The sequence below is a fragment of the Mucilaginibacter sp. genome (assembly GCF_039925265.1).
In the GTDB taxonomy this organism is placed as follows: Bacteria; Bacteroidota; Bacteroidia; order Sphingobacteriales; family Sphingobacteriaceae; genus Mucilaginibacter.
This window is the reverse complement of the sequence record NZ_JBDSZG010000014.1, coordinates 57,672-115,342: the sequence shown is the minus strand read 5'-3', so window position 1 is coordinate 115,342 and position 57,671 is coordinate 57,672. Positions and strand designations below refer to the sequence as shown.

General features: G+C 45.4%; 44 protein-coding genes (2 of these 44 cut by a window edge). 13 read left to right on the top strand and 31 right to left on the bottom strand.

All coding sequences use genetic code 11. The annotated features are described in order from the left end of the window. Positions 1–11 carry the 5' portion of an AIR synthase related protein gene (locus ABIX36_RS06825; RefSeq protein ID WP_348081414.1) on the bottom strand. 1,171 nt of this gene lie to the left of the window's left edge, so 11 of the gene's 1,182 nt are visible here — the first part of the coding sequence; the start codon lies at positions 9–11; its stop codon lies off the left edge, out of view. A gap of 67 nt (positions 12–78) precedes the next feature. Here ABIX36_RS06825 and ABIX36_RS06820 point away from each other — a divergent pair, with 67 nt between their 5' ends. Both ABIX36_RS06820 and ABIX36_RS06815 read left to right on the top strand, forming a co-directional pair. Further along, the gene (locus ABIX36_RS06820; RefSeq protein ID WP_348081413.1) at positions 79–1,860 is read left to right on the top strand and encodes a chloride channel protein; all 1,782 of its coding nucleotides are present in this window, start codon (positions 79–81) and stop codon (positions 1,858–1,860) included. Positions 1,861–1,898: 38 nt separating this feature from the next. Beyond that, complete coding sequence (locus ABIX36_RS06815; protein ID WP_348081412.1) at positions 1,899–2,360, top strand: hypothetical protein; 462 nt, start codon at positions 1,899–1,901, stop codon at positions 2,358–2,360. A 67-nt stretch (positions 2,361–2,427) separates the two neighbouring features. Here ABIX36_RS06815 and ABIX36_RS06810 read toward each other — a convergent pair whose 3' ends face one another. Further along, positions 2,428–4,602 carry a glutamine synthetase III gene (locus ABIX36_RS06810; RefSeq protein ID WP_348081411.1) on the bottom strand — a complete coding sequence of 725 codons (2,175 nt, stop codon included), beginning with the start codon at positions 4,600–4,602 and terminating at the stop codon, positions 2,428–2,430. Between the two features lie 579 nt (positions 4,603–5,181). On the opposite strand from ABIX36_RS06810, the gene ABIX36_RS06805 reads away from it, so the two are divergent. The 6 genes from ABIX36_RS06805 to ABIX36_RS06780 all read left to right on the top strand — a co-directional run bounded on the left by ABIX36_RS06805 (position 5,182) and on the right by ABIX36_RS06780 (position 12,168). After that, positions 5,182–6,207, top strand: a complete 1,026-nt coding sequence (locus ABIX36_RS06805; RefSeq protein WP_348081410.1) for a porin — start codon at positions 5,182–5,184, stop codon at positions 6,205–6,207. Positions 6,208–6,271: 64 nt separating this feature from the next. Next, positions 6,272–6,853, top strand: coding sequence for a DUF4468 domain-containing protein (locus ABIX36_RS06800; RefSeq protein ID WP_348081409.1), 582 nt, complete (start codon positions 6,272–6,274; stop codon positions 6,851–6,853). A gap of 164 nt (positions 6,854–7,017) precedes the next feature. Further along, complete coding sequence (locus ABIX36_RS06795) at positions 7,018–7,845, top strand: TonB family protein (RefSeq protein ID WP_348081408.1); 828 nt, start codon at positions 7,018–7,020, stop codon at positions 7,843–7,845. Between the two features lie 461 nt (positions 7,846–8,306). Further along, on the top strand, positions 8,307–10,535 hold the full coding sequence (purL, locus tag ABIX36_RS06790; RefSeq protein ID WP_348081407.1) for a phosphoribosylformylglycinamidine synthase subunit PurL: 2,229 nt from the start codon (positions 8,307–8,309) through the stop codon (positions 10,533–10,535). After that, a complete protein-coding gene (locus ABIX36_RS06785; protein ID WP_348081406.1) occupies positions 10,535–10,924 on the top strand; it encodes a VOC family protein in 390 nt (129 codons plus the stop codon). Before purL ends, ABIX36_RS06785 begins: the two co-directional genes overlap by 1 nt. A 281-nt stretch (positions 10,925–11,205) precedes the next feature. After that, positions 11,206–12,168 carry a DUF1080 domain-containing protein gene (locus ABIX36_RS06780; RefSeq protein ID WP_348081405.1) on the top strand — a complete coding sequence of 321 codons (963 nt, stop codon included), beginning with the start codon at positions 11,206–11,208 and terminating at the stop codon, positions 12,166–12,168. Positions 12,169–12,240: 72 nt separating this feature from the next. On the opposite strand, the gene ABIX36_RS06775 is transcribed toward ABIX36_RS06780, so the two are convergent. From ABIX36_RS06775 to ABIX36_RS06715, 13 genes are all read right to left on the bottom strand, one after another. Further along, a complete protein-coding gene (locus ABIX36_RS06775; RefSeq protein WP_348081404.1) occupies positions 12,241–12,660 on the bottom strand; it encodes an SRPBCC domain-containing protein in 420 nt (139 codons plus the stop codon). A gap of 138 nt (positions 12,661–12,798) precedes the next feature. Continuing rightward, on the bottom strand, positions 12,799–18,414 hold the full coding sequence (locus tag ABIX36_RS06770) for an MG2 domain-containing protein (protein WP_348081403.1): 5,616 nt from the start codon (positions 18,412–18,414) through the stop codon (positions 12,799–12,801). A 304-nt stretch (positions 18,415–18,718) separates the two neighbouring features. Then, a complete protein-coding gene (locus ABIX36_RS06765; RefSeq protein WP_348081402.1) occupies positions 18,719–21,352 on the bottom strand; it encodes an amino acid adenylation domain-containing protein in 2,634 nt (877 codons plus the stop codon). Between the two features lie 92 nt (positions 21,353–21,444). Further along, the gene (locus ABIX36_RS06760) at positions 21,445–22,632 is read right to left on the bottom strand and encodes a glycosyltransferase family 2 protein (protein WP_348081401.1); all 1,188 of its coding nucleotides are present in this window, start codon (positions 22,630–22,632) and stop codon (positions 21,445–21,447) included. A 28-nt stretch (positions 22,633–22,660) separates the two neighbouring features. Beyond that, positions 22,661–23,884, bottom strand: a complete 1,224-nt coding sequence (locus ABIX36_RS06755) for a glycosyltransferase (protein ID WP_348081400.1) — start codon at positions 23,882–23,884, stop codon at positions 22,661–22,663. A 2-nt stretch (positions 23,885–23,886) separates the two neighbouring features. After that, positions 23,887–25,224, bottom strand: coding sequence for an oligosaccharide flippase family protein (locus ABIX36_RS06750; RefSeq protein WP_348081399.1), 1,338 nt, complete (start codon positions 25,222–25,224; stop codon positions 23,887–23,889). Positions 25,225–25,239: 15 nt separating this feature from the next. Continuing rightward, positions 25,240–25,689: an acyltransferase gene (locus tag ABIX36_RS06745; protein ID WP_348081398.1), complete on the bottom strand. Its 450-nt coding sequence runs from the start codon at positions 25,687–25,689 to the stop codon at positions 25,240–25,242. 190 nt (positions 25,690–25,879) lie between these two features. Next, the gene (locus ABIX36_RS06740; protein ID WP_348081397.1) at positions 25,880–27,376 is read right to left on the bottom strand and encodes an O-antigen ligase family protein; all 1,497 of its coding nucleotides are present in this window, start codon (positions 27,374–27,376) and stop codon (positions 25,880–25,882) included. Positions 27,377–27,389: 13 nt separating this feature from the next. Next, a complete protein-coding gene (locus ABIX36_RS06735) occupies positions 27,390–27,533 on the bottom strand; it encodes a hypothetical protein (protein ID WP_348081396.1) in 144 nt (47 codons plus the stop codon). 48 nt (positions 27,534–27,581) lie between these two features. After that, positions 27,582–29,729: a Wzz/FepE/Etk N-terminal domain-containing protein gene (locus ABIX36_RS06730; protein ID WP_348081395.1), complete on the bottom strand. Its 2,148-nt coding sequence runs from the start codon at positions 29,727–29,729 to the stop codon at positions 27,582–27,584. Continuing rightward, positions 29,730–30,410 carry a TolC family protein gene (locus ABIX36_RS06725; RefSeq protein WP_348081394.1) on the bottom strand — a complete coding sequence of 227 codons (681 nt, stop codon included), beginning with the start codon at positions 30,408–30,410 and terminating at the stop codon, positions 29,730–29,732. A 3-nt stretch (positions 30,411–30,413) separates the two neighbouring features. Then, a complete protein-coding gene (locus tag ABIX36_RS06720; RefSeq protein ID WP_348081393.1) occupies positions 30,414–31,508 on the bottom strand; it encodes a sugar transferase in 1,095 nt (364 codons plus the stop codon). Beyond that, complete coding sequence (locus tag ABIX36_RS06715; RefSeq protein WP_348081392.1) at positions 31,486–31,875, bottom strand: response regulator; 390 nt, start codon at positions 31,873–31,875, stop codon at positions 31,486–31,488. The genes ABIX36_RS06720 and ABIX36_RS06715 overlap by 23 nt, the downstream gene beginning before the upstream one ends. A gap of 278 nt (positions 31,876–32,153) precedes the next feature. Between ABIX36_RS06715 and ABIX36_RS06710 the strand changes: the two genes are divergently transcribed. After that, complete coding sequence (locus ABIX36_RS06710) at positions 32,154–33,665, top strand: gluconokinase (RefSeq protein ID WP_348081391.1); 1,512 nt, start codon at positions 32,154–32,156, stop codon at positions 33,663–33,665. On the opposite strand, the gene ABIX36_RS06705 is transcribed toward ABIX36_RS06710, so the two are convergent. From ABIX36_RS06705 to ABIX36_RS06690, 4 genes are all read right to left on the bottom strand, one after another. Next, positions 33,660–34,064 carry a hypothetical protein gene (locus ABIX36_RS06705; RefSeq protein ID WP_348081390.1) on the bottom strand — a complete coding sequence of 135 codons (405 nt, stop codon included), beginning with the start codon at positions 34,062–34,064 and terminating at the stop codon, positions 33,660–33,662. The two genes, ABIX36_RS06710 and ABIX36_RS06705, sit on opposite strands and share 6 nt — an antisense overlap. An 86-nt stretch (positions 34,065–34,150) precedes the next feature. Further along, positions 34,151–36,553, bottom strand: coding sequence for a type I DNA topoisomerase (gene topA / locus ABIX36_RS06700; protein WP_348081389.1), 2,403 nt, complete (start codon positions 36,551–36,553; stop codon positions 34,151–34,153). A 201-nt stretch (positions 36,554–36,754) separates the two neighbouring features. Beyond that, entirely contained in the window at positions 36,755–37,843 is a 1,089-nt protein-coding gene (gene mnmA, locus ABIX36_RS06695; RefSeq protein WP_348081388.1) for a tRNA 2-thiouridine(34) synthase MnmA, read from the bottom strand. A 116-nt stretch (positions 37,844–37,959) separates the two neighbouring features. Further along, entirely contained in the window at positions 37,960–38,415 is a 456-nt protein-coding gene (locus ABIX36_RS06690; RefSeq protein ID WP_348081387.1) for a helix-turn-helix domain-containing protein, read from the bottom strand. A gap of 29 nt (positions 38,416–38,444) precedes the next feature. Here ABIX36_RS06690 and ABIX36_RS06685 point away from each other — a divergent pair, with 29 nt between their 5' ends. After that, positions 38,445–39,041 (top strand): FMN-dependent NADH-azoreductase, encoded by a 597-nt coding sequence (locus tag ABIX36_RS06685; RefSeq protein ID WP_348081386.1) that lies wholly within the window; start codon positions 38,445–38,447, stop codon positions 39,039–39,041. A 272-nt stretch (positions 39,042–39,313) separates the two neighbouring features. On the opposite strand, the gene ABIX36_RS06680 is transcribed toward ABIX36_RS06685, so the two are convergent. Beyond that, the gene (locus tag ABIX36_RS06680) at positions 39,314–39,793 is read right to left on the bottom strand and encodes a DUF2459 domain-containing protein (protein ID WP_348081385.1); all 480 of its coding nucleotides are present in this window, start codon (positions 39,791–39,793) and stop codon (positions 39,314–39,316) included. A 305-nt stretch (positions 39,794–40,098) separates the two neighbouring features. On the opposite strand from ABIX36_RS06680, the gene ABIX36_RS06675 reads away from it, so the two are divergent. After that, a complete protein-coding gene (locus ABIX36_RS06675; protein WP_348081384.1) occupies positions 40,099–40,530 on the top strand; it encodes a DUF5990 family protein in 432 nt (143 codons plus the stop codon). Positions 40,531–40,570: 40 nt separating this feature from the next. Next, complete coding sequence (locus tag ABIX36_RS06670) at positions 40,571–41,608, top strand: metallophosphoesterase (protein WP_348081383.1); 1,038 nt, start codon at positions 40,571–40,573, stop codon at positions 41,606–41,608. 8 nt (positions 41,609–41,616) lie between these two features. On the opposite strand, the gene ABIX36_RS06665 is transcribed toward ABIX36_RS06670, so the two are convergent. From ABIX36_RS06665 to ABIX36_RS06655, 3 genes are all read right to left on the bottom strand, one after another. Next, positions 41,617–42,861, bottom strand: a complete 1,245-nt coding sequence (locus ABIX36_RS06665) for a glutamate-5-semialdehyde dehydrogenase (protein ID WP_348081382.1) — start codon at positions 42,859–42,861, stop codon at positions 41,617–41,619. Between the two features lies 1 nt (position 42,862). Then, the gene (gene proB / locus ABIX36_RS06660) at positions 42,863–43,942 is read right to left on the bottom strand and encodes a glutamate 5-kinase (RefSeq protein WP_348081381.1); all 1,080 of its coding nucleotides are present in this window, start codon (positions 43,940–43,942) and stop codon (positions 42,863–42,865) included. An 84-nt stretch (positions 43,943–44,026) separates the two neighbouring features. Continuing rightward, positions 44,027–44,878, bottom strand: coding sequence for a M50 family metallopeptidase (locus ABIX36_RS06655; protein ID WP_348081380.1), 852 nt, complete (start codon positions 44,876–44,878; stop codon positions 44,027–44,029). Between the two features lie 316 nt (positions 44,879–45,194). Here ABIX36_RS06655 and ABIX36_RS06650 point away from each other — a divergent pair, with 316 nt between their 5' ends. After that, complete coding sequence (locus tag ABIX36_RS06650) at positions 45,195–48,149, top strand: TonB-dependent receptor (RefSeq protein ID WP_348081379.1); 2,955 nt, start codon at positions 45,195–45,197, stop codon at positions 48,147–48,149. Between the two features lie 142 nt (positions 48,150–48,291). Here the strand turns inward: ABIX36_RS06650 and ABIX36_RS06645 are convergent, their stop codons facing one another. The 8 genes from ABIX36_RS06645 to ABIX36_RS06610 form a co-directional block, all read right to left on the bottom strand. Further along, on the bottom strand, positions 48,292–49,344 hold the full coding sequence (locus tag ABIX36_RS06645; protein ID WP_348081378.1) for a hypothetical protein: 1,053 nt from the start codon (positions 49,342–49,344) through the stop codon (positions 48,292–48,294). Between the two features lie 134 nt (positions 49,345–49,478). Continuing rightward, complete coding sequence (locus ABIX36_RS06640; protein ID WP_348081377.1) at positions 49,479–50,729, bottom strand: GTP-binding protein; 1,251 nt, start codon at positions 50,727–50,729, stop codon at positions 49,479–49,481. A 210-nt stretch (positions 50,730–50,939) separates the two neighbouring features. Then, a complete protein-coding gene (gene cysD / locus ABIX36_RS06635; RefSeq protein WP_348081376.1) occupies positions 50,940–51,845 on the bottom strand; it encodes a sulfate adenylyltransferase subunit CysD in 906 nt (301 codons plus the stop codon). After that, positions 51,842–52,561: a phosphoadenylyl-sulfate reductase gene (locus ABIX36_RS06630; RefSeq protein WP_348081375.1), complete on the bottom strand. Its 720-nt coding sequence runs from the start codon at positions 52,559–52,561 to the stop codon at positions 51,842–51,844. The genes cysD and ABIX36_RS06630 overlap by 4 nt, the downstream gene beginning before the upstream one ends. Continuing rightward, positions 52,561–54,072: a TSUP family transporter gene (locus ABIX36_RS06625; RefSeq protein ID WP_348081374.1), complete on the bottom strand. Its 1,512-nt coding sequence runs from the start codon at positions 54,070–54,072 to the stop codon at positions 52,561–52,563. Before ABIX36_RS06625 ends, ABIX36_RS06630 begins: the two co-directional genes overlap by 1 nt. Beyond that, positions 54,050–54,841 (bottom strand): uroporphyrinogen-III C-methyltransferase, encoded by a 792-nt coding sequence (gene cobA, locus ABIX36_RS06620; RefSeq protein ID WP_348081373.1) that lies wholly within the window; start codon positions 54,839–54,841, stop codon positions 54,050–54,052. The genes ABIX36_RS06625 and cobA overlap by 23 nt, the downstream gene beginning before the upstream one ends. After that, positions 54,838–56,931 carry a nitrite reductase gene (locus ABIX36_RS06615; protein ID WP_348081372.1) on the bottom strand — a complete coding sequence of 698 codons (2,094 nt, stop codon included), beginning with the start codon at positions 56,929–56,931 and terminating at the stop codon, positions 54,838–54,840. The genes cobA and ABIX36_RS06615 overlap by 4 nt, the downstream gene beginning before the upstream one ends. Before the next feature lie 438 nt (positions 56,932–57,369). Continuing rightward, positions 57,370–57,671, bottom strand: partial view of an arginine decarboxylase gene (locus ABIX36_RS06610; protein WP_348081371.1) — the end only. Its footprint extends 1,093 nt past the window's final position; the window shows 302 of its 1,395 coding nt (coding positions 1,094–1,395); its start codon lies off the right edge, out of view; its stop codon occupies positions 57,370–57,372.

Sequence of the window (57,671 nt, the reverse complement as noted above, 5' to 3'; positions counted from 1 at the left end):
GGAGAAATCATGGGCAAATATACTGCTTAATACCCTTTTGCGGGTTAAAATTGTTAATTTGCCATATCTACCACATCTATGTTAAAATCCTTGCTGCATAAACTCAACAGGCTGCGCTTAACTCTCAACGGGCAGCGTAATTTTTTAATTTATTGCAGCGTTGTAGTAGGGCTTTTTGGTGGGCTGGCTGCAGTTGCCTTAAAGTTCCTGGTCCATTTTATGGAGGAGTTGAGCCGCAATATATCATCGCACCTGCCGTACCATATTATATATGTTTTTTTGCCTGCGCTGGGGATACTGCTAACCGTATCGTGGCAGCACCTCATCAACCGCGATAAAATGCAAAAAGGGATAGGCAATATCCTGATAAACATCCGCAGAAACCGTTCGAACATTAAGTTCAACAATATATACTCGCATTTGGTAACCAGTTCGCTTACGGTGGGTTTTGGTGGCTCATCGGGTTTGGAGGCACCCATTGTTTGTACAGGAGCGGCCCTTGGTTCAAACCTCGGGCAGTTTTTTAAGCTTAGCCCCTATGAAAAAACGGTGCTGATAGCCGCCGGTGCATCGGCAGGTATTGCCGCTGTTTTTAACAGCCCTATTGCAGGGGTGCTGTTTTCGCTGGAGATATTGATAGGTGAGATCACCATCCCAACTTTTATCCCGCTATTGATTGCTTCTGCTACAGGAGTGGTGGTATCTAAAATATTGTATTCGGGGCAGCTTTTCCATTTGGTTACCGAAGGGTGGGTAATAACAGCGTTACCCTTTTACATTGTGTTAGGGCTGCTTTGTGGGTGGGTATCCATTTATGTTGCCAAGGTGGGTGGTACACTGGAAAAGGGAATCTTTTTAAAGCAGAACCGTTATGTACGTGCTTTAAGCGGTGGTTTACTTTTGGGGATATTGCTGATGGTTTTCCCGGCGTTATTTGGCGAAGGGTATCACTATTTGCAACAGATATTAAACGGGAACCTCTCCGTGCTAAAAGAGGAGACTTTTTTTGGTGCCTGGTTATCAGACCCCCTGGTAATGCTGCTATTCATCGCTTCGCTGGTGCTGATGAAAATAGTTGCAGCGGGAATTACCATAGGTAGTGGTGGTAATGGCGGCACTTTTGCGCCCACTATGTTCACCGGGGCGTTCCTGGGGTTGTTTGTGGCATTTGGCGTTAACCAAACCGGGCTGATCCACTTAAATACCAGCAATTTTATAGCCGTTGGGATGGCCGGGGCATTAGCGGGGGTGCTACATGCACCGCTAACCGCCATATTTTTGATAGCCGAAATAACGGGCGGCTATGTGCTGTTTATCCCGCTCATGATCGTATCGGCTATATCTTATTTGATAGCTAAGCTATACAACCCGCACAATATGTATTGGCATCACCTGGTGCATGAGCGTAACATTCATCCCGGACAAGATCAAACGATGCTCAATAACATTACGTTAGATAGCATCGTCAACAAAAGTTTTATAGCAATTAACAGCCAAACCCCGCTTGCCCAACTTTACAAGATATTAGCTACCACCGATGCTAATATTTTCCCGGTATTGACAGCCTCGGGCGAGTTGGAGGGAGTGATATGGATAGATGAGATCCGCCGGCAAATATATGGCGGCGATACTGATGATGTTACCGTGGCCGATATTATGGTTACCCCGCCGGCTATTATTCAAAGCAACGATAACGTAAGCGCGGTGATGGATCTGTTTGATAAGCTGGATGTTTGGCAACTGCCCGTGGTAGATGGTGGGCGATTTACCGGTTTTGTATCTAAATCGGCCTTGTTGAGCAAATACAGACAGATTATCATCAAGCAGCACAACGAAACCGATTTATTTGCGCGCGATTAATTGTTTATTAATGCCCATGCGCTATATTAGGGCATTAAATGAAAATAGGATTTCGGATCTTTTTGATACTCACGTTGGTGTTTAGCTTCGTGATAGGTATGCCTAAGCCTGCTGTTGAAGTAGAAACCGGCTTGGCTATTAATTTTACAAATGGCGCTGCCGATGCCTTAAACAGCATATTGATCTTTTTACTGCTGGTAACGCATATTTTGATGCTTTTTTTGTTGTTTATCAGGCAAACCGTCCACTATCGTTATTTTCTCATCTTCTTCCCAATAGTGTTCTGGCTGTTCTATGTGGCTAATACCATTGGCGCGCATTTAGCCGAGCCGGAAATGTTCCTGTCGCACATCCCATATATATTGTGCTACGTTTTATGTGTAATACAATACTACTCCATTTTAAAAGTAGACCCCGCGTTTGCCCTTGGCCCGCCAACAGAACCGGAGCCTGAAGAAACCGTACCACGCCAGCGGTTTGATACCAACGAACCTATGTAATAAAAAAGGCCTTAAACCCGCCGGTTTACCGGAAAGCGTAAGGCCTGTAATTTTGGTTGCTGCTGTTCTACCTGGTAAATAATAACTCTCTGAATTTTGGCAGCGGCCATAAGGCGTCATCAACCAATTGTTCCAGTTTATCTACGTGGTAGCGGATCGGCGCGAAATAGGTTTTTACCTTTTCGTCGTAGCTAATGGCGCGTTCGCGGATATCTTCAATGGCGTTCGCCTTCTTGCGTTCGGAAACCATCTCGTCAACATTGGTTTTTATAAAGTTAATGTGCTCGGCTACTTTATTAATAATATCCAGCTGTGCTGCATAGGTGCTCTCGTCAAGCCCAATTTCCTTTAAGCCTTTAACGTTACTTACCAGCTTGCTTTGGTAGGCTATAGCGGCCGGTATAATTACATTCATCACCAGTTCGCCAATTACGCGGGCCTCTATCTGTAGTTTTTTATAAAAAGCATCCAGCAGTATCTCGTGACGGGCGTGTGCTTCGCGACGGCTAAAAACGCCAGTCTCCGCAAAAAGCTCGGCTGCTTTTTCTGTCAACAGGGCATCCAGCGCCTTTGGCGTAGTTTTAATGTTAGCCAATCCGCGCGCAGCGGCTTCTTTTTCCCATTCTTCGCTGTAGCCGTTACCTTCAAATCGGATGTTGCGCGATTCTTTGATGTATTTTTTGATGATCATCATCAGCGCGACGTCTTTTTTCTCGCCTTTTTTGATCAGCTTATCTACATCAACCTTAAATTTCTTCAGCTGGTCTGCAACGATCAGGTTAAGGATGGTCATCGGGCTGGCCGAATTTGCCGAAGAGCCCACCGCACGCAGTTCGAACTTATTACCGGTGAAGGCAAAAGGAGAGGTGCGGTTACGATCTGTATTATCCTTTAATATCTGCGGTATTTTAGGGATGCCCTGCCATAACGAATTTTCGTCCTTTATTTTTTTGCTAAGGCGCGAAGTATCTATCTCGTCCAATACCTCATTTAACTGGCTGCCCAAAAAGATGGAGATAATTGCCGGTGGCGCTTCGTTAGCACCCAAACGGTGATCGTTATTTACCGATGCGATAGAAGCACGCAGCAGGTCGGCATGTTCGTGTACCGCCTTAATGGTGTTTACAAAAAAAGCGAGGAACTGCAGGTTGTTTTTTGGCGTTTTGCCTGGCGACAACAGGTTTTTACCTGTGTTAGTGATCAGGCTCCAATTATTGTGTTTGCCCGAGCCATTGATGCCTGCGTAAGGTTTCTCGTGCAATAGTACCTTAAAATTATGGCGGCCGGCAACGCGGTCCATAATATCCATTAGTAACTGGTTATGATCTATGGCGAGGTTTATTTCTTCGTAAACCGGCGCGCATTCAAACTGCGAAGGCGCAACCTCGTTGTGGCGGGTTTTCAATGGGATTCCCAATTGCAGGGCTTCGGTTTCCATATCCTGCATAAAAGCGTAAACCCGGCTCGGGATCGAACCAAAGTAATGGTCTTCCAGCTGTTGGTTTTTGGCCGAGATGTGGCCAAACAAAGTACGCCCGGTTAAAAACAGATCGGGGCGGGCGTTAAACAAGGCGGTATCTACCAAAAAATATTCCTGCTCAATACCCAGCGATGCATTTACTTTCTCAATGCTTTTGTCGAAATAATGGCAAACATCTACAGCAGCCTTATCTAAAACGCTCAGGGCTTTTAATAAGGGCACTTTATAATCCAGCGCTTCGCCGGTGTACGATACAAATACAGTAGGAATACACAGGGTGCGGGCAATAACAAAAGCAGGGGAGGATGGGTCCCATGCGGTATAACCACGCGCCTCGAAAGTATTGCGGATGCCACCGCTTGGGAAACTGGATGCATCGGGCTCCTGCTGGGCAAGCGCGTCGCCGCTAAAGCGTTCAATAGCGCCGCCATCAGCTGTCGGTTCAAAAAAAGCGTCGTGCTTTTCGGCAGTAGTGCCGGTTAGTGGTTGGAACCAGTGTGTATAGTGCGTGGCACCTTTGCCCATTGCCCAGGCGCGCATAGCAGCGGCTACCTGCTCGGCCAGGTCGCGGGGGATGGTTTCGCCGTTATCTATAGAATTAACAATACCTGCATAGGCTTCTGAAGAAAGATACTCCTTCATTTTATGTTTATCAAAAACATTAGCCCCAAAATAGTCGGATATTTTGTTAGACGGTGTTTTTACTTCGGGTATTTCCCGGCTAAGTACTACCCTGAGGGCCTGAAAACGAATATTGGGCATAACGTTATATTATTGGTTACCCCAAAAATAGAAAATCATTTAAAATAACAGCTATCATGCCGGCTAATATCACCACCCCAAAGTCTTTTTATAATAGTGCCGCCCAAGGTTGTTTTAATACTAATTCTTCAACAAAATATACAATTTGTTTAAAATTATGCGTGCATAGCATACATTTAGCATTAAATTATGTTTAAATCTTTGTAAATATTGCGAAAACTTTAAAATATGCATCTTTATTAAAGCGCAAATTATAATATTTATAAATATTGATGAATTATTTTTTGTTTTGAAAATAAAACGACCAATTATTTATGTTAATAATTAAAAAAATGGCATCTATTATTGAAGTTATATCATTTATAATTTGTTTTTGTTAAAATTCATTCATATTTTCATAAAAAATTAGTAATTAATACAAATTCTATAGAGATTATTATCATTAAGTAACATAATGTAATTTTTATAGAGAAAAGGTATTTAATTGCCATGAATTATAGATGAAGAAGCTTTAACAACCAAGATATTTAAGAACAACACAACAACAATTAACAAAAACAATTAATTTAATTCCTTATCATGAAAAAAAGACTTTTACTCTTATCATTTTTTGCAGCAGCAGCTACTTTTACCGCAAGCGCGCAGGACGCCCCTAAAGCAGATCCGCCTTTGGTTATCTTTGGTTCGGTAGATACTTACTACAAAAACGATTTCTCGGGCTTTAAATCGGCCGGCGGTAGTTCAAACATCGGTACCAGTTTTGCAAGCGATCAAAATTCGATCTCTATTGGTATGATTGACCTGGGTTTGAAGAAAAAAGTTGGAAAGGCGGCTTTTGTTGGTGAAATGAGCTTTGGTCCACGCGGCCAGGCGCAGTCTATCCCTAACGGTGCAAGCGGCGATTCTTACCACATCCAAAACCTATACGTGTCATACGATCTGAGCGATAAGTTTACCGTTACAGGTGGTTACATGGCAACTTTTGTAGGTTACGAAGTAATATCTCCGGTAGGTAACTTCAACTACTCAACTTCGTACCTGTTCACCAACGGCCCGTTCCAAAATGCAGGTTTAAAAGGTACTTACACCTTTTCTGACAAAGCAAGCTTAATGGCAGGTGTATTTAACGATAGCTGGAACAACTACTCATCTACCAAAGATGTATCTACTTTCGGTGCCCAGTTGTTTTTAAGCCCTGCAAAAGGCTGGACAGCTTACTTAAACGTAGTTAGCGGCAAAACATCAGGTACCGAATTTGATATCACAACTGCATACCAAATTACTGATGCCTTTAAATTAGGCTTAAATGCTGCTGATTTTAATGCACCAAACAGCCCGGGCGGTTTCCAGGGTATCGCTTTATACCCACAGATAGCTGCAAGCTCAAGCGTGTCTTTCGGTTTAAGAGGTGAGTACTTCAAAGTTAAAGATGGCGGCCCAAGTGTTAAAGCATTCACTTTAACTTCAAACATCAAAGCTGGCCCGTTAACTATCATCCCTGAGTTAAGGCTTGATAAAGCTAACGATGAGCTTTTTGTAGATAGCAAAATGCTTGGCACCAAATCAGCGTCTCAGTTTGTATTAGCAGCTGTGTACTCTTTCTAAAAATCAATAATTAAATTTCTTATAAGCCATCCATATTTGTTTATGGATGGCTTATCTTTATTATATGAAAAAATTAGTATTCAGCATTGCCTGCGCGCTATTGGTGCAAACCGCCTGGGCGCAGAAGGATGTACTTCAGTTCGACGAGAATAACAAATACGTATGCTACCAGGTGATTGAAAAACCGGGTATGAGCATGGATAGCTTATACACCCGCGGATTGCAGTTTGCCGGCTATTTTGCACCTAAACGTACCGAGAAAACCAAAGTACCGGGCAGCGTGACATTGAAAGATAACTTTGTGATCTACGGCAGCGCGCTATTATCAAAAAAAGAAGCCGGAGAAGTGAGCTACAAACTGAACATTGATACCAAGGACGGTAAATACCGCTACAACTTTGGCGAATTTGTATTTAAACCGTACAAAATAAACCGCTACGGCAATATGGCCACTCAGCCCGGCGTAGAAATACCCTTAGAAAAAATGTGGTCCAAGTACAGCGTAAAGGACACCGATGCATACCTGGACCAGATAGGTGCGTTTTGTAAAACCGCTTCTGCAAAATTGATACAGCAGATGGATAGGGTACAAGTGCTGAGAAAACAGGAAGAAGCCGTAAAGAAAGTTGCTACCGACAAATGGTAGTTAGAATTGTTTTTTAGACAGAATATAATTCTTAATAATACCCGTCGTTCAATATAAAATTTGTAATTATCCATATATTCCAATAATTATTTCGCAATAATCGCAATTCGCACAACATTTTGTATTGCCATAACGTTATATAGACAAATTTAATTCTAAACGTTATGCTAAACACAAAATTTGATTTGTACAAGACCGAGTGGCTCGACCTTGTATTCGACGACCGTAACAAAGCTTATGGCGCTTACGACCTAAGGGCACATTATGCGGGAACGCTTAACAAAGCAATGGCCATTGCTTTTACTGTAATAATTACCGGAGCTGTTGCGCTGAGTTTTGCTTTTAAAACCGAATCGCTAATGTCTGACACGGGAACTATGGTTAACATTACCCCGCCTGTTATACAAGCTATTAAGCCTCCCGAAAAACAGATTGAGAAAGCTAAACCTGTACAGCCCGTAAAAGCAACCCCACCGGTGGCTGCTACAAAATTTACGTCATTTGTGGTGACGTCTAAGCCGATTACCGAAGAGCCGCCCGTTATCGAGGATATTCACGGAGATGTGGGCCCGGTTACAACAAAAGGTCCCGAAGGTCCCTCGTTAGCTGTAGATGATAAAGGCCCGGTTGGCCCGGTAGCGGCACCCGCAGGTAATGGCGAAGAAATAATACCCTTTGGCGGCGGATTGGAAGTGAACCCTGAGCCTTACGGTGGCATGGCGGCGTTTGGTAAATTTTTAGGAAAAGCCTTACGTTTTCCACCACAAGCACTGGATGCCAACGTATCCGGCCGTGTGGTAATGACCTTTGTGGTAGAGAAAAACGGCGAGCTTACCGATATTACCGTGATAAAGGGAGCCGGCTACGGGTTCGACCAGGAAGCAACCCGCGTACTTAAACTGGCCAAAGCCTGGAAACCCGGTATCCAAAACGGTCAGCCGGTTAGAGTACGGTATACTATCCCCATTAATTTTCAATTGCCTGCAGAGTAGTTTTTAGTGGAGGTTAAAGAAAAGGTAATTGTTGCCCTTTGAAATTTTTATTTCACGGGGCTTTTTATTTTCATCCCGTACGGTTATAGCTGCGGCGTGACTGCGATGTCCTGAAAATGAGTGTTCCAGAAAAGTGTTTCACCTTGATTTAAGTCGAATTTGTATTTTTTGTTAATTGTTTTATTGTCAGTAATTTATAAGGATTACTTAACGTGCAGGGGTGTTCCAAAGTGTTTCACGAAAAACTGTAAATAGCTGACTGTCAATATTGTTTTAAAAATAAGTGTTCCACTTTTATTTGTGGAACACTTGTGGGGGATTTTCCGCTTTGCGCCGAATAAAGCCTCCAATTAGCGATTAATAATGCTGTGCGTTTATACATGAACGTTTTACCTTTCTGCTTTACGCTTTCAGCTCTTTTTCCTAATTTTGCGCATCCTTTCAACATAAACAATTAAACATTGGAGAACCAGGAATTAACTACCGTTGAAACCGCCAAAGACCTTGGCCTTTTACCCGAAGAATTTACCAGAATTAATGAAATAATGGGCCGCGTACCCAACTTTACCGAGCTTTCTATCTTCGCGGTAATGTGGAGCGAGCACTGTTCCTATAAAAACTCAATCACCTGGCTAAAAACATTGCCAAAGGATAGTCCGCGTATGCTGGCCAAGGCCGGCGAAGAAAACGCAGGTTTGGTAGACCTTGGCGATGGCATCGGCTGCGCCTTTAAAATAGAATCACATAACCACCCATCGGCGCTGGAACCATACCAGGGCGCTGCAACAGGTGTGGGCGGTATCAACCGCGATATATTTACGATGGGTGCAAGGCCCATTGCCCAAATGAACTCCCTCCGTTTCGGCGATTTGAGTTTAGATAAAACGAAATGGCTGGTAAAAGGAGTAGTAAAAGGCATCAGCCATTACGGCAACGCCTTCGGCATCCCAACCGTTGGCGGCGAGCTTTTCTTCGACGAATGCTATAACATCAACCCGCTGGTGAACGCATTTTCGGCAGGTATTGTAAAGGCGGGTGAAACCGTTTCCGCGACATCTTACGGCGTGGGTAACCCGGTATATATTGTGGGTTCGGCCACAGGCAAGGATGGGATCCACGGTGCGGCTTTCGCGTCCAAAGATATTACCGAAGATTCGGTAAACGACTTACCGGCTGTACAGGTAGGCGACCCTTTCCAGGAGAAACTATTACTGGAAGCAACTTTAGAAGTTATTAAAACCGGCGCCGTTGTGGGTATGCAGGACATGGGCGCGGCAGGTATTATCTGCTCCAACTCAGAAATGAGCGCCAAAGGTGAGCATGGTATGATCATCCACCTGGATCGCGTACCAATGCGCCAGGAAAACATGAAACCGTACGAGATACTACTTTCCGAATCTCAGGAACGCATGCTTATTGTGGTAGAAAAAGGTAAAGAAGCGCTCGTAGAAGCGGTTTTTGATAAATGGGACCTAAACTGCGCTATTATTGGCGAGGTGACCGATACCCAGCGCCTGGAGTATTTTATGAACGGCGAAAAAGTTGCCGATGTACCTGCAGATGACCTGGTACTTGGTGGTGGTGCCCCGATCTACGAACGCGAATACCGCGAACCGGCTTACTTTGCCGAGAACCAGAAATTTAAAATAGAAGACGTTGCTGAGCCAACTAACTTAATAGATGTTGCAGAACATTTGATTGCGCATCCAAACATCGCGTCAAAACGTTGGGTAACCGACCAGTACGATTCCATGATCGGTACCGCTACCATGACCACCAACCGCCCAAGCGACGCGGCAGTTGTGGCTGTAAAAGGTTCTGATAAAGCCATTGTATTAACCTGCGATTGTAACTCGCGCTATGTATACGCCGATCCGCAGAAAGGTACGGCCATTGCCGTAGCCGAAGCCGCGCGTAACATTACCTGCGCTGGTGGTGAACCCGTTGCAATAACCAATTGTTTAAACTTTGGTAACCCATACAAGCCGGAGGTTTACTGGCAGTTTGTAGGTGCCATAAAAGGAATGGGCGAGGCCTGTCGCAAATTCGAGACCCCGGTAACCGGCGGTAACGTGAGCTTTTACAACCAATCATCAGATGAAGGACCGGTATTCCCAACGCCAACCATTGGTATGCTGGGCGTAATGGATGATCAGAGTAACCTGATGACGCTTGATTTTAAACAACCAGGCGACTTAATTTACTTAATAGGCGAATCGCAAAACGATATCGCGTCGTCGCAATACCTGGCTTCGTACCATAAAATATCTAAAGCGCCCGCGCCTTATTTTGATATTGATAAAGAATACGCCATGCACCAGGTGGTTAAGCAACTTATTAAACATAAAGTAGTTCAGTCGGCACATGATGTGGCTGATGGTGGGCTTTATGTTGCTTTGGTTGAATCTTGCCTGCCAAACGGCCTAGGCTTTGATATCGATACTGATAGCGCTATCCGCAAGGATGCTTTCCTTTTTGGCGAGGCACAGGGCAGGGTAGTAGTGAGCGTTGCGCCTGATGATGAAGAGCGTTTCATAGAAATGATGGCTACCAGCGAAGTTGAATTTAGCACCCTGGGTACCGTTAACGGCATCGGCAATACTAATATCGATGGCGAACTGTTCGGTAATATCACCGATATTAAAATGGTACATAGCAACGTATTACATGTAAGCCTTGGTGAAGCATAATGCTGAAACTGAATAAAATTCACCACGTTGCAATTATCTGTAGCGACTATAAAAAATCCAGGCATTTCTACACAGAAGTGCTTGGATTTAAGATATTATTGGAGACTTACCGCGAAACACGCGATTCCTACAAACTCGATCTGGAAGTTAGCGGGCAGTACCAGATAGAGTTATTTTCGTTCCCAAATCCGCCCGCACGTCCATCACATCCCGAGGCCGCCGGTTTACGACACCTTGCTTTTGAGGTGGATGATATAGACGAAGCCGTATTTCATCTAAACGAATGCGGCGTTGTTACCGAACCGATCCGCATAGACGAAACCGCTGGTAAACGTTTTACCTTCTTCGCTGATCCGGATGGTTTGCCGCTGGAGTTGTACGAAAAATAAGAGGACATCGCGATAGAATTTTTGTAGAGACGCGATACTTCGCGTCTTTTTTTGTTTCCTGTAAAACTCGCCACATACCGCCTGCGTTAGTGATTGCAGTGGAAACCCCGGAATGGAGCGGCGCTTCTATCAGCGGCGCGAAATGAGGAGTTGGAACGTAAAGCACGGGCCGCAGGCAACGCCAAACCCGCTCAAAATGGGGTGGTAGTTTTGTATTCCCAATTAACTTTGTAGATTTAGGAACTAATTATTACCATATGAAAATTTTACCGGTTTTATCTATGAAACGTATTTTTCGTTTTGCGGGCGCGCAGGTTATTGTAGCGCTATTGCTTCTTTCCACTATCAAAGTTTCGGCTCAGGACCATGCGATGGTAAAGGATCCCGACGTAATTGGGCGATGGGATCTAACGATGGAAAAGGACGGTAAAACCCAGCCTTCGTGGCTGGAAGTGCAGAAATCGGGCACACATACCCTTATCGGTCGTTTTACGTATGCTTTTGGCAGCGCGCGCCCTATATCAGAAGTAAAACCGCACGATGGTAAATTTAGTTTCTCTATCCCGCCGCAATGGGAGCAGGGCGACCGCAATATGGATTTTGAATTTGAAGTTGGCGGCGATGTGATAAAAGGCACCATGGTTTACACCGATGGCAAAAGCTACAGCTTTACCGGCGTTCGCGCACCAAGAATGCTGCCAACCAAAGCGCCGGTTTGGGGCAAGCCAATTGTTTTATTTAACGGTAAGAACACCAAAGGATGGCATACCGAAGGCACAAATCAATGGATAGTGGAGAAAGGCGTTTTACGCAGCCTTAAATCGGGCTCTAATCTAATTACGGATAAAACTTTCGGCGATTTTAAACTGCATATCGAGTTCCGTTACAAACAGGGCAGCAACAGTGGTGTTTACCTGAGAGGCCGTTACGAAGTGCAAATAATTGACACCAAAAGTGGCGAGCCGGAGCCGATCAACAACCAGTTTAGTTCGGTATATGGCTTTTTGCCGCCAAATAAAATGACGGCTAAAAACCCGGGCGAATGGCAAAGCTACGATATTACACTGGTTGGCCGTCTGGTTACTATAGTAGCCAACGGCACCGAAGTAATTTCCCGTGCGGAGATCCCCGGTATTACGGGCGGCGCGCTTAACAGCCGCGAAGGCGAACCCGGCCCACTATTAATACAAGGCGACCACGGACCGATAGATTACCGTAACATTGTGATCACCCCGGCGAAATAAACGTTTAACAATATTCATAAAAAAAGCGGTCCCGACTTTGTTGGGACCGCTTTTTTGCTTTAAGGCCAAAAATTATTTGCCTTCTATATAAGCTTTTAAATTATTCAAGACAGCCTGGCGGGCACCTTGTTGATCTTCAACAGGGTCGTTATCCTGGGGTTCGAAACTTTCGGTTATGGTAACCGGGTTACCGGCGATAAATTTGATAACAGAACTTCGCCCGTCATCCAGCGTGTAAGTGAGGAGTTGATTGGGGATAACGTCCTTGTAGATCCCTTCGAAATTAAAGCTGAAGCTGCCATCTTTTAAGCCCATTACAAACAGGAACCTGCCACCCGGCTGCGGATCGTTTTCCGCGTGCGAGGTATGCCAATCCGGGGAAAAAGTGTTCCAATGGATGATGTCGGCAGGGTTATGCCATATTTCCCATACCTTTTCTATTGGGGAATTTATTTCAACAGTAGCTGTTTGGGCATTATCTTTTAGCTTCATAATTGGCGTGTTTATAGAACAAATATATGGTTCGGCCACTTACCGCAAATGGGCAAATACGCCATTGTTATGGGCGATTTGGGACATGATATCACCCTAATTTCACGATTCGATTTAATCAGTGCGGATTCGTGTTTATCATTTCACCACCTCAACCCATTGCCCTTTTATCAGCGCGGTTATATCGTGGTTATACATAGCTTCGCAGTACGCCGCCGGCAAGTAGTATTTACCGGCATAGGCCGCGTTCAGCATTACGTAATACGTTACTTCGGTATTTTCGCCCAGGCTGAAATAGGTATTCACCCTATCGTCGCGAATGTCGCGGTAATCGGATGCGGAGGATTTAAAAGCCTCGTCGTTATTTAGCATGCGGGTGTTCAATATCTCCCATCCTGAAGGGAAGATCTGCGTAAGCGCCATATTATCATACCGCCCGCGTTTACCCGGGTTTTTAATGGTTACCTGTGCCACAAAATCGCTGCCTTGTTTCAGTTTTGTTGGATCGATAGGTTTGCCGCCCAGGCTGAAGTAACCCACGCGTAACTGCAAAATATCCGGGTTAACATAGGTTTTAACATCCTGCCCGGATGATGGTTGTCCTTGCTGGATCAGCCTTACGTAAAGCCGGTTGGTGCCTGTGTTTTTCATGGTTACTTTGCCACCGTTGGCTGCTATCGGCGAAGCCCATATATAGGAGGCCGAGTTGATATTCGCCTTATCGTTATTTGCCTGGTAGTTGAACAGCAACTTGCTGCCCGATTTATTGGAGCCGCAATATTCCGCTATCGCTACGAGCGAGTAAGCGGTGGTTTGTGTGCTGTACCAGCTATCAACCGATAACCGCGATGCAACAGATCGTAACACACCTGCGGCCTTTTGCTGCTGGCCTAATAGGGTGAGCGTTTCCAGGATCATCGCTTCATCACGCATGTCGGATCCATAGGTACCGTACATGGCATTGTATGGGGCGATATCTGTAGATAAACCATTGATCATTCGCAATCCAACCTCCGGCTGTCCGGCAAGCTTGTAGGCCGCTGCCAAACGCCAGCGTGCTTCAACGCTCAGGTATTGGTACTCTTTCAAGCGGTTCATAGCACCTAATTCGGGCGAGCCGGATAAGGCCAGCAGGAATAGGCGGTAAGCCTGTACCAGGTCGGTATAGTAATAGTAACCGTGAATGTTGGTCCGTGGATCGGGCGACCAATTCACCGCTTTTTGCTTCTGATAACGTTTCCAATCATTTATCAGTCCGGCAGGCAGGCTATAGCCTTTCGCCTGTGCAGCCAGCAGGAAGTGCCCGGCGTAGTTGGTTCCCCATTCATCGGCATCAGCATTTCCCGGCCAATAGCTCAGCCCGCCGCTTTGTGTGCGGAAGCCGTTTAAGCGATTGATGCTATATTTGATATTACGATCTGTCTCCGCTTTTTGGCGCGATGAAAGATCGAGTAACTGGCCCAGGTATAACTGCGGGAAGCCCGAAGAAGTGGTTTGCTCCACACATCCATGCGGATAGGTGATGAGGTATTCCAGCCGCTTGCCCAGGTTGAGCGGCGAGATGCTGGCCACCTCAAGACTGGCCTTATTGGTGCCGTTTATACCGATAGCTGCATACGGAGCAACCCAGGTTTCGCCCGGTTTTAGCTCCTTTTCGGTAACCCGGCTTACGGGTGGGTTAGGGTTGCGAACGTTAAGCTCTACATCATAAGCCGTGCTTTCGCCGCCCGATTTGGCGGTGATCTTCACCTTACCAACACCCACAAAATCCTTTACATCCAGATCAAAGGTAACCAGTTGATCACCCGGTTTGCTGAAGGTAACCACCTTGGTGTTGTTGCCCCCAAGATTACTGAAGGCATTGGATTGCACCTGTACCGTTACCGATTTAATGTTATCCTCCATCGCGAAAACTGTTACCGGCAATTGCACTTTTTCCGACGGGCCTAATACCCTTGGCAGAGTTGCCAGTATCATCAGCGGCTTTTTAACGGCCACCGCTCTCTCAGCGAAACCGTAGCCGCCATTGTGCCCGGCAATAACCATGGCTTTTACCGAACCTACGTATTGTGGCAGCGTAAATTTGGTGGTCTGGCTTGCACCTTTCTCCAAACGGAACGGCCCCATGAATTTTACCACCGGTTTAAAGCGGTTTACGGTCACATTTTTGTTCACACCGCCGGTACCGTCACCGCCGATGCTGAGGATGCGTTCTAAGCCGCCGCCAAATGCGCCAATAACATAATCAAATAAGTCCCAGGTTTTTACACCAAGAGCCTCACGGGCATAGAAAGCCTCATGCGGATTTGGCGTTTTATAGTTGGTGATATCCAGCAGGCCCTCATCAACAATAGCGATGGTATAGGTCATGGCCTTGCCGGTCGCCTCAGATACCGTAATAGCCGATTGCGTTTCGGGGCGAATCTTATCCGGCATGGTGATCACCGGTTTCAGGATGGTTTCGGGGTTATCCACATTGAGCGGGATAGCGCCATACATGCGTATCGGCAAATCGTTTTTGGTTTGCGAATGGCGCTGTAACAGTGTTACGTTCACAAAAACGTTTGGCGCCATGGTTTCGTCCACCTTAAAAGTGTAGCGGGTTTCGCCCTTTTTTGTATCTATCCAAGTTGTTTTTAAAACCTTGCTGCCGTTCTCAAAACTGATGAGCGCGTGCCCGTCGCCACCGGTTGGGATGGTAAGGGTAGCGTCTTCGCCAACTTTATAATTTGTTTTGTCGGATGTGAAGGATAGCATCGCCGCCTCAGTTGGCGCGGTCTGCTGCAAGCGTTCCGACCAGTTTGGCCAATCCACGTACATGATCTTACCGGTAGAGTGCCCTGTCTCCGGGTCCTTTATACGGATGAGGTAACGGCCCCAATCTGCCTGCGGGATACGGAGGGTATACTTGCCACGCCCGTTATTAAGCGTAACAGTACCTGTTTTAATAAGCTTGTTATATTTATCCTGGGTAAAATTGCTCATCTCATTGCCGCCTTCGTCCCACCACCAACGCCATTGAATTTTAAAAAGCTCCAGCTCTACGTTGCGTGTACCGCTAAACGGTTTGCCTTTGGTATCAACAGCTACAATTTCGATATCATGATTCTTATCCGTAACCAACATGCCGGATAATTCGCTACCTTTTGGTGTTTTAAGACCCACGTATCCGGGGTAAACGTTATAGTCCATAGCGGCCTGCTGCAGACTGAAGTTACCGCCCGGTTCGAACACTTTTACTACAAAGTTGGCACGCAGTTGCCCCGGTGCCTGTTTTTCTACATTAATATCCGTATTTACATCTGCTACACCGTTCTCATTTAACCGGCCGTCGAAAACCGTTTGTGTTTGGGTGTTAAAGGCGAGGATAGGGTCGTCAAATTCATAGCCGTCGAAACCTTCAAAACTTGTCTTTTTAGACGACAGGAAAGCATCCACCTTAGCCTTTAAATTTTGTGCCGCGCCGCCGAAGAGCCATTGTGCGCTCAACTTGCCGTTTGCGCCGCTGCCTTTGGTGAGTTCCGTTGCCGCACCGAAATCAAGCTTCAACTTCAGGCGATTAGGCATAATGGTCTCCACTTTTATCTTCTTCTCAAATGTAGCGCCGCCAACCTTTATTCTGGCCGACCAGTTGCCTGTAGGCGAGGACGTCTCAGTAGCGGTATGGAAGCTGTAGAAGCCATCCACAGCACTTGTGCGGGTTAGTTTTTTGTACAACTGCCCGTTGGGATTATACAGTTCAAACTCCACCGGATGATCTGCCGGGAGCGTTTTAAGCTTGTCCTCTAAAATAAAGGTGGTAAATATCGAATCGCCGGGGCGCCATACGCCACGCTCGCCGTAGATGAAGCCTTTTAATCCGTTCTGTACCTGTTCTCCGCCTACGTTGAAACGGGAGAGCGGTAACGAGCTGCCATCATCCAACTTAAGATAACCGCGTTCTTTACCGTGTTTGGCAACCAGCAGGTAAGGCTTACGCTTCATATGCAGCTTGGCCATACCGTCGCCATCAGATGTTACTTTGCAAATTACCTGTTTCTGGTAATCCAATAGTTCCAGATCAACGCCCTTCATCGGTTCGGCGGTTAGGATATTGGTTACCGCAATGGTGATGTTGTTATCATTGCCGCGTTTAACGATCAGCCCGATGTTGGATGCGATGATATTGCGTGTGGCCCAACGGTCCTTGGTAAAGTAGGAGTTATCGCAAGGGTCTGCGCGTTTTTGCCATTCGTAACCTTCGGGATAGTAGTTATCATATCTCGACCAGAAATCATCGTCCTCATCATTTACGCCGCCAGTGTTGTTGCTATACTCGTTGTAGTAATCTTCACCATCGCTGTCCGCGTCATCGCCTTTCACGGCTACAGGGCTGCCGGCTTTGCAATTATACAGAGAGTATTCCTGCCTGAAACCGATCACCACGCGGTAAATAGCACCCGGCTCGGCGCGGAAAAGCTTATCCACATCCAGCATAAAGCGGTTTTTTTTGTGCAGATTGAGCCCCTTGTCGGTAGCGAGGTTTATCGTTTTCTCTAAAATTGGTTTACCTACCTGCCTTAGTTCGTTGCTGCCGTCAAACCCATTGCCCTGGAAGTATTGGGGCACGTTGTTGGCATAAATTTTAATGATCCTCACATCTACCGCTTTCAGGTTCACGGCCTCGAAGGGCATCATCAATTTGCCCGAGTCGGGGAGGATAACGCCCTTACCTGGGATAGATACCGAAGGCAGCCGGTTCTCGAAGAATACATTACTGGTATATGCCTTGTTTATTTTTTTATGGAACACGCTTTCTACGCCCTCGTTCACCACTACGCCGAAGTTGCCTTCCAGCCTTTCGGGCGCGTAAACTTTTACCACGCTGCCGTCTATGGTGTAAGCGGCATCGGTAAGGCTGCCAACCGTTATCAGCCCGGTTAGTTCCTGCCCAACCATTATGGGGTCTGAAAACTGCACTGCTACATACTGGTCGTTATCCTGAACTGCTTTAATATCCAGTACTTTAAAATCGCCAACGGCCGGTACATCAAAGCTTTGGTTGCCAGTTTTATCAATGTCCAGTCCGCTGCCATCCCAGTTAACTTTCACAGGGGAGGAGATGCTTGCTCTTTTGATACCGGTGATGGTAAACTTATGCGTTTTGGTTGCCGGGTTATGCTGCCAGGCTACTGTAACCGGGCTATCGTAATTTGCGGTGAGTATTTTTTCTATTTTTTCCTGGTTCTCCATATCGGCGGTTTGCAGGGTGCCGGTAAGATTCATCATATCGGCAGAATTGTTGGTAGCGCTGGTGAGCCCCACAAACGATACGCTAAAATCGGGTTTAATAGTTTGGAGGTCGAACTTAAAATGCTCAAACGCGCCATCAACTTTTATTATTTTTCCGAGATTAAAATCTGCATCGTACTTTTTATCCGGGTCCAGTTTGCCTTCCGGGCGGAACTCTATGGTACGCTCATCCAGCCAATAGGCCTTTCCTTTTATGGAAGGGGAGAAATCGAATACCTTATCGCTTAGCTCTTCGCCCTGCGCATGGGTAACCTGTACCTCTCCGGCAAGCTTAATGCGGATGGTGCTTTGCTTGGATATTACACCCGTGGTATACGATTCGATATACCGGCTAAAGTCGGGGCCATTTTTTTTATGGTTGTGGGCGCGGACTAAATAAATGGATAATGCGACAAGTAAAAGTGTTGCTGCAACAACGGCAGGGCCCCTTCGCGAACGGAAAAGGGTGTTAATGTAGTTCATGGAGTAGGTTAGTTATTTTCCTATGAATTTAAATAACTTTTATTGAATAAATATTGAGGTTGATAAATAAATATTTAGTTTAAGTTGATTTATTTTTTGGTGGTTTCGTCGACAGAGAAAATGATCCATCAAGGTTTATCATGGCGTTGCCTTCGGCCTGGGCTTTCCGCTCATACTGCGCAGGCCTTATCCACAGGCCGGTATCCGCTCCAATCCCTAACGCAAATTGGCGCTGTAATACAAAAAAGAGACGCGATACTTCGCGTCTCTAAAGTTTTTTATTTCGTGAAATTGGTATCCGTTTTTATTTCACCGCTTTATCCAAACACTCCTGCAATACTTTTGCAAATTGCTTATCGTTTGGCGGTGCGAAGATGGTGTTATGCTCACCCGGGATATCGTGTACGTTGACACCTTTTAGCGCATAAGGGATCCAGCCTAAATTTTTAGAATCATCCATATAGAATGTTTTCTTTACAGCGCGGAACAGCTCTATCTTAATGTCAACAGGCGTCAGCAAATAATTGCGTTGCGCCATTTCACTTTTTTCGTGGATATCGTCGGTATAAGCAGCAAAACCTTCTTTTTTCTTTACTTTATTAGGGAAGGCCTTTTTATAGATCTTGGTAATTCTGCGCCCTATTTCGCGGCTTTTATACTCAATGGTACGTTTTGGGTCTTCTATGAAAAGGATAGGGGTATAGGCCACCTGTTTTACCAGGAACCAGGCATCTTTTATAGCGCGTTTGAGCGGTGGCGTATGTATCTTGGTTTGATCGGCATACGTATCAAACATGGCCAGCATCCTTACATCTTTGCCCATTGCCAACATTTGTTTGGCCATTTCATAAGCGATCAGCCCACCTAAAGAGTACCCTGCAACAGCGTAAGGGCCAACAGGGTCGTGGTTGATGATCTCTTCCACGTAATTGGCAGCAATTTCTTCCATTACATCCAGTGGTTCGTCAATACCGTTAATACCTTTGGCCTGTAAACCGTAAACCGGTTGTTCGTCATCCAGGTTCATAGCCAGCGCGTTAAACAGTAACACGTTTAAACCTGCGCCATGCACAATATACAAAGGCATTTTGCTTCCTTTTGGCTTTATCGGTACTAAAGAATCCCAGGTAATTAACTCAGAATTGATCTCCAGGCGCGCGGCCAATTTTTCTACGGTAGAATATTCAAATAAAGTTGCCAGTGGCAGGCGTTTGCCTGTTTTCTCTTCCAGTTTGGCCATTATTTTTACCGCGACTAAAGATCGGCCACCCAACTGGAAGAAGTTATCAACCATGCTTATTTTATCCAGCCCCATCATTTCCTGCCAGATATCTGCCACCAGCTTTTCGTTGCTGGTGCGCGGTGCAACAAACGCTTCCGATCGGACGATGTAACTATAATCGGGTTTAGGTAATGCCTTACGGTCTATTTTGCCATTAGGGGTTGACGGGATAACATCCAGCAGTACAAAATCATCGGGTACCATATACTCGGGCAATACGGCAAGCAGCGCGTTTTGCCAGGTGTCTAATTGTTCAGACGAGGGATGGCCCGTTTGCCCGGTATCCAGCAATAAATAGGCAACCAAACGAGGGTAGCCGGGTGTGTCTTCGCGGGCGATAACAACAGCCTCCTTAATGCCAGCCAGTTTGCCCAGGTTAAATTCTATTTCGCCGAGCTCTATGCGGTAGCCGCGAACTTTCACCTGGTGGTCTATCCGGCCAAGGTATACCACCTCGCCATCGGGTTTTAGTTTACCCAGATCGCCGGTTTTGTATATTTTATCACCGGGGATAGTTGAGAAAGGGTTATCAATAAACCTTTCGGCGCTCAGGTCGGGGCGGTTTAAATACCCCCACGACAAGCCCACGCCACCAATAAATATCTCGCCGATGCCGCCATCGGTAAGGTTATTCATTTGCTCATCAACAATGTATATCTGCGTATTGGCAACCGGGTAGCCAATGGTAATATCATCGGCATCGGTAACGTGTTTTATGATAGAATAGATGGTGGTTTCGGTAGGACCGTACATATTCCAAAGCTCATCGCAACGGGGGATAAGCTTTGCAGCCAGATCTTTTGCCAGAGCCTCGCCACCGCAGAAAACTTTTATAGGCAAATGCTCTTCCCAGCCAATCTCAAGCATCATGCGCCAGGTGTAAGGTGTGGCTTGCAATATGGTAATGCCCTGGTTGCGTACAATTTCTAACAGTGCGCGGCCATCTTTAGCGGTAAGTGAGTCTGCCAGCACAAGTTCGGCACCATTGCTCAGGGGCAGGTAAATATCTACACCCGCTATATCAAAGGAAATAGTGGCAACCGCAAGGGTTTTATCGGCAGAGGTAATGCCCGGCACCTTTTGGTAGCTCAGCATCAGGTTCACCAGGCTATGGTGGGCAATTTGCACGCCTTTAGGCTTGCCAGTTGAGCCGGAAGTATAAAGAACGTAGGCAAGGTCGGCACCGGTAACACCTGCATTGGGTTGCTCGGGTATCAGCGCTGCCGAATCTGCAAGCGCCTGTTCAATTAAAACTTCTTCTGTATTTGCCGCATAGTGCCCGGCGTATTTTGCAGATGTAATCAATATTTTTGCGCCCGAATCTTCCAGCATAAATTCTATGCGGTCTTTTGGGTACTCCGGGTCGAGGGGAACGTACGCCGCGCCTGATTTTAGGATGGCTAAAAGCGAGATGATCATCTCGGGCGTGCGGTCTAAGGCCAGCCCAATAATGTCACCCTTTTTAATCCCTTTTTGAACCAATAGTGCAGCTATCCGGTTGGCGGTATTGGCAACTTCACTGTAGGTTAAAGAACGGTCGTGAAAGCTAATGGCAATTTTATCGGGATATGCCTGCACGCTCTCGTTAAAAAGATCGAACAAAGCCTTCTCTTTTGGGTAATCTACCCTGTTATTGTTTAGTATTGTTGCTTCCATATATTCAATTAGCTAAGCAGGGGGAATCTTTGCTAAAACCTATTCTTTATTTATTATCGTTAAAGTGTGTTAGATACACAGGGATATACGTATTAATTGCTTGTTGGATTATGCGGCGTGTGAATAAATTTCTTATTCGCGCCCTTTAATTTAAACAACAAAGCCAGCATCGCGAAAAATATCAGGGGGATCTTTAATACCGCCCCTAATAGTTTGCTATTGAAAAAATGCCCCGGTATCGCAACCAATATACCAATGTAACAAAGCGCGGTTGCCGTGAGCCACATTTGCCACGATGGCCCAACACCCGGCGTTAGCAGCGATATGATGAGCATAAATGGCATCAGGCCCAGCATCAGGATCCTGGGCAGGATGGCAGTTTGGTAGATCTCATTAAAGTAATCGAAATTACCCCGCGCAAACAGCTCTGTAAAGCCTGTCATCCCATACGTTTTCAGCAGGTTAAACTGGGCCGAAAGCCAGCGGCGGCGTTGTTTTTTAAATACTTCGGGGTTACTTACCTTTTCATCATATATCAAAGCCGCGTCGGCATAAGCCACGTGGATGTTTTGGCGGGTGAGCACAAGGCCCATCTCTTTATCAAAACCACCTACGGCATCTATCTGCGCCATGGTATCCTTAAACAATCGGTATTCAAGAGCCATTCCAGAACCAATTATAGCTGAACTCAGGTTAAAAACCTGCTGTGCCTTTCGGAAAATGTGGTTATTTACCTCCTCACTTATGGCATCCAGTATCGCAACAGGGGTTTCGGTGTTTTTTGCAACGCGATGGCCCTGTATTACCCTTTTGCCGGCGTGCAGATAGTTATTTATATGGCGCAGGTAATCGGGCGCCGCTATGTTATCAATATCAAATACCACGGCAGCATCAAAATCTTCAAAAGTATTGGCAATTGCCGCGTGCAACGCCTTTGATTTGGTGCTGCTTTCAAACACTACCTCAACCACCTGCAAAGGCATTTCTTTCAGCTTGACAATGGTTTCCGGCTGCATCGAATCGGCAATAACGCAGATATGGAATTTATCCTTAGGGTAATCTATGGTTAGGGCCTGGGCAGCGGAATCGAGGATAATCGCATCCTCTTTGTACGAACAGATGTAAATTACAAATTTGCTATACGCAGAAGCAACGGGCGGCGCTTTTTTAATAATGAGTTTGCCCACTACCGAAAATACGAACAGGTACAGGCTGTAAATGCCCATGTATATAAATACGAAGGTAAAAATGATAGAGAAGATAAGTTTTATGATGTCCATTTTTAAGCCTGTTTAATCATCTGTAAATTTAGCTAACCGTTTTGCCTTTTTCTGCCAATGCGGCTGATAATAGTTCTTTAATATCGGCAATTCTGTGCTCCCATGTGTTGTTAGCTGCAATACTTATACGTTGATCTACCTTTTCGGTTGCTTGCGCATCTATTAAAGCAGTATTTAAAGCCGCCGTAAACTCGTCTGCAGTGCTGCAATATGGAACCAACCCCGCTGTGAAATTCTGCAGGTCGTCATTAAAATCAGTTGATACTACCGGTTTCCCGGCACCCAAATATTCGAACAGTTTCAGTGGGAATATGTTGTTGCTTACATCGTCCTTCTTAAAAGGAATAATGCAAACATCAAAGCCTTTTAGCACCGCCGGCATTTCCTCATACGCCACAGGGCCGGGCAGATGGAGGTTTGGTGCGGCAAAATTGTCATCGCGCACATAATCTTTGTCTACAGGCCCTACAAAAACAAAGCTTTTATCCGGGTTATCGGCAATCACCTTTTTTATGAGGGTATAATCTATCCGGCGCTCAATTGCGCCAAAATAGCCTACAACCGGCTTTTTGATGCCCGATAATATATCGGCAACCGGCAATGCAGCGTCCAGCGCTTTTTGGCTGTGTGTAAGGTTAGCCGCATTGGCCACAAAGTAGGAGTTGCGATTGAGGAACGATTTTTTGTTACGCAACTCGCGGCTGGTGCAGATGATCATATCTACACTTTTTGCCAGCATCTCCTCATTGTTCACGCCATGTTTAAGCTGGTACTCTTCAATTATCGGGTCTACACAATGGTAAACGCTTAGGGCGGGGGGTGGTTCGAGTACCTGGTGAAGCTGCGGGTATGAGAAATTGTACGAGTTGATGTAAATATAATCGGTAACGCCCTGCTGCTTAAATACTTTTTTTAAGCGCGATGCTACCATCCATTCGTTAAACCTTACCGCGACGCGATAGGCTTTACCTTCGGGCAGCATATTGATGGATGGTACCGGCGGGCAAATAATGATCTTAAAATTTGGCAGGTCCGACTGGATAAAGCTGTTTTTGGAATTGAAAAAATGCGGCTTACGTACCTGGTAGGCCTTGGTATCCTTAAACTTAAAGTAATCTTTCCAGGTAAAAGGCCTGTCTACAAAGTACACGTAGTTATCCTTCGCCAGCAGCCGTGCCATAGTGTATATGGTAGATTCGAGCTTACCATCGAACTGCATCTGCGAAAAAACAACAATATGTTTATTTGTCAAACTCACGTGTTTTGCGATCTCCTTTTTGCTAACAGGTTACTTATCATTTGTTTCAATTGGCCATACCCGAGGCTGAAAAGGTCGTTAAGGGTAAAATCAAGGTGTTTTTTCAACGTAAAATAGCCAAATAATACGCCGGTGTAATAGGTGAAAAGCGAGGCGATGGCCACTCCGTACAGGTTATGGAAAATAGCTATCCCGGCAAAATCGGCCACAACATTTACGGTAAGCATTAAAAATACTTTCATCATGTTGAGGTGTGGTTTATTTAAAATATCAAGCGTGATACCAAAAAACCTATCGATAGGCATAATGATCACATAACACATAAAAATGCGGAAGATGTTGAACGCATCAGAGTCGACATATTTATTACCGAATAGCAGGTGGATGACCAGGCCACCTAAAATGCATCCACCAACGGCAACAGGCAAAAGCAATACGGTTAAAAGCCCGCCATAACGCTTCATTATTTCAGCCACCGCCGGTTTATCGTTTCGCTGCGCAGCGGCTGATAACTCGGGCAGCGCGGTAGAAACAAAGCTGCGCATAGGGATCTCAAAGATCTCCATCAAACGCTGAGGAATGTAATAAATACCCACAAACGCTGTGGGGAACATTATTTTGATAATAAAGGTATCTGAACTGCGCAACAGGGTAGAGCCCAGCGAGGTGCCCACGCTATACTTGCCAAAGTGGGCAAGCTCTTTCATAGAGGCTATACTTTTGTGCTTGATGGTATGTATTTGCGACCAGCCCATAAACAAACACACTAAACTGGTGAAAATATTGGTGCCCAGGTAGCTATATATTACAGTTTCGAAGCGGATGTTTTTAAAATACATGGCTATTAACACCAATATCAGGAAGCCCCCCTGGTTAATGATCTGTATAATGAACATCTTGTCGAAACGCTCCTCTGCCTGTAATATCCAACCGGCAATTGCCGATGGTAAGGTGCAGATATAGATAATGCCAAACCATTTAAGTGTATCTTCCAGATCGCCATTGCCGCTTTTTACAAAAAAGTAAAGGATAAGATCAATAAAAGCCAGCCCGAGAGTGAGTATAAAACCAACCGACCATGCCGAGCCTGCAACGTTTTTTGCGCGGTCGGCAGGTGCCCCGGAGTAAAATTTTACGAGTGAGGTTTGGAGGAAACCGGTACGAAACATATCTGCCAACAGGAACGTTTGCAGAAAAAAGATGTAGTTACCAAAATCAACCTCGGGTAGCTGATGCGCCAGTAATGAAAGCACCAGCATCCCAATTAAGGGCATTGCTGCGCTGCTGGCCAAATTGATGGTATGCTTGTTTACGATCTTTTTAAAAAACGACATATAGGCCAATAAGTGTTAAACTTTTTCCCAGGTACCGGTTTCAAAATTGTACTTTTTTATCACCCTGGCAGGGTTACCCACGGCCACACTATACTCGGGTATATCTTTTGTTACCACGCTGCCAGCTCCAATTACCGCGTGCTTGCCAATGATAACACCGGCAGTTATTACGCTGTTTGCGCCTATCCACACGTTATCCATCACAGTAATTTGTTTGGTAATAACCTTTTGTACACGCGGCGGAAGCGTAATATCCTCGTATCCATGGTTGAGGCCTGATAGCACAATGTTTTGTGCCAGCATTACGTAGTTGCCCAGCGTTACAGGGCCAATAATAGTATTTGAAATGCCCACACCAACATGGTGGCCAATAATAATGGCGCCTACGCCGTTATTTAGCGCTGCAAAGTCTTCTACAATGCTATGCTCACCAAGGGCAAAGTCATTGAAAGGAAACAGGTCCATTCGTGCATATGAGCCTACTATCGAGCTCCAGCTGCGATTGTGGTAAAATGGGTTAACAAACCATCGTACCCAAAGCCTTGGCCTGGAATGGCCCGACCTAACAATAAGCCAATGCACAAATTTTTTTATACGGGGGTGAGATTTTATTACGGTAAGTAACGACATCTTATAAAAAAAACTAATTATGCTTTCAATCCTTCAATACTGGTATCGCCTTGTGCTTCCTTTCTGCAATATCCAACCGCAGCGTTACATTAAGTAATGCACTTGCAAGATAGAACAAAATGTTGGAAGGGTACTGCACCAGCGCCTGTTGCGGGTAATTACCAATATTATAAATAAATATGGCCAATACCATTGCTAAACAGTACGTTTTTAATTCGGGGTTCTTGATCAGGAAATAATGATTGATCCCCGTGTATAAAATTACAAACATTAACGTGCAAAACAATAGAAGCCCTATCCAGCCCATTTCTACCGCAACGCGTACATAACCACTATCGGGCGGGAACTTGGCAAGCATGGAGTTTGGCGCAAACCTGCGCCCCCAGATACCTACCGAACCCAGGCCGCCACCAATAGGGTGCGACAGTATGTACGGTTTTATACGTTTCTGGTTTTCGGCCCTTACATTAAAAGATGCATCTGCAGACGGGTTAAAAGCCGATTGAAAACGTTTTATGGTTGGGTTTGAAGTTGGCATGAATATTACAATAACCAGTACAAACCCTGCCGCAAGCACAGCAGCAATTATTTTTTTATTGAACTTGAGTATGGCAAGTAAAGCCAACGCGGCAGGAAGCAGTACATAAGCCCCCCTGGTGCCGCTGTAAAGCATAGTAAGCAGGTAAAAAGGTATCAAACAGCCCAAAATGATTTTTTTGGTTTTGCTGATATTAAGCATGAAAAAACAAATGCACATGGTTGCTGCCACAACCATATTGTAGGAAAAAGTAACCGGATCGGGGAAAATTGCCACCTTACGCAAATGCCCGTTGATGAATAAAAAGCTTAGCCGCAGCGGATCTGAGTAGTACCACTTGCGTTCAAACTCAAGTAAACCAAAATTTTCCTGCTGAAAACCCGAAATGGCGGCCAGCAAACACAAGCCAAGCCAAAGCTTAAACAGGAACCTGATGTACGCTATATTATTTATCTGATATAGGAACACAAAATACATCAGCATAATAAAGCCAACGGTACGAACGGTATATACCCAGGCCAGTATTGATGGAGATGCGGGGTTTACGGCTTCGAGGAAATTGTAGCCAAGCCAGATAAGCACTAAATAAGTGATGGGGTTTTTAAAATAATCCCAGCTGCTGTCAAATTTCTTCTTAATAAAAAAGCCGAAGATGAGCATGTAGGTGATACCGTCCAGCAAAATGCCGGTAGGGGTATCGTTCGGCAAAAATTCCGAAGCGTAGTTTAACATGAACGCTACCACCATTAACACCGCTATACCAAATTGCGGGTAAGCTATAATGCCGTAAACAACCGGTATCCCTACTATAACAACTAACAGCCCCGCAACGCCTATAATGCCCATTTTTGCAACCACTACGCTTATAAATACCGCTACAGGCAGCAACAGCCATATCATAGTTGTAGTGGTTAAACTGCTTAGTTGCAGTTTTTTGCGTAAATAGCGTTTTAGCCCGCTATGTTGTACCTGGTTATCAAGCATGTGTGGCCCGGGTTTATGCGAGGATTAATATTTTTACCGCCCAAACAAATACGCCCGCAAATACAAATGCAATAGCTGCTTTACGTGTTTTTTTTTCGAGCGGGGAAAGCTCTTCATAAGGGTCGGCTTTGCTTTTTGTGTTTGGAGTTATTTTCATATCAGCAAGGCTTATTATTATATATAGCGATAAAGCCAAACGCGGCCTTTAATTTTCAGGTATGTCGGCTTTGTTTAAGATCCAGCCGGCAAATTTCTCGTTAAGGCTGCGGAGGTAGTTCAAATCATTCTTTTGCGATTTTTTTACGCCTTTATTGGCTTCAAATACAGCTATTGTTTTATTGGCAAACAATATCCACTCTTTAGATTTATTTAAGGTTGAAAGGGCAGGAGTTTCAATAATAATAATGTCGTATTTGGTTTTCAGTTCATTAAAACGGCTACGGATAAATTTCTCGTCGCTTACCTCAAGCAGGGTTACGTCGCCGCCATGGTTACCCAAAACGGTTGTCGCGCCAGAAAAAGCTTCGTAATTGTCAGGGTTGTTCTTAAAATAATCCTCAATATACAGGCGCGGCTGTGCGGTAGTGGTAATGGTTGGGTTGCCAAAATTACCATCTATCAGCAACACCTTTTTGTTGATCATGGCGTAGGAGTAGGCCAAACTTATTGCCAGTACGGTTTTACCTTCGTGGTGTGCAAGGCTGGTAATGGCCAGTACCTTTTCGCCTTTCAGCTCTTGGTCAACCTCAAACCTTATCGATCGGATGAGCTCTTTAAAGTGCTTCATCTTTTCGCGGTGTTCTACATCCCATAGTTTTCTAAGATCGAGAGTGCCGCCGGTTACGGCATTTAAATATCCCAGCGATGGCAGGTTGGTTTGGTTAACCAGTTCGGCAGGCTGCTTAATGGTGTCATCAAAAAAGTAGAGAACAAATAACGCGATGATACAAAACGCCAAGGCCGCAAAACCACTCAATATGATCAGCAGCATCTTTTTTGAAGGCTCGGCAGCATCGGGTGTAGCGTAATCAACCTGCCTCAGTTTTATAGAGAAGGTAGATTTCAGGTTAGTTTCGTTGTACTTATTCAGTACTTCCAGGTATTCTTTACTGGCTATCTCCAGTTCAAAATTGTAGGTTTTTACGGTAGCATCAAACGGTACCAGGCGGTTAAACTTAGCGTTAAGCTGGTTTAAAGCGGTGTTAATAGCAACAATGCTGTATTTGGCAAGGTCGCGCGATACTTCCAGCGTTAATTTTTGTGTGACCAGTGCATCTTTTCCCGTTAGCGGGTTGGTAAGGTATTTGTCAGATGCAAGGTTTATCTGTTGCGTTAACTGTTTGGTCAACGAGTCTATCTGTACTTTATACTGGGGGGCGAAATTGCTGCGTACATACCTATCAGTAAGCAAGTGCAGTTGCTCCTGTGTGCCCACTACAGCTGTATTGTACTTACTTAAAGAAGCCTCGATGTAACCACGATCTTTTGGGTCGAATTTATTATTGATATTAGTTAAAGCGCCGTTATATGAAGCCACATCTTTTTGGGCCTGTTGTTTACGGTCATTATAAACCATCATCTGGTCAAATATACCTTTTGATTGCTCCTCCAGATTGAGCACGCCGTTTGCTATTTTGTATTGTTGCAGTTGCGCGGTTTTATTATTTAGCGCGTTACGCTTTTCTTCCATCAGCTTTGCCAGGAAAGTAACCGCGTCGGTTTCGTTTTGCTTTATGGTGTTGGTGTAATAGTTAATAAACTCACGGCAAAGCACATTTACCACGAATGCCGATAACTGAGGATTGGCCGACTCATAATTCACCGAGATAAAATCGCTGTCCTCATCACGTACAATTAAAATATCTTCACGCAAGCTACGCTCATCGTACTTCATCGAGCGCAATAGTTCGTTCAGGCCATTCTCATCCTTATTGTAGTAATCCAACGGCTCCATACGCTGAAATTTGCCCTTGAAAACTTCAATGGCGTGTTTTCTGGCCGCGGCATTCATGCTTAAAAATAGCTTGCTGTAGGGCTTAAACGGCGTACGGTTCGTTAGATCGTTCAGTATTAGCTGGTAGGATACCTGATTAATGATCTTTTTAAGTTTCATTATCTCTATCAGGTTACTAAAGCTTTGATTTATTTGCTGTGCCTGGGCGGCGCTGTTGCTTTCTTTATCAAGCAAATGGCGCGATTCATCAATAATTCCCGTCGCTATTTGCGATTTGGATACGTACTTATCGGCCAGATTTTTTACCAGGAAGTAGGAGATGATAATGGTAACCAGCGGAATAATAATCAGCAGGTTTTTATGTTTCCATAAAACTTTCAAAAAACTTACAAACTCCATTTATTTAACTTCTTCTAATTTAACGCCCAAAACTTCCTCAAGGTTAGTTTTCGCGGTCAACATCGCTAATTCTGCCTGTACTTTAAACCCACCCTGTTGATAAAGGCTCGTTAACGCCTCATTATAGATCTGAAAAGTTGTTTCACCTTTTTGAAAAGAATATTTTAATTGCTTTACGGCTGTTTCGCCATCAATAATAGCACCCGACCGCAGCCTTAGCTCTGCCTGCGCGGCTAAATATTGAAAATATAAACGTTTCACATTGGCCTCGATACTCAGATTGTATTCCTGCTGCTGGTACTCGGCAATTTTAACGCTTTCCCTCGCACCGCGCGCGGCAAAAGGCTTGGCTAAAAACTGACCCAGATTTACAGATACACTCAACTGATAGCCATTGAATATAGTTGGCTGTATAAGGTTAATTGAGCTTTTTGGGCTGTAGATGTATGATGCGGTAAAAGCGTCGAGCCAGGAAACATTAGCCTGGTGAAGCGCGCTTTTTGCCAGGTTAACCTGCGCTATGCGCAATTTTATCTCGGGGTAATTCTTTTTCGCTGTGGCAATAAGTTTTTCTAAGTAGGGGTAAGAGATATCCGGTATCAGCGATTCCTGGGCACGCAAACTATTTGTAAGCAGAAAGCTACCCAGTAAAAGGCCCAATAGTTTAAACTTGATATTCATAAATTAAACTTTCTCTTTTTGAAATAAAGCAGGGACGGTACCTATTATAATTTTTACATCCAGCCAAAACGAATACTTCTGCGCGTAAAAGTTGTCCAGTTTCTTTCTTTCGCGCTCGCTCATATCTTCTTTTCCGCGTTTACTTATTTGCCATAACCCGGTTAACCCGGCAGGGCCTAAAAAGCGCATCGACCACTCATTGGAGGTAAGCATCTCGGCTTCGTAAACAGGCAATGGCCTGTTGCCCACTACCGACATATCGCCACGTAAAATATTGAACAATTGTGGTAATTCATCTAAGCTGCTGCTGCGTAAAAAGCTGCCCAGTTTGGTAATACGCGGGTCGTTCTTAATTTTAACAAAGGCCGATTTAGTTGAGCCTTCTTCTTCTGCAGCATATTGGTTATTGGTAACAGCCATTTGTGCCAGCAGTTGGTCTGCATCGGTGCGCATCGAGCGAAACTTATAAAAATCGAATACCTTATATCCAGTACCTACACGCTTGCTTTTATAAAATATGGGGCCTTTCGAATCAAATTTAATAGCTATTGCTACCACCAACATTACCGGCGAAAGGCAAATAAGCATCATGGTGGAGATAAAAAGATCCAGAAAACGCTTGCCTGGCGGCATTTTATAAGTAGTATCTACTTCTTTAGAAAGTTCAAGCAGGCGTGGTTTTATCAGTTTAAATCTTACCAGAAAGTTAAGGCGCTCGCGCAGGTCTGATGTAGAGAAAGGATAGGTGTAAAAATCATGAAGTTTTAACTTCATAGCCGTTTGTACTGCCTTTTTATCGCTGCGGGTTGATAGCATTACAATGATCAAACCGTTCGTCAGAAAGTTACCCTTCAGCTTTTGCACCAACTCAAAGCATTTTTCTTCTTTATCAACCTCCACTAAAATAATATCGGGGATGGTGAGAATAGATTGGTTGCCCAGGTAATCTTCCAGGTCTTTAAGCGTATCGTTAAAGGCGAAGCGAAAGTTATCGCCAAGGTCATTAGCAACCAAATCTTTAAGTTCGAGCCCGGCATAAGCGATCCTGACCCCGGAGCCAGAATTTTCGTTCCAATCAGTTGCTGTCTGAGGCGTCATAAACTTGTAGGGCTTGGTTAATGGCTGATTTTAAGGTTGTTGGATTAAAAGGCTTGTGGATGTAAGCCTCCACTTTAAACGGCATATTAGCCACTTGTTCTTCCAGGTCGTGTGCTGCCGATAGCATGATAACAGGTATATTACGGTAAAAGCCACTTATTTTTACATTTTTTATAAACGACTGGCCGTCAAAATAAGGCATTTGCAAATCGGAAATGATCAACTTAGGCAGGTTGCCGTCCTCAAGCCAGGTAAAAGCCTCAATACCATTGTTTTTAACAACAATTTCGTAGTCTTTACTTAATATAAAGCTGAGTAATTTTAATATACTCAAATCGTCATCAACAATTAGTAGTGTTTTCTTCATGCCGATATATCGTTGTTTATGCTATAAATATGGTGCTTTTAAATCACAAAACGCTAAAAAACTTATCTTAATAATAAATTTCAAGTATTAAATTCATTACCAAATATTTATAAACAACCGGTAGTTGTAACTGCCGAACCTGATGACTTTATTAAAAGTAGATTAAATTATTCATTACTGAATTTTATAACAACCGTTAAACTTCAAAATGTTGACAAATAATACCGATGTTGATTACTAATGCAATAACTTAGCCAGTATCTATTTTACCGGGTTTTATGTTGTTAACACATACGCAGAAATACTTTATAGGGATTGATTTGGGTACAGGAAGTACAAAAGCAGTGGCCGTTGATGAGGCCGGCAATACCTTATGTACCGCGCAATATCACTATGCTACACAAAGCCCGAAGCCCGGTTTTAGCGAACAGGATGCCAATTTGATATGGAACGCCTTTAAAAATTGCATAATTGATATTACAAGCCAGTTTGATAGTACACCCGTAGCAATAAGTTTTAGCGCAGCCATGCATAGCATTATGCCGGTGAACGAGCAAGGCGACGCTTTAGCTAACGCCTTGCTTTGGGCCGATGCGCGAAGTGGGGATATTGCCAAAGCGTTGCATGAATCCCCCGAAGGCGAGCATATTTACCACAATACGGGGACTGCCGTCTACGCTATGTCGCCGTTATGCAAGCTTATTTGGCTGCGGCAAAATGAGCCGGCCTTGTTCGAAAGTGCTTATAAATTTATCTCTATTAAAGAATATGTTTGGCACAAGCTATTTGGTGTTTTTGAGGTAGACCACTCAGTAGCGTCGGCAACGGGTTTGTTTGATGTGTTGAAGTTAAATTGGTACCAGGAATCCCTCAGTTTAGCGGGGATAGAGAGCAGCAAACTTTCGGCACCAGTAAACACTGGCTATACTCGTTTTATTACTACCGAAGACGCCTTAATGGCCGGCATTAGCCCGCAAACCGCCTTTGTAATTGGTGCCAGCGATGGTTGCTGTGCAAACCTTGGCGGCAATGCCATCCGCCCCGGTATAGCTGCGCTTACCATTGGCACCAGCGGCGCCGTTAGGGTAGGGAGCAGCCAGCCGGCTTATAACTACCGCGCCATGACATTTAATTACCGGCTTAACCAACAAATTTTTATCTGCGGAGGAGCGGTAAATAATGGGGGAGCAGCTGCAGACTGGCTTATTAAGGACTTTTTAAAGCTGAGTGCTGATAGTGAAACTTATAAGGTATTATTCGACAAAATAGATACTGTGAACACTGGAAGCGATGGTTTGATATTTTTGCCCTATTTGTATGCCGAACGCGCGCCGGTTTGGGATGCCAAAAGCTCTGGTGCTTTTGTGGGGATCACGTTTAAGCATCAGCAGCAGCATTTTCTGCGCGCCGCGCTCGAAGGGATCTGCTTTGCGCTTTACAATGTGCTGAACGCCGTTGAAGAGTCATCTGCTGTACTTGTTGAGGAAATTGTGGTAAGCGGGGGATTTATATCATCGCCGGTTTGGGTGCAGATACTGGCGGATATTACCGGAAAACGATTGGTTTTATTACAGGGGGGCGATTCATCCGCAATAGGAGCCATTTATTTAGCGATGGAAACTTTGGGGATGAACGTACAGGAAATATTAGACAGGGAAACCGCGAAGAGTACTATTGTGCAGCCGGATGTGGCGCGCCATCAAACGTACAGCCGCATATTCCCTATCTACAAAAAACTTTATACCGATCTGAAGGAGAGCATGCATCAAATACATGCGCTTAACTTATAATATCATTACGCCGGGTTTGTTCACTACCGGGAGTTTGATAAAATTACCGTCTACAATACTCTCGGGTAAAAAGATGAACTTTTTATCGAAGATATCTTTACCAATATAATAGCTTAGCCAATATTCATTGTTCAGCCCAAACGTAGCTTCATCTATCGGCTCTATCAGTTTGAACGATTTTGGTGGGATAAGCGGGAACGCGTGCCTTAGCACGGATGTCTTCACCTGTTCACCGTCTTTTTCTCCATATCCCTTGGAGGTGATCAGCACTGTTTCCAGCGGCACTTCCTTCAGGTTGATGAGGTACACATACCATGTTTTACTTTCCACGCTTTCGCCTTCTAAAGCAACCGCGACAGCTATATCTTTTACAACATTAGGATGGAGGTCTTTGATCATTGTATTTTGGTGAGTGGTTGATTAAGTTGATTAAGAGAATAGTTAAAATTAACCACTCATCAATTAACCCAATCAACCAAAAACTATTACTTTTTCTTCGCTACAGCCTTCTTTTTCGCCGGTGCTTTCTTAGCGGGTGCGGCGGCTTTTGCCGGGGCCGATTTACCAAAGCGGCCTTTTTTTGCATCCTTCGGCATGGCATCGGCCAGAGCTTTACATTGCTCGTAAGTTAGCGTAAGCGGGTCGGTTATATCTTTTGGTATTTTAACGTTTAGTTTTCCAAATTCAATATAAGGACCCCAGCGTCCGTTTAAAACTTTTACGGTTTCGTCTTCGGGGAAGCTTTTTATCAGGCGTTCGGCATCTTTTTTACGTTTGGCTTCTATCAGTTCTATCGCTTGTTCCTCGGTAACATCAAGTGGGTCTATCTCTTTTGGCAGCGATACAAAAGCGCTGTTGTGGCTGATGTATGGTCCAAAACGGCCGATAGCCACCTTCATTATTTTGCCTTCGTATTCACCAACTACTTTGGGTAGTTTAAAAAGCTCCAGTGCTTCTTCCAGCGAAATGGTTTCTATGCTTTGGCCGGTACGCAGGCTTGCGTATAGCGGTTTTTCCTCGCCTTCTTCAGTCGCGGTTTCGCCAACCTGTACAAAGGGACCGTAACGGCCAATACGTACCGACATTTTTTTGCCGCTTTCCGGGTGTACACCCAGTTCGCGTTCGCCGGTGGCTTTATCAGCGGTTTCTATCGTGCTTTGTACGTCTTTATGAAACGGGTCGTAAAAGGTGCGGATCATTTTGGTCCAATCCTGCAGACCCTGAGCTATCTCGTCGAATTGCTTTTCTACATTGGCTGTAAAGTTAAAATCAACGATGCCCTGGAAATGCTGAACCAAAAAATCATTCACCACGGCGCCAATATCGGTAGGAAATAACTTGCCGCGTTCGGCACCGGTATTCTCGCTTTTTTCTTCTTTGGTGATGTTTTGATTCTTTAAGGTAAGTACCCTAAAGTTGCGCATCCGCCCTTCTCGTTCCTCCTTAACTACATATCCACGATTTTGGATGGTAGAAATAGTAGGAGCGTAGGTAGATGGACGGCCGATACCCAGTTCCTCTAACTTCTTCACCAGGGCTGCCTCGGTGTAACGGGCGGGTGGGCGGCTGAAACGTTCGGTGGCGGTCATCTCCTGCAGCTCTAAAAGCTGGCCTTTAGTTAACGGCGGAAGGATAGCGTTCTCGCCATCGGCGGTTTGGTTGTCGTCGTCGTCGTCGTTACTTTCCAGGTATACTTTTAGGAAACCATCAAATTTCATTACCTCCCCGTTGGCAACAAGGTCTTCATTACGTGTTGATATATTGATCTTTGCAACGGTTTTCTCAAATTGCGCTTCACTCATTTGCGAAGCGATAGCACGTTTCCAAATCAGTTCGTAAAGGCGCTTCTCGTTCGATTCGCCGTTGATGGTATGGTTGTTAAAATACGTAGGGCGGATGGCTTCATGCGCCTCTTGCGCGCTGGCGTTCTTAGTTTTGTATTTGCGGCTCTGGTGGTACTTATCACCCCAGGCAGATACGATCTCGCTCGCGGCGGCTGCTATGGCTGTATCCGACAGGTTAACCGAATCGGTACGCATGTAGGTGATGTAACCGGCTTCGTACAGGCGCTGCGCTACCTGCATGGTTCGTGCAACGGAATAGCCCAGTTTGCGACTGGCTTCCTGTTGCAGGGTAGAGGTGGTGAACGGCGCGGCAGGTGAACGTTTTGCCGGCCTGGTTTCAAGTGATTTTATCTCGAAGATGGCTTGTACGCAATCCTGTAAAAACTTCTCGGCATCGTCCTGCTTGCTGAAGCGCTCGGCAAGCTCGGCCTTGAAGGCGTTTTTACCCTTGCCAAATATGGCTACTATTTTAAAGGCAGCTTCTGATTTGAATTTATTTACTTCGCGTTCTCTATCTACAATTAAACGTACGGCAACGGATTGCACACGCCCTGCAGAAAGGGATGGTTTTACCTTTTTCCAAAGTACGGGGGAGAGCTCAAAACCCACCAGCCTGTCTAAAACACGGCGGGCCTGCTGGGCATTTACCAAATTGTAATCTATTTTGCGCGGGTTTTCGATAGCACGCAAAATAGCGGGTTTGGTTATCTCATGGAAAACGATACGCTTTGTATTGGCTTCCTTAAGGTTTAAGGTATCAAATAAGTGCCAGGAAATAGCTTCCCCCTCACGGTCCTCATCGGACGCGAGCCACACCATGTCTGCTTCTTTAGCTAATTTCTTTAATTCGCTCACTACCTGCTTCTTATCGGCTGGTACTTCGTATTTTTGTTCGAAGTTATTGTTGATATCAATAGCATCTTCAGACTTCACCAGGTCGCGGATATGGCCGTAACTTGATTTTACGGTAAAGTCCTTGCCGAGGTATCCTTCGATAGTTTTGGCTTTCGCCGGTGATTCAACTATGAGTAAATTTTTAGCCATTTAATAGGGTTGTTTTTGCAAAGAAAACATAAAATGCGATAGAAACGCAAATTGTTTTTAGTTAAGGTTGTAAATGTTGCAAAGGTTGGAGAGGTTGTAAAGGTTAAAAAAGTTTGAAAAGTTGAAAAAGCAATACACTGGTTTTCGCGGTCTTTTGAGCTTAACCACTACAACATCTTCAACTTTTACAACTCTTCTAACCTATATCAGAAACCCACCGCCAAGCAGATCATTGCCTTCGTAAAATACGGCGGACTGGCCGGGGGCAATGCCCGATACCATGTGGTCGAACGATACCTTCATATGGTCGCCAATTTGCACGATCTTGCTTTCTGTACCGGCATCTTTATAACGGATCTTGGTCACCGCTTCAATAGGCTCGGGGATGGTCTCGTACTTAACCAGGTTAAGGTTACGTACCCAGGCTTCTTTCTTTTCCAGTTCTTCGGGCGTACCCAAAACTACGGTATTGCTTTCGGGCTTTATATGGGTTACAAACATCGGCTTGCCCAAAGCAATGCCAAGGCCTTTACGCTGGCCTATGGTATAAAAGGGATAACCCTGGTGTTTGCCTACTATAGTGCCGTCAGTAAGCACAAAATTACCCGGGCCAACACGTTCATCAAGGTCCTCAACTTTATGCCTTAAAAACGAGCGGTAGTCGTTATCGGGCACAAAACAGATCTCGTAGCTTTCGCTTTTCCCGGCAAGTTCCAGTTGGCCCATATCAACAGCCATCTGGCGTATCTCGGGTTTGGAGAAACTGCCTAAAGGGAATTTGGTACGCGCCAGGTTGCGTTGCGATACGCCCCAAAGCACGTAAGATTGATCCTTATTTTCGTCTTTACCTTTTGATATTACATAACGCCCGCTATCCTGCTGGCGGATATTGGCGTAGTGCCCGGTAGCGATGAATTCGCAATCCAGTTTATCAGCACGCTTTAACAGGGCTTCCCATTTGATGTGGGTGTTGCACAGCACGCATGGGTTAGGGGTGCGGCCCGCAAGGTATTCGTCTACAAAGTTGTCGATCACAAAATCGCCAAACTCGTTGCGGATATCCAGTATATAATGGGGGAACCCATAGCCAACGGCCAGGGCGCGCGCATCGTTTATGCTATCCAGGCTGCAGCAGCCTGTTTCCTTTGAGCTACCGCCGGAAGAAGCGTAATCCCATGTTTTCATGGTAAGGCCTATCACTTCGTAGCCCTGTTCGTGCAGCATTACTGCCGCTACTGAACTATCGACCCCGCCGCTCATGGCCACTAATATTCTTCCGTGCTTGCTCATATTGGGCGCAAAGATAGGGGTTTATGGGGGATATTGCTACGGGCTTGGGTCAGGGGAGGGTAAAATGGTGAGTAGGGAAATGGAGAGTGGTGAATAGAGAACGTTTGATGCACTGACTACACGGTCACCGGTTCCTCTTTGCGGTGCCTTACTATGCGTTCGCGGTGCTGTTCGCCCCATTCCTTCAGCGCTTCTATAATGGGGTTTACCGACGCGCTGTAGGGAGTTAGCTCATAGATTACGGTTACGGGCACCGTGTTAAATACCTTGCGTACCACAAACTCGTTTAGTTCCAGTTCGCGCAGTTCTTTGGAGAGCACTTTTGGAGTGATGTCTACCAGTTCCTTTTGAAGTTCGTTAAACCGGCGGGGGCCCTCACGCAGCGCGATGATCAGCGGCAGTTTCCATTTTCCACTCAATACATACAGGGCATCCTTAACCGAACCCATGGCCGATCTACAAGTTTCTGAACCGTATTTTTTCTCCTCTGCCATGGTACAAATATCGTAACTATCCCAAAGGATACCGCTATCCTTTGGGATAGTAGTATCTTTTTCATAGCTAATGTACATAGGTTTGCCTCATTAAAAAACATAAGCAAATGAAAATATTACATCTCATCTCCAGCCCGCGCGGCTCCGAATCGGTTAGCCTTAAACTTGGCAATGCCATTATAGAAAAACTGCAGGCCGCTAACCCGGGCAGTAAAGTAACAACGCACAACCTGGCCAGTACGCCTTTCCCGCACCTCGAAGAAGTGCACATTACTTCGTTCTTTACGCCGGCAGAAAAACAATCGCCCGAATTGGCCGATGCCATTAAACATTCGGATGAGGCTATAGCCGAACTGATGGATGCCGACGCGATTGTGATAGACGCGCCGGTGTACAACTTCCAGATCCCATCAACTTTAAAGGCATGGATAGACCACATCTGCCGCGCCAACAAAACCTTCGCCTATTCTGCGCAGGGCCCCGAAGGCCTGGTAAAGGGTAAGAAGGTTTATGTGTCAATATCATCGGGCGGTGTTTATTCTGAAGGGCCGATGAAAGCTTACGATTTTATTGAGCCTTACCTGAGAGGTGTTTTAGGCTTTTTGGGCATGACCGATCTCAACGTTTACCGAGCAGAAGGACTTAAAATGCCCGGCATTGGGGAAACTGCTTTGGAAAAAGCGATTGAGAGCATAGCAGTTTAATTGCCAGCGGGAGGACATCGCCTGGTGGAATTGGTGGGTAGGGGTTGTATAACTAACGGTTAACCCTCTCCCTGCCTACGCCATGCGTTAACAGGGTTAACAAAGGTTAACATAAATCGGATATTTATTTCTTAATCATTTGATATTCAATAAGTTAATAAATTGGAAAGTTAACATGTCTTTTTCCATAATAGCGTCACCATAAATTCTAAATTTTTTGTTAGGGAATCCTGACTTCTCCCGTTGCGGTCACCGCCACTTTTAACATCCGCCTACTTATATTTATCAAATATCGGCGAATCTGCAGGTGTCCATAAACAGGCTTTTTGACCGCAGGCTTTTAGGGCGTTGTTTGCCCAGGTATTGCAGGTGTAGAAAAGGTTGTAACGGCGTTTGGCCTCGTAAAAGGCATCATCGGTGCTGTAATTGGCGTTTGTTTTTATGTTGATGAAGTGCACGGCGCTATCAGTCTTAAAACTTTGGGTGATGTAGGCAATCAGCCGTGCGTATTGCGCTTTGCTGATGGTTATTTTCTTGCACGATGAACTTTCCTTTAATTCCTTGTGGTAAGTAGCATGAATGGCCGATGTGCTCAATCCCGTAGCCGCTTTAAATGCCACGCTGAATTTGAGCTGCGCCCAGGTAGGGGTGTTGAGGTAAAAGCCTTTGTCGCCCCAGCCCATGCCTACAAAACTGGCTGCGGTATCTTTGCCAACCGTGTTTTCAAATTTAAGCTCTTTGCTCCAATCCATTTGCTCGTTTTTAACGGGTACACGATATCGGTATGGACGCCGTTGGTTAAAATGTAGATGGTAACTTCCTTGCTGCTACCCGGTTCTGCCGAAACGGTGATTTTTGATAAACCCCATGCAGCTAATAGATACAGGGCGACAAAAGCGATAAAGCCTAAAACTACGCGAAGGTTTATTTTGAGAATTTTTTTCATAAAGGAACTGTGATGGTAGGGTTAACGGCTGGCACAATATGCATAAATAATATTACAAGTTAATCTTATCTTTATATTCCAATTTTAAACAAACATTACCACGTAAGTAATATGGCCGCCAACGAAAATAGCATCACCCTGTACATCACCCTCGAAAAGCCACCCTTGAACCTCACGTATTCCTTACAAAAAGGGTCGGGTTCACATTACGAACCCGTACAAGTGCAGCAATCCAAAGGCAACGACCTTCAGTTTGATTTAGCCGTGGAAATTAAAGGAAACCCGGAGACGCATGATCTGCCCGATTTTCGCGGCGCGTTCGTACAAGGACCTGTTGGCGGCAGGTTTATTTACCTGGATATTGGATCCTACGCAGGTGGCGGCGGTTGGAGCGGCAGGCTTAAAATACCGCTGACGGGGATCACATGGGCACAAGTGTCGGCAGGAGCGAAGCTGCAAACTACCGTACCCGGAACCGGGAAAAATGGAATGCCGAATTGTGCTACTGTAAAACCTTTTGCGGGGTGGCAGGTAAGGGGCTAAAACCTTGCCGTTTTTAAACAATTTATAATATATTAGGCTTATGCCAAGAACTTTCGTTGTAGGAGATATACATGGTTGTTATGATGAATTGATCGGCCTTGTCCAAAAAATGGGTTTGGAAGACGAGGATATGCTCGTTTCCGTTGGCGATATTGTGGATAGGGGAAATAAATCGAAAGAGGCATATGAGTATTTTATTAATCGCCCCAACTCCCTGGTAATAATGGGCAACCATGAGCGTAAGCATTTAAATAGTGTATTAACGTATGCACAGGAGATCGTAAAGCTGCAATTCGACGGGAAGTATCCAGAGTTTTTAAACTGGCTCAATACGCTCGGTTACTATTACGAAACAGAGGAGGCAATTATAGTACATGCCGCTTTTGAGCATAATAAGCCATTGCATAGCCAAAAGAAAGAAGTGCTTTGCGGGTCTACCTCGGGAGATAGGTATTTGGAGAAAAAGTATGCGCCCGAAACCTATTGGAATGATTATTACAAAGGGGAGAAGCCTATCATCTACGGGCATCATGTGGTTGGCGATATACCTTTGATAAAAAACAATAGTTACGGAATAGATACCGGAGCCTGCCACGGAGGGTATTTGACAGCTGTAGAACTCCCCGGGTTTATTATACACCAGGTAAAAGCTAAAGAGGACTATTGGAAAAACGAGCGGACGGTTTGGCAAACCCCTGTTTTGCGCTCAAAGGATTGGGCAAATATGGAATTCGGGAATATTAAAAAGCAATTGGAAAAACTTGCTTTTGTAGAAGATACGGATGCAAGGGTTTATCTTGATAAACTCCAAAACTGGGTTGAAGAGCTTGAGGGTTTATTTCCGTTAATAAAGTCGGGATTAGATTTGTTTACGGTCGACCTGATAAGCAAGAGCCAGGAAGATTTTAATTCAGCCGCAAGTAAGTTCGATTTCAAAACTTTTATTTTTAAAAGCAGAGCAAACAATCTGAAGATAGATGACCTTCAAAAGAGCCTGAACACACCTCAGAAGGTTATAAATATTGCAGCGCATTTAAACTTGCCGCAAAAGCCAAGCCAGTCCGAATTTATGATTTAGGCATCTTTTTATTTCCTCACCTGCCCATTACCCTTTACCACCCATTTATAACTCGTCAATTCTTCCAGCCCCATTGGGCCACGGGCGTGGAGTTTTTGGGTGCTGATGCCAATTTCGGCACCGAGGCCAAATTGCGCGCCATCGGTAAACCCTGTAGAGGCATTTACATAAACTGCCGCGGCATCCACCCGGTTCAGGAAGGTTTCGATATTGGTTTCGTCCTCAGATATTATAGCCTCACTGTGTTTTGAACTGTTGATGGCAATATGCTCCAACGCTTGTTGAAAGCTATCAACCGTTTTTACCGACATCTTCATCGACAAAAATTCCGTACCGAAATGTTCCGGCTGTGCTACGTGAAGCAGGTTGGCGGGATAGGTTTCTTTTAAAATGGCGTATGAACGCTCATCTGCAAAAACTTCAACACCTTTTTCTGCCAGCGGTTTAGCTATTGAAGGCAGGTCGGTTAAACGGCTGGCGTTGATGATCAGACAATCCAGCGCGTTACAAACGCTTACCCGGCGGGTTTTGGCGTTGTCTACTATGGCCGTAGCTTTTTCCAGGTCGCCGCTTTCATCCAGGTAGGTATGTACAATACCGGCCCCTGTTTCAATCACCGGCACTTTGCTGCTGTTGCGCACATAATTTATCAGCGACTGGCTACCTCTTGGGATCAACACATCTACATAGCCTACCGCGTTTAAAAGGGCCTCTGTTGCCTCGCGTTCTACGGGGAGGAGAGTAGCAGCATTTACATCGATGTTATGCGCCGAAAGGACTCCATGAATGATGCCGATGATAGCGCGGTTAGAAAAATCGGCATCGCTGCCTCCTTTTAATATGCTGATGTTGCCAGTTTTAAAACACAACGCAAATACATCGAACGTAACATTTGGCCTTGCTTCATAAATTACACCCACCACGCCAAGCGGTACGCGGATTTTAGAGATTTGCAGACCGTTGGGCATGGTTTTATCAGATAGTATGGTTCCCAGCGGGCTGGCCAAACCGGCTACACTTTTTATATCGTTGGCAATATCCTGTATACGTGCCGCATTAAGGGTAAGTCGGTCGTATTTTGGGTCAGCCGGATCCATGCGATCAAGGTCCCTTTTATTTTCGGCGAGCAGATGATCGGTTTGATCAACAGCCGCGTTGGCTACGTCCAACAGAACGGCGTTTATGGCGGCAGGGGCGAGGCTGAGGCTTCGGCCTGCTTTTACCGAGTTTTCAAAATAGTGTGTGTAATCCATGTTATCCCTGTAAATAAAGATAGTCATAATGCACCAGCGCGCGCTGGTTTTTTTTGCCGGTGAACTCCCGGGCTTTATCGGCACCGTATTCGGCGAGGCCTAATCCTATCACTTTGTTGTTCTCGTCTACAATTTTGATGATCTCGCCTTTCTTGAAATCAGACAACACCTTAATAATACCTACCGGCAGCAGGCTGGATGCCTTGCTGGAAACGAGCACTGTTTTGGCGCCTTCGTTCACCTGTACCATCCCTGTAGCGGCGGTTTCAGAATGTGCTATCCATTTCTTTTTACCCGATGCTTTTTTGGTTGGCACAAAGCGGGTATGCACCACCTTGTTATCCAGCACATCGAGCAGGATGTTATCTGTAGTGCCATTGGCAATGTGTACCGCTATACCCAGCTGTGCTGTTTTTTGCGCGATGGTTGATTTGGTGATCATCCCGCCGCGCCCAAACTGCGAGCGGCTTGTACTCACGAAAGATGAGAAGTTTATACTATTACCTTTTATTTCCTCAATAACGGCCGAGCCGGGCAGTTTTGGGTCGCCATCATATATACCGTTTACGTTGGTCAGTACTATTAAAGCCTGCGCATTCAGCATGGAAGCGATAAGCCCAGCCAGTTCATCGTTATCGGTAAACATCAGTTCGGTTACCGATACCACGTCGTTCTCGTTTATAACAGGTATTACCTGGTGCTGCAATAAAATCTCCAGGCAGTTGCGCATGTTTAAGTAGTGCAGCCTGTCGCGAAAATCTTCTTTGGTAACCAAAACCTGCGAGCAGAGGATCTTAAACTTCTCGAACAAATTGGAGTAGGTATTGATAAGCTTTACCTGCCCAATGGAGGCCAGGAGTTGCCGTGTGGCAACGGCGTCGTATTTATCGGTAACGGTGATGAGGCTACGCCCGGAAGCAACCGCGCCTGAAGAAACCAGAATTACTTCAGTACCCTGTTTTTTGATGGCGGCTATCTGGTCGACCAAATGGGCTATCCGTCCGATATCTGGCAAGCCGTTTGGCCCGGTAATAACGTTGGAACCTATCTTGATAATAACACGCCGGTAATTGAATGACATTAATGTAGATTAAATTAGTCGTCAATAATAGGGAATTATGAGGGAAATACGATATTTATGTTCAGGTTTTAAGAGGAGAGGGTGTTATCCAGCCGTAGTAACGTTGTCATCTATCTTTAAGGCCTTCCATATTTGGTTGGATACAGAAGATTTTTCGGCCACGAGTTTTTCTTTAGCTTCCGCGGCTTCGGCAATCAGCAAATTATCTTTGTAGTAATAGTATTCGTAATAATAACCCCAAAAACGCATAAACTTTTCGTCATCCGTTTGCAGCAGCCTGGCGTGTTCAATATCAATATTCTTTGCGGAGTTGTCTACCGTGTATTGTGCCATCATCGCCAGCATAGCTTCTTCTATAGCGCCGGCTTTGCCCTTGCTTATTAAGCGCTGATAACGGGCGCTGTCGGTAAAAAAGATCCCCGTTTTTGTAGGCAGCGTGGTTGCCAATACCAGCGCTAAGGAACATGCGCCAGCCACTGTCCAAAAACCACGTGCCAAACCCTGGCTGCAATAAATTGCTATTAAAATTCCCGCTACCCCAAAGAAAAGCGAAGCCAATGGGCCGGCAATCACCAAACGCGCGAATTTTTTGCGGTTTTCCGCACTCTGCTGCACCGGCATAGTTGCCGCTACGCCGCCCATCATCCCCAGGTCTTTATTAAAATAAACCTTAATTCGGCCATCCTCGCGTTTGATGCCTAATAAACCCACTATAAATAACTCGAAGCGGAAACCCTGTGCCAGCCCGGTTAACAGGTGACCAAGTTCGTGTACAGCTATGGCAATAAATAAGGCCACTATGGTGACTCCCCCAAATAACAATCCGTTCGGCTTTTCGTCTTTAGGGAGCAGGGCAAAGCCCAGCGCGGAAGCATCAGCAGTAAGTAACAGTAAAAAGGCGACTACAAGGTAAGGCTTAAGCCAGATAAGTTTCATCTACCTGTTTTGATTTTAAATACCATAGTTAGTTACGGTAAGGGTAATATTTGTTGCAAGGACGCCGACCGTAAAGGGAAGTGGCTTACCAAAATACAGAATTTCATGTGTAAATATTATTTTTAAGCATAAATATTTGGATGATAAAAAAGATTTAATATTTTTGTCGACATATTCTATAGACAATGTATTATTTAGTTACATCATCATCAGCCCACACCTTACGAATGCAGTGCCCAACTGTATGCTGTTGTTGTTAATTATCTGACAAGCAACCTATCACAATCCATTTTTTAATTTTTCTCAACCTAATTCCATGAAAATTCATACAAATTTTATAAAACTTATTGTGCTCTTTTTACTGCTCCTCCCGACGGTGGGGCTGGCCCAATTGAACGGGAGCTACATTTTAAGCGGTAAAGTAAACGACGACCACGGGCTGCCACTTGTGGGTACAACAGTAACCATTAAAGGCACTACAAACGCCGCCGTAACCGATAGCACCGGTAAATTCAGCTTAACTACAAGCACCAAGTTGCCGTTTACTTTGGTTTTTTCAGCCGTGGGTTACCAGCCGCAGGAATTTTACATCAAGAATGCCAACAGCGCCGTTAATATACAGCTTACCTCACAATCCTTACTAATAAACGAGGTGGTGGTTACGGCATCCCGCAGGGAAGAAAAACTGCTGCGGTCGCCGGTGGCGATTGAAAAGTTGAGTATCAACGCTTTGAAACAGTCGCCCGGCCCAAGCTTTTATGATGCGTTGGAAAATGTAAAAGGCGTGCAGATGACCACCACCAGTATCACCTTAAAAGTGCCCAACACACGCGGTTTCAATAGTCCAAATAACTTCAGGTTTATGCAACTGGCCGACAACGTGGATATGCAATCGGCTACGTTGGGCGTACCGCTTGGTAATGCCATTGGCCCAACCGAGCTGGATATTGCCAGTATAGAGATCACCCCGGGCGCCGCCGCGGCTTTATATGGTACCAACGCTATCAACGGTTTATCCAACTTGTTCACTAAAGACCCGTTTAAATACCAGGGCCTGAGTTTTTATCACCGCAGCGGGATCAACCATGTTGGCGATAATCTTGGCTCGAGCGCACTAACCGAAGATGCCTTCAGGTTTGCCAAAGCATTCAATAATAAATTTGCTTTTAAACTGAACGCCAGCTATTTAAAAGGTAAAGACTGGCAATCCAACACCCGCCTGGATCAAAACCCTACCAACCTGAAAACGGCTAACCCGGCTTACCCCGAACTCACCGGCACCAGTAATGCTGCTTATGATGGCTGGAATAAATATGGCGACGATGCCCTTGCAGGAAGTAACACGGTATCTATAAAAGGCATTGTGGTTGATGGTGTTGCCCGCCCTAATTTAACCGTTGCCCGTACCGGTTATAACGAAGTTGACCTGGTGAAACCGGATGTAACCAACTTAAAACTGGATGGTACGTTAGCATATAAATTAACCCCTAATACTACTTTGTCCTACACTTACCGTTATGGTAAAATGGATGGTGTTTTCCAACGTGGCAATAAAATATCGCTGAATGGTGCTACCGTGCAAAACCACAAAGTGGAACTGAAGGGCAAGGATTTTCTGGTACGTGCTTATGAGTCGATAGAAAATACCGGCAACTCGTTTAACGTAAAACCGCTTGCGGATAACCTCGATCTAAAGCATGCCAACAATTCTGCCTGGGGTACTACTTATAAAAACGCGCTTACCGCCTATGCCAACGCCAATGGGGGACTTAAATCTACCAATTTGGCTGCTGCTGAGCAAGCCGCACGTACGGCCGCGGATGCAGGCAGGGTAGAGCCGGGTACGCCGGAGTTTGATGCCTTGCGTAAAACCATTATCGGCATCAATAACTGGGATTTTAAATCGAGCCTGATACCTAATGCCCCGGCTACAGGTGGCGCTGCTTTGGTACAAAAGAGCAATATGTTTAATGGTGAAGCTCAGTGGGACCTGACCAGCAAAGTTAAATTTGTTGACCTGCTGGTGGGTGGCGATGTACGTGTTTACCAGATCATTCCGGATGGTAACAACTTTGTAGATTTTAGCCGCAGTATAGCCGATCGGAATACGCCTTTAGCTGATGGTAGTTTTGGCGAAAACGTTATCTACAAAAAATACGGCGCATTCACGCAGGTTACCAAAACCTTTTTCGAGGAGAAGTTAAAATTATTCGGTTCGGTACGTTGGGATTATAACCCGTATTTCGACCCGAAATTTACGCCGCGTTTAGCTGCTGTTTACTCGCCTAACCAAAACCATAACTTCAGGTTCACCTTCCAGAACGGTTACCGTTTCCCTTCGTTGTTCGAAGCGCTATCATACGTAAACAATGGCCGTGTGAAACGTGTAGGCAGTTTACCATTTATCAATGAAGGTTTGGGTTATTTGAATAACAGCTACACACAGCAATCGGTCACTGCTTTCAACGCTGCTGTAAAAGCTGCATCTATCACGGGCGATGATGCTACGGCTTTGGCCAACCGCAACCTTCTGCAGGTTGCCGATTTGCCAAAGGCGCGCCCGGAGCAAATTACATCGTTCGAGGTGGGCTATAAAGGCATATTGTTAGATAACAAAGTTTTCCTTGATGTGGATGCCTATGCTAACCGCTACAATGGCTTTTTAGGCCAGGTGCAGGTGTTTGTGCCGAACGGTACTACAGTGGGCTCAGATGCAGCGGTATTAGCCATGCTGGATATTAACCGCGACCCTACAACCGCTACTGCTACCAACGCTGCAAGCAACGGACAAAGCCGTTACCGCGTTTATACCAATGCTAAGAATGTCTACAATAACTACGGTTCATCTTTAGGGCTTACCTATAATTTTTACAAGCGTTACACCGTATCAGGCAATGCCAGCTTCAACAAACTGAAGGCGCAGCAAACCTCAGATATCTTTGTAACCGGGTTTAACACGCCAAAATGGTCGGGTAACTTCTCCTTCGGTAACCGCGAGGTGGTGAAGAATGTAGGTTTTAATATCGTTTATAAATGGCAGCAGGCGTTCCTGTGGGAAAGCCCGCTGGTTACCGGTACCGTGCCGTCTATCCACACGTTTGATGCACAGGTTACTTTGCGTATTCCCGAATACAATGCAACGTTTAAAATTGGTGCTACCGATATTTTCAACAAACGCTATATACAATACGCGGGCGGCCCAACTATTGGCGGCATTTATTATGCCTCGGTTACGCTGGACGGCTTGCTGAGCGGAGAGGGAAAGAAGTAAGAGCAAGGACAAAAGATAAAATTATAGTCTTTCATCTTTTGTCTTTTATCCTTCCTCTCGCCCGATTTTTTTTAGGTTTAATTTAGTTTTAAAAAGCGGGCAAGCGAGTTGCCGGCTTTTTTTGTTTGCGTCAGGCGGTGAATTAATCCCAGCCGTCATTCCCGCTGCCGGTTGTTTTGGGCTTGGGTATCACTTTTAGTTTAATTAGCGAACCGTTTTGATGATCAATCTTCATCTCAAACGTGTCTTCGTCGCCAGAGTTTGCCAATGTTCCGGTAGCGCCAAACATACCATTGACAACAATTAACGTGGCAATACTCGGCGGAGTTTTGGCCATGCCGGTAAATGTAAACTCGTTATTAATTTTGGTAAGGGGGTAAAAACCGAATTCTGTAGCTATATACGGCATTCCTTTGTAAACAATAGCGTAAGTTTTTTTGAGTTTAACGTCTCTTAACTTTCCTTTTTCGTCGGCTATTTTTACAAAACCCGGATGAACGTAATCGTTTTCTGTTGTTAGACCCCGCTTATCGGGAAGCTGGTTTTTAAACGATTGATAAGTTAAATACAAGCCATTAGTATAGGTGCCGGCATTGTATAATGGCAAGGCTTTTTTTTCAATGCTGTCGATATGTACAACTTCATTGTACGTATAAACCCGGGCATCATTTGCGGCCGGCAAGGTAAGGTTTGCCTGTATAAAAGCGGTTAACAGCCTGCTTCCGCTACGCAATAACGGGTTAGTTACATCAATGGACGAACGTAGTTGTACAAGCGTATCTAAAGAAGTTGTTTTTTGATAACCAGTTCCATTTTTAACGTACATCTCGGCTTTGACAGTACAATAACCGTATTCGCCAAGAACGCCTGTCAACTCAGCGAAACTAAACTGCCTTAGCTGTAACAACAATTCGCCATTGCCTGCATCAGCGCTTACCAGCGAAGCAAGAACCCGTTTTATCTCCGCCGAAAATGGGTTGTGGGGAATGACTGTTGTTACCTTGTTATACACACCGGTTTGTACATAACCAAAATTGTTGGTATCTGTCCGCGTATCTGCGAGATCTATAGAATTGTATAAGCTATGGCTTGTTTTAGTTTCCGATAAAGCGATTTCAAAATTAACCTTGTTTTGAGCGTAGGCGTTCGCACAAAAAAGTACAAGGAGGATTGGTGAAATAGTCTTTTTATACATTGTGATAGAGTTAGTCCAGCCAAAGTTAAAATGTTCAGGTTAAAATAAACTATTGTTAAACACAAACCCCGTACGAGTTGCACCTCGCACAGGGTTTTTCTGCTCACTTAACAGAATATAATTGGTAATTATATTTAATCTACGGCCTGCCTTAGCATCAGGGCGCCTACGGTAACATTGGTGCGGCTATCAATAATAATAGCGCCCCCGTTGGCTTTGTTGAGCTGGTAAGGGTCAAAGGCTAATGGCTCGGCGGTTTTAATAACAATACGGCCGATATCATTCAGTTTAAAATCCTCGACGTAATCTTTCTCGAGGGTGTTGATGTTCACTTTATAAAGTACTTCGCTGATCTTACAGCGGATAGTTTTGGTATTATGCTGCACCAGGTAGGTGAGGGTAGGATCCAGCGGGCGGGTATCCATCCAGCACAGATCGGCCTCTATCAGGTTGCTCAACTGCGGCTGCCCGGCGCTGTTTACAATGATATCGCCACGGCTGATATCAATACTATCTGCCAGGTGCACCGTTACCGACATGCCAGCTATTGCCTCTTCGGGCGTTTTATCGTAAAATTCAATTTTAGAAATGGTAGAGCTAAATCCCGAAGGCAACACGGTGACCTTATCATTTACCCTAAACGAACCACTGGAAACACGGCCGGCATAACCGCGGTAATCGTGCAGTTCATCGGTTTGGGGGCGTACTACCCATTGCACCGGCAGGCGGGCGTGGGCAGAGGTATCGTCTATCTCCAGTTCTACATTCTCCAGATGAGTTAACAAACTGTCGCCGGTATACCAGCTTATTTTTGCCGATGGGTAAACAATGTTATCGCCCTTTAAGGCACTTACCGGGATGTAGGTAACATTTTTTAAGCCCACTTTTCCGGCCAATACTTTATAATCAGCCACAATGCTGTTGAACACATCTTCGCTATAATCCACCATATCCATCTTGTTCACGGCAACCACTACCTGTTGTATCTGCAGCAGCGAGACCAGGAAAGAGTGGCGGGTGGTTTGCTCGATAACGCCTTTACGGGCATCTATCAGGATAATAGCCAAACCGGCGTTGCTGGCACCGGTAACCATGTTGCGGGTGTACTGGATGTGCCCCGGTGCATCCGCAATGATGAATTTGCGTTTGTCGGTCTCAAAATATTTGTATGCAACGTCGATCGTGATGCCCTGCTCACGCTCGGCTTTAAGCCCATCGGTGAGGATGGCGAGGTCGATGCTACCGTCGTCGTTTTTACGGTTGGATGCGTGGAGGGCTTCCAGTTGGTCTACCAATATGGCTTCGCTATCGTACAACAGGCGGCCTATCAATGTGCTTTTGCCATCGTCTACACTGCCTGCGGTTATAAATTTTAGTATATCCATTTCTGTCTTAAATGTTCCCCTCTTGAGAGGGGTTAGGGGTGTGTTTCTTTATTCTTGGCTTTGCTAACACACCCCGTGAGCGTTAGTGTTTTTTGTTCTGCCCCCCTCAAGAGGGGTAGTTGTGGTTCTGCTCTTGTAAGCTGGCGGTGGGGACACCCCCAGTAGGGAGGAGCCCCCTGCGGCGGTGTCCTCACCGCCGACTGCTAACCCTTAGAAATACCCGCCCTTTTTCCGGTCTTCCATGGCGGCTTCGCTTACTTTGTCGTCCATGCGGGCGCCGCGTTCGCTTATTTTTGAGGATGCTATCTCGTGGATAATATCATCTATCTCAAACGCGTATGATTCAACAGCCGCAGTACAGGTCATGTCGCCAACGGTGCGGAAGCGTACGTTCTTGTTTTCTATTTTATCGTCGGCATCCATGTTTAAAAACGGTGATGCCGCCATTAGCTGCCCGTTACGGGTGATACAATCGCGCTGGTGGGCAAAATAAATGGTTGGCAGGGCGATTTTTTCGCGGCGGATGTAATTCCATACGTCCAATTCCGTCCAATTGCTTATCGGGAACACGCGTACGTTTTCGCCTTTATGGATCTTGCCGTTATAAATGTTCCAAAGCTCGGGACGCTGACGTTTAGGATCCCACTGGCCAAACTCATCACGAACAGAAAAAATACGTTCTTTAGCGCGGGCCTTTTCTTCATCGCGGCGGGCACCGCCAATACAAGCATCAAACTTGTGCTTGGCTATGGTATCCAACAAGGTTACAGTCTGCAAAGCGTTACGACTGGCGTTCTTGCCTTTCTGCTCAATCACTTTACCTTCATCAATGCTGTCCTGTACATGGCCTACAATCAGTTTTTCACCAATGCGGGCAATCATATCGTCACGATAGGTAATGGTTTCTTCAAAATTGTGCCCGGTATCTATATGCACCAGCGGGAACGGGAATTTGCCCGGGCGGAAGGCCTTCATGGCTAAATGCACCAGGGTAATAGAATCTTTACCGCCCGAAAATAACAACGCGGGTTTTTCAAACTGCCCGGCTACTTCGCGCAAAATATAAATGGCCTCTGCCTCCAACTCGTCCAGGTAATCTAACCGGTATTTACTCATTCCTTTAAATCATTTAGTTCAACTGCATGTAATCCGCATTCTTTTTTGCTTTGGTCTTCCCACCACCAGCGCCCGGCCCTAAAATCTTCGCCGGGTTGTACCGCTCGGGTACATGGCGCGCAGCCAATGCTGGGGAAACCCCTGTCGTGCAGTGTATTGTACGGTATATTGTATTGTTTGATGTATGCTTTTACGTCGTCCAATGTCCAGCCAAAAATAGGGTGGTACTTGAACAGGTTGTTGCCGCCATCCCATTCCACATTGCTCATGTCTTCGCGATTGGCAGATTGGTCCGCACGGATACCCGTTACCCACAGCTTATTGCCCGCTACGGCACGATGAAGCGGCTCTATTTTACGGATGCCACAGCATTGCTTACGGTTCTCTACCGATTCGTAAAAGCTGTTTGGGCCCTTGGCGTTCACCATAGCTTCCAATGCGGTATGCTCTGGATAATAGGCGTGGATAGGTTTGCCATAGATCTCCATGGTGCGGTTCCAAACATAATATGTTTCGGGGAAAAGGCGACCGGTTTCCAGCGTGAAAACTTTGATGGGGATGTTATTGGCGAAGATCATGTGCGTGATTACCTGATCTTCCCAGCCAAAGCTGGTAGAGAACACGATCTCGCCCGGAAACTCCGATGCTAAAGCATGTAAAGCTTCAACGGGATTGTTACCGGCTATTAATTGCGATATGTAAGATGTATCGGCCACTATATTAATTTGAGTACGAAGTTGATAATGCTACGCAAGCTAATGAGGATAACGATAACCGATACCGCGAACATGATAGCTTTTGCAGATATTTTATTGGAAATGCGGGCCGCTATAGGTGATGCTAATGCACTGCCGATAACCAAGCCTGCTACGGCTTCCCAGTGCTTGCCATTAAGCATAGTAATAAAAGTTAGTGAACTGGTTAGCGCGATAAAAAAGCGGGACAATTTTACGGTACCCAATGAGAAACGGGGATGGCGGCCACCGGCTATCAGCGTTGATAATACGATTGAACCCCAACCACCACCGCCAACGGCATCTATAAAGCCGCCGCCAAGGCCTAAAAGGCTGATGTTTTTTATTTTGCCTGAAGTACGCTTCCGGTTAAGATTGATGGCTTTGTTTAATATTACAAAGCCCAATATCAGTGTGTAAAACGATACAAGCGGTTTGGTGTATTGCGCATAATGTTCTAAGGATGACAACAAATATGCACCTGTTACCGCCCCAATTATACCGGGGACAAGCAACAGCTTAAACAGTTTCCAATTTACATTACCCATGCGGTAGTGCATCCATCCGGCAATACCATTGCTCATAATTTCCGACAAATGTACACCCATACTTGCCGAAGCAGGAGGGATGCCCATAGATAACGAAAATGTAGTGGAAGTAACCCCGTATGACATGCCAATAGCCCCATCAATCATCGCGAAAATGAAACCCGCACCTAAAAAGTAATAGAAAAGGGGGTTGATGTTTGCGACGAAGGCCTGGAAGCCAGGTTCCTTCGACCATAGTGCTGTAATGGTGATAACAAGGAAGGCCACAAACGTGCCCCAAACAACCAGTTTTAAATTGTTGTTGCTTGGTGGTTTTTCTCCGCCTATTAAAACCGCGGTAACTCTGTTCAGTTCCTGAACTTTATAAGCAAAATCGCCGGAAAGGCTGTTCCTGATCTCACTCATTTGCTGTAAGGTGGTATCCAGTTCGGCAGGTAATGCTTCGTTTAAAACTTCTTTAAGGCGTTTGGCCACCGTTGGCGATTTGCCATTGGTGGAGATACCTATCTTCAGATCGCCCTTTTGCACGATGGAACCCAGGTAAAAATCGCAAAGCTCGGGCTTGTCCGCTACGTTAACCAGTAGTTTACGGTCGTGTGCCGACTGGCGGATGTACCTGTTCAATTCGGCATCATCTGTTGCTGCCATGGCCAGGTCGGCACCATCCAGGTCGGTATCAGCAAATGCTTTCTGGATGATGGTAAGCTTTGGCGTATTGGCGGCCAGCGCTTCTATTTGCGGCAGAAAGGTTTTAGAAATAACGGTAATAGCCGCGCCGGGGCTGTTTTGCAGCATGGCTGTAAGCTTTTCCAAGCCAACATTGCCGCCGCCAACAAGCACCGTATGCAGGTTCTCCAGTTTCAAAAATACAGGGAACAGTTGGTTACCCTGTGGTTTTGGTGGAGGGATCTCCGTTAAATTTTTATTCCTGGGCAACAATGTCATAAAACTCTCTGATGGGCTGAAACTTTGGATGTAAAGATACTACCTCGCCAAATACAATTAACGCAGGCGAAGTAATTCCGTTTTCTTCGGCAACTTCGGCGATGGTACTTGCTACGCCAACTACCACTTTTTCGTCTTTTGTGCTGCCACTTTGTATTACGGCAACAGGTAGGTTGCGTTTGCCTTCGGCAATAAATATTTCTGCAATTTCGGCCAGTTTGTGGATACCCATCAGCACTACAACGGTAGCTTTGGTTTTAGCGGCGTCGTACAGGTCGGCAGAAACCTTACCATCGCTGGTGGTGCCGGTAATAACCCAAAAGCTCTCGCTCAATCCACGGTGAGTAACCGGAATGCCCTGTAAACCGGGTACACCGATAGAACTGGAAATTCCCGGAATAACCTGTGCCGGGATGCTGTAATCGGCAGCGTGGTCTAACTCCTCATAACCACGACCGAATACAAACGGGTCGCCGCCTTTTAAGCGTACCACATGGCCGTAATTCAAGGCGTAATCTATCATCAGTTTGTTGATGTTCTCCTGCGAGAAAGAATGATCGCCACTGCGTTTGCCTACGTAAACTTTAGTAGCATGTTTGGGTGCAAATTCCAATAATTCTTCGTTCACCAAGGCATCATACAAAACCACATCTGCGGTTTGCAGGGCTTTAATGCCTTTTATAGTAATCAATTCGGCATCGCCGGGGCCTGCGCCAACAAGCGTAATGCGTGGTTCTTTTACTGTTGTTTTTGTTTGAGTTTGTATCATGATTGTAACACCGCCTCTCTTTTGTCTTTAACCGTTTGCAAAAATGCGGTGGCCTGTTCTTTATAGGCGGTTGCGAATGCTTCCGATGGTTCGTTTTTATTTATTTGCAGCACCAGGTCGCCAAAAGTACCGTCGAAGGTAATCTCGCCTGCTGCTACGTAGCTGTTATCAAATTCTTTGATGATGCCCGATTGGGTGCTACTGTTTACACCTTTATCAAGCAATAAAGCCTTAGCCGCGCTAATCATAGTGTTGTAGGAGTGGTAGATGGCATCGCTCCACAGCCCTTTGGCGTAAGCACCGTTTGCCCAGCCCAGTTTTTCTTCACTTTCGAATAGCAAGGTGGCAACCAAATCTATAATTACACCGGCGCACTCACCCACGCCGATAGCGCTTACGTAAGTTTCCTGGTGGCCCCAGTCTACAAACTCATCGTCGGTAAGGGTGGTCAAATCAGCAAGGGGTTTTAGCAGGCGGTAGAAGTAATCTTTACCTTGTCTGTCATAATAGGCGTGGTAGGTTTCGTTTTCTTCTGCCAGTGTTTTGTAATCATCCAACACCGCACGTAAAGCATGTGTAGCACGTTTGGATGGTACCTTTATTACCCTATCGGCTGCGCGGCCCACACCGTTACCTACGGTGCCGCCGCCCAGCATTACCTGTACCGATGGCAGTACCCTGGCACCTGCTTTTAGCGAGCTGCCGTGGAAGCCAATGTGTGCCAAACCATGCTGACCGCAACTGTTCATACAGCCGCTTATTTTTATCTTGATCTCTTTGTTATAAATGAAATCTTCGTATTCGTTATAAATAACGTCCTCCAGTACCTTAGCCATGGTCATGCTATTGCTGATGCCGAGGTTACAGGTATCCGTGCCGGGGCACGTGGTTACATCAGCAATACTGTCGAAACCAGGTGTTGCAAAATCTAATGCGTTTAAGCCTTCGTACAAAGCAGGCAAAGCTTCCTTACAGATGAATTTTAACAGTAAACCCTGGTTTTGCGTAATGCGGATCTCATCGCCAACATAAGGGCGAATGGCTGCAACCAATTTACGCGCCACATCGGTAGGGATATCGCCTACCGGTACTTTGATGAATACGCCAAAGAAGCCGGCTTGTTTTTGTTCGAAAACATTGGTAGCCAGCCATTGCTCGTAACGGAATGGGTTGGTAATTTCTATAGCCGGATACTCAGTAACCTCCGGCAAAGCAGGAGTGGGAACAGTATTGCGGTTGATAGGGTAGGTTTTTACTTTGATAGCAGTGCGTTCTTCCTGAGCCAGGCGCAGCACTTCTTCTAAACCTATCTTTTGTATCAAATATTTTAAGCGGGCCTTGTTGCGGTTGTTGCGCTCGCCATAACGGTCGAACACGCGGATGATCGCTTCTGTATAAGGTATTAGTTGATCTTCCGGCAGGAAATCTTCAACAGCACTTGCCAGTAAAGGCTGTGCGCCAAGGCCGCCGCCCAACATTACCTTAAAGCCACGTTCGCCATTTTCTTTCAGTTTGGGGATAAAGCCCAGATCGTGAATGTAAGAGAAAGCGGTATCCTCATCACTTGAGGAGAAAGATATCTTAAACTTGCGGCCCATTTCCTGGCAGATCGGGTTCCTTAAGAAGTACTCGAAAGTAGCCTGCGCGTAAGGTGATACGTCAAACGGTTCCTTAGGGTCGATGCCTGAGGTAGGGGATGAGGTTACATTTCTTACCGTGTTGCCGCAAGCTTCGCGCAGGGTGATATCGTCGCGCTCCAGTTCGGCCCAAAGTTGTGGCGTACGGTCAAGGCTTACGTAATGGATCTGGATGTCCTGGCGGGTGGTGAGGTGCAGGTTGCTGCTTCCGTACTCGTCAGATATATCGGCTATTTTTAATAATTGTTTAAAAGTAACCTTACCAAAGGGGAGTTTAATGCGCACCATTTGCACGCCGGGCTGCCTTTGGCCGTAAACACCACGTGCTAAACGCAGGCTGCGGAACTTTTCATCATGTATCTTGCCCTCACGGAACGCACGGATCTTCCTTTCCAGGTCGATTATATCCTGCTCCACTATCGGGTTCTCCAGTTCGGTCCTGAAGCTCTGCATATCAGTATTTAATTTAGTTTAGTATAAAAAAGCCCCTTCGCTGTGGCTGAAGAGGCATATATTTTAAATTCTACATACTTACAACCACGGTTTATCGCTTTGCATACAGCAATACATCAGGTTGGTGTGATATGTGAAAAATGTTTTCATTTATTATTATCCCCAAATATATACATAGTATAGGGGAATAGTAGAATTTATTTGAAAAAAATATTGATGTGATATTTTGATGACGAACGATGGTGGCAATTCAACCAAAGGGTATAACGTTTTTTAACCGCAGAGGCGCGGAGTTTTTCGCCGAGAGCACGGAGACTGTCTGTTTTTCAAATAGAGCGAAGCAAAAGAACGGGAAATTTGTCTCAATTAACAAAACTTGTGTTACTAAAAAAGCACCACCGTAAGGCAGTGCTTTCAAATATCTCAACGCAAAAAATCTTACGTAGTATAACCCAGGATCTTTAATACCTGCTTACTGTTTTGTTCCTCACCAAACACCTCAAAATTGAAGGTTTCATCCCTGTTTCTGCGGATAATAACGTGCTTAGGTGATGGTAACAAACAATGGTGAATGCCGCCGTAGCCGCTCAACACTTCCTGGTAAGCACCGGTGTTGAAGAAACCGAGGTATTGTACCTTACGGGTTTTTGGCATAAATACGCTGTTCATGTGGGCTTCCTGGTTGTAGTAGTCCTGCCCGTCGCAGGTGATACCGCCAAGGTTTACACGCTCGTATTCGT

What these genes read in the sequence shown, in the direction of transcription:
- ABIX36_RS06640 (WP_348081377.1), bottom strand. Translation starts at nt 50,729, where the DNA reads ATGGATATACTAAAATTTATAACCGCAGGCAGTGTAGACGATGGCAAA.
- cysD (WP_348081376.1), bottom strand. Translation starts at nt 51,845, where the DNA reads ATGAGTAAATACCGGTTAGATTACCTGGACGAGTTGGAGGCAGAGGCC.
- ABIX36_RS06670 (WP_348081383.1), top strand. Translation starts at nt 40,571, where the DNA reads ATGCCAAGAACTTTCGTTGTAGGAGATATACATGGTTGTTATGATGAA.
- ABIX36_RS06645 (WP_348081378.1), bottom strand. Translation starts at nt 49,344, where the DNA reads ATGTATAAAAAGACTATTTCACCAATCCTCCTTGTACTTTTTTGTGCG.
- ABIX36_RS06730 (WP_348081395.1), bottom strand. Translation starts at nt 29,729, where the DNA reads ATGGAGTTTGTAAGTTTTTTGAAAGTTTTATGGAAACATAAAAACCTG.
- ABIX36_RS06820 (WP_348081413.1), top strand. Translation starts at nt 79, where the DNA reads ATGTTAAAATCCTTGCTGCATAAACTCAACAGGCTGCGCTTAACTCTC.
- ABIX36_RS06735 (WP_348081396.1), bottom strand. Translation starts at nt 27,533, where the DNA reads ATGAAAATAACTCCAAACACAAAAAGCAAAGCCGACCCTTATGAAGAG.
- ABIX36_RS06675 (WP_348081384.1), top strand. Translation starts at nt 40,099, where the DNA reads ATGGCCGCCAACGAAAATAGCATCACCCTGTACATCACCCTCGAAAAG.
- ABIX36_RS06685 (WP_348081386.1), top strand. Translation starts at nt 38,445, where the DNA reads ATGAAAATATTACATCTCATCTCCAGCCCGCGCGGCTCCGAATCGGTT.
- ABIX36_RS06805 (WP_348081410.1), top strand. Translation starts at nt 5,182, where the DNA reads ATGAAAAAAAGACTTTTACTCTTATCATTTTTTGCAGCAGCAGCTACT.
- ABIX36_RS06680 (WP_348081385.1), bottom strand. Translation starts at nt 39,793, where the DNA reads ATGGATTGGAGCAAAGAGCTTAAATTTGAAAACACGGTTGGCAAAGAT.
- ABIX36_RS06800 (WP_348081409.1), top strand. Translation starts at nt 6,272, where the DNA reads ATGAAAAAATTAGTATTCAGCATTGCCTGCGCGCTATTGGTGCAAACC.
- ABIX36_RS06715 (WP_348081392.1), bottom strand. Translation starts at nt 31,875, where the DNA reads ATGAAGAAAACACTACTAATTGTTGATGACGATTTGAGTATATTAAAA.
- ABIX36_RS06705 (WP_348081390.1), bottom strand. Translation starts at nt 34,064, where the DNA reads ATGATCAAAGACCTCCATCCTAATGTTGTAAAAGATATAGCTGTCGCG.
- ABIX36_RS06720 (WP_348081393.1), bottom strand. Translation starts at nt 31,508, where the DNA reads ATGACGCCTCAGACAGCAACTGATTGGAACGAAAATTCTGGCTCCGGG.
- ABIX36_RS06725 (WP_348081394.1), bottom strand. Translation starts at nt 30,410, where the DNA reads ATGAATATCAAGTTTAAACTATTGGGCCTTTTACTGGGTAGCTTTCTG.
- ABIX36_RS06770 (WP_348081403.1), bottom strand. Translation starts at nt 18,414, where the DNA reads ATGAACTACATTAACACCCTTTTCCGTTCGCGAAGGGGCCCTGCCGTT.
- ABIX36_RS06815 (WP_348081412.1), top strand. Translation starts at nt 1,899, where the DNA reads ATGAAAATAGGATTTCGGATCTTTTTGATACTCACGTTGGTGTTTAGC.
- ABIX36_RS06810 (WP_348081411.1), bottom strand. Translation starts at nt 4,602, where the DNA reads ATGCCCAATATTCGTTTTCAGGCCCTCAGGGTAGTACTTAGCCGGGAA.
- ABIX36_RS06780 (WP_348081405.1), top strand. Translation starts at nt 11,206, where the DNA reads ATGAAACGTATTTTTCGTTTTGCGGGCGCGCAGGTTATTGTAGCGCTA.
- ABIX36_RS06795 (WP_348081408.1), top strand. Translation starts at nt 7,018, where the DNA reads ATGCTAAACACAAAATTTGATTTGTACAAGACCGAGTGGCTCGACCTT.
- ABIX36_RS06765 (WP_348081402.1), bottom strand. Translation starts at nt 21,352, where the DNA reads ATGGAAGCAACAATACTAAACAATAACAGGGTAGATTACCCAAAAGAG.
- cobA (WP_348081373.1), bottom strand. Translation starts at nt 54,841, where the DNA reads ATGATACAAACTCAAACAAAAACAACAGTAAAAGAACCACGCATTACG.
- ABIX36_RS06655 (WP_348081380.1), bottom strand. Translation starts at nt 44,878, where the DNA reads ATGAAACTTATCTGGCTTAAGCCTTACCTTGTAGTCGCCTTTTTACTG.
- ABIX36_RS06690 (WP_348081387.1), bottom strand. Translation starts at nt 38,415, where the DNA reads ATGTACATTAGCTATGAAAAAGATACTACTATCCCAAAGGATAGCGGT.
- ABIX36_RS06615 (WP_348081372.1), bottom strand. Translation starts at nt 56,931, where the DNA reads ATGCAGAGCTTCAGGACCGAACTGGAGAACCCGATAGTGGAGCAGGAT.
- ABIX36_RS06710 (WP_348081391.1), top strand. Translation starts at nt 32,154, where the DNA reads ATGTTGTTAACACATACGCAGAAATACTTTATAGGGATTGATTTGGGT.
- proB (WP_348081381.1), bottom strand. Translation starts at nt 43,942, where the DNA reads ATGTCATTCAATTACCGGCGTGTTATTATCAAGATAGGTTCCAACGTT.
- ABIX36_RS06775 (WP_348081404.1), bottom strand. Translation starts at nt 12,660, where the DNA reads ATGAAGCTAAAAGATAATGCCCAAACAGCTACTGTTGAAATAAATTCC.
- mnmA (WP_348081388.1), bottom strand. Translation starts at nt 37,843, where the DNA reads ATGAGCAAGCACGGAAGAATATTAGTGGCCATGAGCGGCGGGGTCGAT.
- ABIX36_RS06745 (WP_348081398.1), bottom strand. Translation starts at nt 25,689, where the DNA reads ATGGACCTGTTTCCTTTCAATGACTTTGCCCTTGGTGAGCATAGCATT.
- ABIX36_RS06650 (WP_348081379.1), top strand. Translation starts at nt 45,195, where the DNA reads ATGAAAATTCATACAAATTTTATAAAACTTATTGTGCTCTTTTTACTG.
- topA (WP_348081389.1), bottom strand. Translation starts at nt 36,553, where the DNA reads ATGGCTAAAAATTTACTCATAGTTGAATCACCGGCGAAAGCCAAAACT.
- ABIX36_RS06625 (WP_348081374.1), bottom strand. Translation starts at nt 54,072, where the DNA reads ATGACATTGTTGCCCAGGAATAAAAATTTAACGGAGATCCCTCCACCA.
- ABIX36_RS06750 (WP_348081399.1), bottom strand. Translation starts at nt 25,224, where the DNA reads ATGTCGTTTTTTAAAAAGATCGTAAACAAGCATACCATCAATTTGGCC.
- ABIX36_RS06785 (WP_348081406.1), top strand. Translation starts at nt 10,535, where the DNA reads ATGCTGAAACTGAATAAAATTCACCACGTTGCAATTATCTGTAGCGAC.
- ABIX36_RS06760 (WP_348081401.1), bottom strand. Translation starts at nt 22,632, where the DNA reads ATGGACATCATAAAACTTATCTTCTCTATCATTTTTACCTTCGTATTT.
- ABIX36_RS06665 (WP_348081382.1), bottom strand. Translation starts at nt 42,861, where the DNA reads ATGGATTACACACACTATTTTGAAAACTCGGTAAAAGCAGGCCGAAGC.
- ABIX36_RS06740 (WP_348081397.1), bottom strand. Translation starts at nt 27,376, where the DNA reads ATGCTTGATAACCAGGTACAACATAGCGGGCTAAAACGCTATTTACGC.